The organism is Enterobacter cloacae (genome assembly GCF_011078175.1).
GTDB lineage: Bacteria > Pseudomonadota > Gammaproteobacteria > Enterobacterales > Enterobacteriaceae > Enterobacter > Enterobacter cloacae_Q.
Window position 1 is genome coordinate 56111 of sequence record NZ_JAALCJ010000009.1, and the last position, 57671, is coordinate 113781.

The 57671-nt window shown below is 57.3% G+C and carries 47 protein-coding genes (2 of these 47 running past the window's edge); 14 read left to right on the forward strand and 33 right to left on the reverse strand.

The genetic code is table 11. The annotated features are described in order from the left end of the window. On the reverse strand, window positions 1-1026 hold the 5' portion of the coding sequence (gene envZ / locus G6Q29_RS18295; protein ID WP_165466542.1) for a two-component system sensor histidine kinase EnvZ. It extends 321 nt beyond the left edge of the window; only the first 1026 of its 1347 coding nucleotides appear in the window; it begins with the start codon at window positions 1024-1026; its stop codon lies off the left edge, out of view. Next, complete coding sequence (ompR, locus tag G6Q29_RS18300; RefSeq protein ID WP_001157751.1) at window positions 1023-1742, reverse strand: osmolarity response regulator transcription factor OmpR; 720 nt, start codon at window positions 1740-1742, stop codon at window positions 1023-1025. The genes envZ and ompR overlap by 4 nt, the downstream gene beginning before the upstream one ends. A 228-nt stretch (window positions 1743-1970) precedes the next feature. Here ompR and greB point away from each other — a divergent pair, with 228 nt between their 5' ends. The 5 genes from greB to feoC all read left to right on the forward strand — a co-directional run bounded on the left by greB (window position 1971) and on the right by feoC (window position 8006). Then, window positions 1971-2444, forward strand: coding sequence for a transcription elongation factor GreB (gene greB, locus G6Q29_RS18305; RefSeq protein ID WP_165466543.1), 474 nt, complete (start codon window positions 1971-1973; stop codon window positions 2442-2444). Window positions 2445-2531: 87 nt separating this feature from the next. Further along, complete coding sequence (locus G6Q29_RS18310) at window positions 2532-4862, forward strand: Tex family protein (RefSeq protein ID WP_165466621.1); 2331 nt, start codon at window positions 2532-2534, stop codon at window positions 4860-4862. A 319-nt stretch (window positions 4863-5181) separates the two neighbouring features. Continuing rightward, window positions 5182-5409 (forward strand): ferrous iron transporter A, encoded by a 228-nt coding sequence (feoA, locus tag G6Q29_RS18315; RefSeq protein ID WP_165466544.1) that lies wholly within the window; start codon window positions 5182-5184, stop codon window positions 5407-5409. 30 nt (window positions 5410-5439) lie between these two features. Next, window positions 5440-7758 (forward strand): Fe(2+) transporter permease subunit FeoB, encoded by a 2319-nt coding sequence (gene feoB / locus G6Q29_RS18320; protein ID WP_165466545.1) that lies wholly within the window; start codon window positions 5440-5442, stop codon window positions 7756-7758. 11 nt (window positions 7759-7769) lie between these two features. After that, window positions 7770-8006 carry a [Fe-S]-dependent transcriptional repressor FeoC gene (feoC, locus tag G6Q29_RS18325; protein WP_023309498.1) on the forward strand — a complete coding sequence of 79 codons (237 nt, stop codon included), beginning with the start codon at window positions 7770-7772 and terminating at the stop codon, window positions 8004-8006. On the opposite strand, the gene bioH is transcribed toward feoC, so the two are convergent. Further along, window positions 7981-8763 carry a pimeloyl-ACP methyl ester esterase BioH gene (bioH, locus tag G6Q29_RS18330; protein ID WP_165466546.1) on the reverse strand — a complete coding sequence of 261 codons (783 nt, stop codon included), beginning with the start codon at window positions 8761-8763 and terminating at the stop codon, window positions 7981-7983. The two genes, feoC and bioH, sit on opposite strands and share 26 nt — an antisense overlap. A 36-nt stretch (window positions 8764-8799) precedes the next feature. Here bioH and gntX point away from each other — a divergent pair, with 36 nt between their 5' ends. The 3 genes from gntX (at window position 8800) to gntT (ending at window position 11739) form a co-directional block, all read left to right on the forward strand. Beyond that, window positions 8800-9480 carry a DNA utilization protein GntX gene (gene gntX, locus G6Q29_RS18335; RefSeq protein WP_165466547.1) on the forward strand — a complete coding sequence of 227 codons (681 nt, stop codon included), beginning with the start codon at window positions 8800-8802 and terminating at the stop codon, window positions 9478-9480. A 61-nt stretch (window positions 9481-9541) separates the two neighbouring features. Further along, window positions 9542-10117, forward strand: a complete 576-nt coding sequence (gene nfuA / locus G6Q29_RS18340; RefSeq protein WP_165466548.1) for a Fe-S biogenesis protein NfuA — start codon at window positions 9542-9544, stop codon at window positions 10115-10117. 305 nt (window positions 10118-10422) lie between these two features. After that, window positions 10423-11739 (forward strand): gluconate transporter, encoded by a 1317-nt coding sequence (gene gntT, locus G6Q29_RS18345; protein ID WP_165466549.1) that lies wholly within the window; start codon window positions 10423-10425, stop codon window positions 11737-11739. Window positions 11740-11825: 86 nt separating this feature from the next. Here the strand turns inward: gntT and malQ are convergent, their stop codons facing one another. Further along, window positions 11826-13907: a 4-alpha-glucanotransferase gene (malQ, locus tag G6Q29_RS18350; RefSeq protein WP_165466550.1), complete on the reverse strand. Its 2082-nt coding sequence runs from the start codon at window positions 13905-13907 to the stop codon at window positions 11826-11828. 9 nt (window positions 13908-13916) lie between these two features. Then, window positions 13917-16310: a maltodextrin phosphorylase gene (gene malP / locus G6Q29_RS18355; protein WP_165466551.1), complete on the reverse strand. Its 2394-nt coding sequence runs from the start codon at window positions 16308-16310 to the stop codon at window positions 13917-13919. A gap of 571 nt (window positions 16311-16881) precedes the next feature. On the opposite strand from malP, the gene malT reads away from it, so the two are divergent. Further along, on the forward strand, window positions 16882-19587 hold the full coding sequence (malT, locus tag G6Q29_RS18360) for an HTH-type transcriptional regulator MalT (RefSeq protein ID WP_165466552.1): 2706 nt from the start codon (window positions 16882-16884) through the stop codon (window positions 19585-19587). 332 nt (window positions 19588-19919) lie between these two features. On the opposite strand, the gene G6Q29_RS18365 is transcribed toward malT, so the two are convergent. Genes G6Q29_RS18365 through glpE form a run of 3 tightly spaced genes read right to left on the reverse strand, consistent with a single transcriptional unit; the run spans window position 19920 to window position 21905 of the window. Next, window positions 19920-20678 (reverse strand): DeoR/GlpR family transcriptional regulator, encoded by a 759-nt coding sequence (locus tag G6Q29_RS18365; RefSeq protein WP_165466553.1) that lies wholly within the window; start codon window positions 20676-20678, stop codon window positions 19920-19922. A 16-nt stretch (window positions 20679-20694) separates the two neighbouring features. Continuing rightward, window positions 20695-21525 (reverse strand): rhomboid family intramembrane serine protease GlpG, encoded by an 831-nt coding sequence (glpG, locus tag G6Q29_RS18370; protein ID WP_165466554.1) that lies wholly within the window; start codon window positions 21523-21525, stop codon window positions 20695-20697. Between the two features lie 47 nt (window positions 21526-21572). Continuing rightward, window positions 21573-21905: a thiosulfate sulfurtransferase GlpE gene (gene glpE / locus G6Q29_RS18375; protein ID WP_014833569.1), complete on the reverse strand. Its 333-nt coding sequence runs from the start codon at window positions 21903-21905 to the stop codon at window positions 21573-21575. 250 nt (window positions 21906-22155) lie between these two features. Here glpE and glpD point away from each other — a divergent pair, with 250 nt between their 5' ends. Next, window positions 22156-23664 (forward strand): glycerol-3-phosphate dehydrogenase, encoded by a 1509-nt coding sequence (gene glpD / locus G6Q29_RS18380; protein WP_165466555.1) that lies wholly within the window; start codon window positions 22156-22158, stop codon window positions 23662-23664. An 86-nt stretch (window positions 23665-23750) separates the two neighbouring features. On the opposite strand, the gene glgP is transcribed toward glpD, so the two are convergent. From glgP to asd, 6 genes are all read right to left on the reverse strand, one after another. Next, window positions 23751-26198 (reverse strand): glycogen phosphorylase, encoded by a 2448-nt coding sequence (gene glgP, locus G6Q29_RS18385; RefSeq protein ID WP_165466556.1) that lies wholly within the window; start codon window positions 26196-26198, stop codon window positions 23751-23753. Between the two features lie 18 nt (window positions 26199-26216). Further along, entirely contained in the window at window positions 26217-27650 is a 1434-nt protein-coding gene (gene glgA, locus G6Q29_RS18390; protein ID WP_022649646.1) for a glycogen synthase GlgA, read from the reverse strand. Next, entirely contained in the window at window positions 27650-28945 is a 1296-nt protein-coding gene (glgC, locus tag G6Q29_RS18395) for a glucose-1-phosphate adenylyltransferase (protein WP_165466557.1), read from the reverse strand. Before glgC ends, glgA begins: the two co-directional genes overlap by 1 nt. A gap of 17 nt (window positions 28946-28962) precedes the next feature. Then, complete coding sequence (glgX, locus tag G6Q29_RS18400; protein ID WP_165466558.1) at window positions 28963-30936, reverse strand: glycogen debranching protein GlgX; 1974 nt, start codon at window positions 30934-30936, stop codon at window positions 28963-28965. Beyond that, the gene (gene glgB, locus G6Q29_RS18405) at window positions 30933-33119 is read right to left on the reverse strand and encodes a 1,4-alpha-glucan branching enzyme (RefSeq protein ID WP_165466559.1); all 2187 of its coding nucleotides are present in this window, start codon (window positions 33117-33119) and stop codon (window positions 30933-30935) included. The genes glgX and glgB overlap by 4 nt, the downstream gene beginning before the upstream one ends. Before the next feature lie 239 nt (window positions 33120-33358). Beyond that, window positions 33359-34462 (reverse strand): aspartate-semialdehyde dehydrogenase, encoded by a 1104-nt coding sequence (gene asd / locus G6Q29_RS18410; protein ID WP_165466560.1) that lies wholly within the window; start codon window positions 34460-34462, stop codon window positions 33359-33361. Between the two features lie 178 nt (window positions 34463-34640). Between asd and yhgN the strand changes: the two genes are divergently transcribed. Continuing rightward, window positions 34641-35234, forward strand: a complete 594-nt coding sequence (gene yhgN, locus G6Q29_RS18415; RefSeq protein ID WP_003861574.1) for an NAAT family transporter YhgN — start codon at window positions 34641-34643, stop codon at window positions 35232-35234. Between the two features lie 186 nt (window positions 35235-35420). Here the strand turns inward: yhgN and G6Q29_RS18420 are convergent, their stop codons facing one another. The 6 genes from G6Q29_RS18420 to G6Q29_RS18450 all read right to left on the reverse strand — a co-directional run bounded on the left by G6Q29_RS18420 (window position 35421) and on the right by G6Q29_RS18450 (window position 41173). Next, entirely contained in the window at window positions 35421-35873 is a 453-nt protein-coding gene (locus G6Q29_RS18420) for a hypothetical protein (protein ID WP_165466622.1), read from the reverse strand. A gap of 358 nt (window positions 35874-36231) precedes the next feature. Then, the gene (gene gntU / locus G6Q29_RS18430) at window positions 36232-37572 is read right to left on the reverse strand and encodes a gluconate transporter (protein ID WP_014833577.1); all 1341 of its coding nucleotides are present in this window, start codon (window positions 37570-37572) and stop codon (window positions 36232-36234) included. A 3-nt stretch (window positions 37573-37575) separates the two neighbouring features. Continuing rightward, window positions 37576-38103 (reverse strand): gluconokinase, encoded by a 528-nt coding sequence (gene gntK / locus G6Q29_RS18435; protein ID WP_165466561.1) that lies wholly within the window; start codon window positions 38101-38103, stop codon window positions 37576-37578. 126 nt (window positions 38104-38229) lie between these two features. Next, complete coding sequence (gene gntR, locus G6Q29_RS18440) at window positions 38230-39225, reverse strand: gluconate operon transcriptional repressor GntR (RefSeq protein ID WP_165466562.1); 996 nt, start codon at window positions 39223-39225, stop codon at window positions 38230-38232. A 91-nt stretch (window positions 39226-39316) separates the two neighbouring features. After that, window positions 39317-40012 (reverse strand): pirin family protein, encoded by a 696-nt coding sequence (locus G6Q29_RS18445; protein WP_165466563.1) that lies wholly within the window; start codon window positions 40010-40012, stop codon window positions 39317-39319. A 123-nt stretch (window positions 40013-40135) separates the two neighbouring features. Continuing rightward, window positions 40136-41173 carry an oxidoreductase gene (locus G6Q29_RS18450; RefSeq protein WP_165466564.1) on the reverse strand — a complete coding sequence of 346 codons (1038 nt, stop codon included), beginning with the start codon at window positions 41171-41173 and terminating at the stop codon, window positions 40136-40138. Between the two features lie 311 nt (window positions 41174-41484). Here G6Q29_RS18450 and yhhY point away from each other — a divergent pair, with 311 nt between their 5' ends. After that, window positions 41485-41973, forward strand: a complete 489-nt coding sequence (gene yhhY, locus G6Q29_RS18455) for an N-acetyltransferase (RefSeq protein WP_014882131.1) — start codon at window positions 41485-41487, stop codon at window positions 41971-41973. A 54-nt stretch (window positions 41974-42027) separates the two neighbouring features. Here the strand turns inward: yhhY and ggt are convergent, their stop codons facing one another. Next, window positions 42028-43770, reverse strand: a complete 1743-nt coding sequence (gene ggt / locus G6Q29_RS18460) for a gamma-glutamyltransferase (protein WP_165466623.1) — start codon at window positions 43768-43770, stop codon at window positions 42028-42030. A 125-nt stretch (window positions 43771-43895) separates the two neighbouring features. Between ggt and G6Q29_RS18465 the strand changes: the two genes are divergently transcribed. Beyond that, complete coding sequence (locus G6Q29_RS18465; protein WP_165466565.1) at window positions 43896-44267, forward strand: DUF2756 family protein; 372 nt, start codon at window positions 43896-43898, stop codon at window positions 44265-44267. Here the strand turns inward: G6Q29_RS18465 and ugpQ are convergent. From ugpQ to livK, 10 genes are all read right to left on the reverse strand, one after another. Then, window positions 44257-44997 (reverse strand): glycerophosphodiester phosphodiesterase, encoded by a 741-nt coding sequence (gene ugpQ, locus G6Q29_RS18470; RefSeq protein WP_165466566.1) that lies wholly within the window; start codon window positions 44995-44997, stop codon window positions 44257-44259. The two genes, G6Q29_RS18465 and ugpQ, sit on opposite strands and share 11 nt — an antisense overlap. After that, window positions 44994-46064 carry a sn-glycerol-3-phosphate import ATP-binding protein UgpC gene (locus tag G6Q29_RS18475; RefSeq protein ID WP_165466567.1) on the reverse strand — a complete coding sequence of 357 codons (1071 nt, stop codon included), beginning with the start codon at window positions 46062-46064 and terminating at the stop codon, window positions 44994-44996. Before G6Q29_RS18475 ends, ugpQ begins: the two co-directional genes overlap by 4 nt. A 1-nt stretch (window position 46065) precedes the next feature. Then, window positions 46066-46911: a sn-glycerol-3-phosphate ABC transporter permease UgpE gene (gene ugpE / locus G6Q29_RS18480; protein WP_165466568.1), complete on the reverse strand. Its 846-nt coding sequence runs from the start codon at window positions 46909-46911 to the stop codon at window positions 46066-46068. Next, on the reverse strand, window positions 46908-47795 hold the full coding sequence (gene ugpA / locus G6Q29_RS18485) for a sn-glycerol-3-phosphate ABC transporter permease UgpA (protein ID WP_003861551.1): 888 nt from the start codon (window positions 47793-47795) through the stop codon (window positions 46908-46910). Before ugpA ends, ugpE begins: the two co-directional genes overlap by 4 nt. A gap of 107 nt (window positions 47796-47902) precedes the next feature. Beyond that, window positions 47903-49219, reverse strand: a complete 1317-nt coding sequence (ugpB, locus tag G6Q29_RS18490; protein ID WP_165466569.1) for a sn-glycerol-3-phosphate ABC transporter substrate-binding protein UgpB — start codon at window positions 49217-49219, stop codon at window positions 47903-47905. Window positions 49220-49650: 431 nt separating this feature from the next. Then, window positions 49651-50364 carry a high-affinity branched-chain amino acid ABC transporter ATP-binding protein LivF gene (gene livF, locus G6Q29_RS18495; RefSeq protein ID WP_006812273.1) on the reverse strand — a complete coding sequence of 238 codons (714 nt, stop codon included), beginning with the start codon at window positions 50362-50364 and terminating at the stop codon, window positions 49651-49653. A gap of 1 nt (window position 50365) precedes the next feature. After that, window positions 50366-51130 (reverse strand): high-affinity branched-chain amino acid ABC transporter ATP-binding protein LivG, encoded by a 765-nt coding sequence (gene livG, locus G6Q29_RS18500; RefSeq protein WP_165466570.1) that lies wholly within the window; start codon window positions 51128-51130, stop codon window positions 50366-50368. Beyond that, on the reverse strand, window positions 51127-52404 hold the full coding sequence (locus G6Q29_RS18505; RefSeq protein ID WP_165466571.1) for a high-affinity branched-chain amino acid ABC transporter permease LivM: 1278 nt from the start codon (window positions 52402-52404) through the stop codon (window positions 51127-51129). The genes livG and G6Q29_RS18505 overlap by 4 nt, the downstream gene beginning before the upstream one ends. After that, entirely contained in the window at window positions 52401-53327 is a 927-nt protein-coding gene (gene livH, locus G6Q29_RS18510) for a high-affinity branched-chain amino acid ABC transporter permease LivH (protein ID WP_003861540.1), read from the reverse strand. Before livH ends, G6Q29_RS18505 begins: the two co-directional genes overlap by 4 nt. 46 nt (window positions 53328-53373) lie before the next feature. Next, on the reverse strand, window positions 53374-54483 hold the full coding sequence (livK, locus tag G6Q29_RS18515; RefSeq protein WP_165466572.1) for a high-affinity branched-chain amino acid ABC transporter substrate-binding protein LivK: 1110 nt from the start codon (window positions 54481-54483) through the stop codon (window positions 53374-53376). A gap of 424 nt (window positions 54484-54907) precedes the next feature. On the opposite strand from livK, the gene panM reads away from it, so the two are divergent. Next, window positions 54908-55297, forward strand: coding sequence for an aspartate 1-decarboxylase autocleavage activator PanM (panM, locus tag G6Q29_RS18520; protein ID WP_165466573.1), 390 nt, complete (start codon window positions 54908-54910; stop codon window positions 55295-55297). Between the two features lie 116 nt (window positions 55298-55413). Here the strand turns inward: panM and livJ are convergent, their stop codons facing one another. Beyond that, window positions 55414-56514: a branched chain amino acid ABC transporter substrate-binding protein LivJ gene (gene livJ, locus G6Q29_RS18525; protein ID WP_165466574.1), complete on the reverse strand. Its 1101-nt coding sequence runs from the start codon at window positions 56512-56514 to the stop codon at window positions 55414-55416. 197 nt (window positions 56515-56711) lie between these two features. Beyond that, window positions 56712-57671: the 3' portion of a 4-aminobutyrate--2-oxoglutarate transaminase gene (locus G6Q29_RS18530; protein ID WP_165466575.1), read on the reverse strand. The gene runs 306 nt beyond the window's last position; only the last 960 of its 1266 coding nucleotides appear in the window; the start codon falls outside the window, past its right edge; the stop codon is at window positions 56712-56714.

Consider the following 57671-nt stretch of genomic DNA (forward strand, 5'->3'; position numbering starts at 1 on the left):
CGCCACCGCGCGTTTGATGGAGAGCGGATGCATACGTACCTGAATCTCACCCGCCTGAAGGTCGGTCGCAATTTCACGTTCGTAGCCACTTTCGGCGGCGACCACTTCGCCCAGAACCGCGTTCAGATCCGCCATCTCCATCGGCATCTCCTGCCCGGTGCGCAGGTAGTCGATAAACTGCTCGATGATGGCGTTACACTCTTCGATATCCTTGTTGATGGATTCTGCAAGATAACCATCCTGCTCGCCCATCATCTCTGTCGCCAGCCGGATACGCGTCAGCGGCGTGCGTAAATCGTGACTAACGCCTGCCATGAGCAACGTACGGTCGTCCGCCAGCTGTTTAACGCCTGCCGCCATGTGGTTAAACGCACGCGTTACAGAGCGCACTTCCGATGCGCCATACTCGCGCAGCGGAGGAGGGATGATCCCTTTACCGACCTGCAATGCCGCATGTTCAAGGTCGACCAGCGGTCGGTTCTGAATACGGATAAACAGCCACGCGCCGCCGATGGCCAACAGCATGATCGCCAGGGTGTAACGGAACAGCGGCGAGAAGTCGCCCTGATGAATCTCGGTGAGCGGCACACGCACCCAGATGTTGGGTGACAGCCAGGTTTTCAGCCAGACAACCGGCGAGCTTTTATTGACCTCAACGCGCACTTCCGTCGGGCCGCCAAGCTGCTGCGCCATCTGCTGGCTGAGGAATTCATAGTGCTGCGCCCAGCGCAGGCCTGCATCTTCCGCCGCTTCGTTCGAGTAGAGAGAAATGCCCAGCTCACGGTAGATTTCCCGACGGAACGCCGGGGGGACAACCAACTGCGTGCCGTCCTCCAGTTGCAGTTTATCGGTCATCAGCATACGCACTTCGTATGCCAGCACCTTATTAAACTGCTGAAGGCTCGGCAGGATTGCAAAGTTCAGCACCACCAGGTAGGTCGTCACCAGGCTGACAAACAGCAGGGTGACGATCAATAACAGCGTGCGGGCAAACGAACTTCGCGGCGAGAAGCGCATTCGCCTCATGCTTTAGAGCCGTCCGGGACAAAAACGTAGCCCAGACCCCACACGGTCTGAATATAACGAGGATGCGCCGGATCTTCTTCCACCATGCGGCGCAGACGAGAGATCTGCACGTCAATAGAACGCTCCATCGCGGAGTATTCACGACCACGCGCCAGATTCATCAGCTTGTCACGGGAAAGCGGCTCGCGCGGATGGCTGACCAGCGCTTTCAGCACCGCGAACTCGCCGCTGGTGAGCGGCATTGGCTCATCTTCGCGGAACATTTCGCGGGTGCCGAGGTTCAGCTTGAACTTACCGAATGCAATCACGGCCTCTTCCTGAGACGGTGCGCCAGGCAGCTCGTTCGCCTGACGACGCAGCACGGCGCGAATACGCGCCAGCAGCTCACGCGGGTTGAACGGCTTTGGAATGTAGTCATCAGCGCCGATCTCAAGGCCGACAATGCGGTCAACTTCTTCCCCCTTCGCCGTCACCATGATGATTGGCATCGGGTTGCTCTGGCTGCGCAGACGGCGGCAAATAGAAAGCCCGTCCTCGCCAGGCAGCATCAGGTCTAACACCATCAGGTGGAAGGATTCACGCGTCAGCAGGCGATCCATCTGTTCCGCGTTCGCGACGCTACGAACCTGGAAGCCCTGCTCGGTCAGATAACGTTCCAGCAGCGCACGCAGGCGCATGTCGTCATCTACGACCAGAATTTTGTAGTTCTCTTGCATTGTGTGTACTCCCAAAGGTTCGGATAGGCCTGGAACAGCGTATTCTAAAAAAGTGCACGTGTTCGACCAGCAAATTCTGGTATAAATTCTAGACGAAATTGTTACAAAGCATATTTAACAGCAGCTTATCTGTTCATTTCATCACATAAATCATTATTAATCTTGTCTGTTACACTGTGCGCTACGTATTGTGCGCAAAGACAGTTAACCGGCATTAAAGGCTGCACCATGAAAACGCCTCTGATCACCCGCGAAGGGTACGAGAAACTCAAAAAAGAGATGGATTACCTGTGGCGCGAAGAGCGTCCGGAAGTGACCAAAAAAGTTACCTGGGCCGCAAGCCTGGGCGACCGCAGCGAGAATGCGGACTATCAGTACAATAAAAAGCGACTGCGCGAAATCGATCGCCGGGTACGCTACCTGACGAAGTGCCTCGAGAATCTCAAAATTGTCGATTACTCCCCGCAGCAGGAAGGCAAAGTGTTCTTCGGCGCGTGGGTGGAGATCGAAAACGACGACGGCCAAACCCTGCGTTTTCGCATCGTCGGCTACGATGAAATTTTTGGTCGTAAGGATTACATTTCTATCGACTCACCCATGGCCCGCGCCCTGCTGAAAAAAGAGGTGGGTGACCTGGCCGTCGTTCATACCCCTGCCGGTGAAGCAAGCTGGTATGTCAACGAAATCGAGTATGTTAAATAGTCCGAGAGCGCCCTCCCCGGCTGGCATTTTTTGGTGTCAGCCCGTATAACTATCCCCCTGATTTTCGATCCACAAGATGAACTGACCATGATGAAAGAGTCGCTCTGCCGCATTATTGCGGGTGAACTTCAGGCCAGAGCCGAACAGGTAGAAGCTGCCGTTCGCCTGCTTGATGAAGGGAACACCGTGCCGTTTATTGCACGTTATCGTAAGGAAGTCACCGGCGGTCTGGATGACACGCAGCTGCGAAACCTGGAGACCCGTCTGGGCTATCTGCGCGAGCTGGAAGACCGACGTCAGGCGATCCTCAAATCTATCGGCGAGCAGGGCAAGCTGACCAGTGACCTCGAAAAAGCCATTAACGGTACCCTGAGTAAAACCGAGCTCGAGGATCTCTATCTGCCGTACAAGCCGAAGCGCCGTACGCGCGGGCAGATTGCGATCGAAGCTGGCCTTGCGCCGCTGGCTGACCTGCTGTGGAACGAGCCGTCTCACGACCCGGAAACCGAAGCCGCCAGGTTTATCGACGCCGATAAAGGCGTAGCGGACACCAAAGCCGCGCTGGACGGCGCGCGCTATATTCTGATGGAGCGCTTCGCCGAAGACGCGGCGCTGCTGGCCAAAGTGCGTGATTACCTGTGGAAGAATGCGCATATCGTTTCCACCGTGGTATCCGGCAAAGAGGAAGAAGGCGCGAAATTCCGCGACTATTTCGATCATCACGAGCCGATTTCTACCGCACCGTCCCACCGCGCGCTGGCGATGTTCCGCGGCCGTAACGAGGGCGTGCTGCAACTCTCCCTGAATGCCGATCCGCAGTTTGATGAGCCGCCAAAAGAGAGTCACTGCGAGCAGATCATTATCGATCACCTCGGCCTGCGCCTGAACAACGCCCCGGCGGACAGCTGGCGCAAAGGCGTGGTGAGCTGGACCTGGCGCATCAAGGTGCTGATGCACCTCGAAACCGAGCTGATGGGCACCGTGCGCGAGCGCGCCGAAGACGAAGCGATCAACGTCTTCGCCCGTAACCTGCACGACCTGCTGATGGCGGCCCCGGCTGGCCTGCGCGCCACCATGGGTCTCGATCCGGGTCTGCGTACCGGCGTGAAGGTGGCCGTGGTTGACGGCACCGGCAAGCTGGTTGCCACCGACACCATCTACCCGCACACCGGTCAGGCGGCGAAAGCGGCCGTCGTCGTCGCCGCGCTGTGCGAGAAGTACAACGTGGAGCTGGTTGCCATCGGTAATGGTACGGCGTCCCGCGAAACCGAACGTTTCTATCTCGACGTGCAGAAGCAGTTCCCGAAAGTGACGGCGCAGAAGGTGATCGTCAGCGAAGCGGGGGCATCGGTCTATTCCGCCTCGGAACTGGCAGCGCAGGAGTTCCCGGATCTGGACGTTTCCCTGCGCGGCGCGGTCTCTATCGCCCGTCGTTTGCAGGATCCGCTGGCGGAGCTGGTGAAGATTGACCCGAAATCCATCGGCGTGGGTCAGTATCAGCACGACGTGAGCCAGACGCAGCTGGCGCGCAAGCTGGATGCGGTAGTGGAAGACTGCGTTAACGCCGTTGGCGTGGATCTGAACACCGCTTCCGTTCCTCTGCTGACCCGCGTGGCGGGCCTGACCCGTATGATGGCGCAGAATATTGTTGCCTGGCGTGATGAGAACGGTCAGTTCCAGAACCGCCAGCAGCTGCTGAAGGTGAGCCGTCTGGGTCCGAAAGCATTTGAGCAGTGCGCGGGCTTCCTGCGCATCAACCACGGCGATAACCCCCTGGATGCCTCTACCGTTCACCCGGAAGCCTATCCGGTTGTCGAGCGTATCCTGGCCGCCACCCAGCAGGCGCTGAAAGACCTGATGGGCGACAGCAGCGCGCTGCGTAACCTGAAAGCGGTGGATTTCACCGACGAACAGTTCGGCGTGCCGACGGTCACGGACATCATCAAAGAGCTGGAAAAACCGGGCCGCGATCCGCGTCCTGAGTTTAAAACCGCGACCTTTGCTGACGGCGTGGAAACCATGAACGACCTGCTGCCTGGCATGGTGCTGGAAGGCGCGGTAACCAACGTCACCAACTTTGGCGCGTTTGTGGATATCGGCGTGCATCAGGACGGTCTGGTGCATATCTCTTCCCTCGCCGACAAGTTCGTTGAAGATCCGCACACCGTGGTTAAAGCGGGCGACATCGTGAAGGTGAAAGTGCTGGAAGTGGATCTCCAGCGCAAGCGTATTGCCCTGACCATGCGTCTGGACGAGCAGCCGGGCGACACCAACGCGCGCCGTGGCGGTAATGGCGGTGGCCGTGAACAGCAGCGCCCGGCAGCGAAAGCCGCGAAGCCACGCGGACGTGACGCACAGCCAGCAGGCAACAGCGCGATGATGGATGCGCTGGCAGCGGCAATGGGTAAGAAACGCTAAATCTGTAAATGCCCGGTGGCGCTACGCTTACCGGGCCTACGATTTTGTAGGCCGGGCAAACGCAGTGCCGCCCGGCAAGCAGACCGCAGGAAATTAAAATAAATATGGTGTATCCATATTTAAACTACTATTTATCACTCCGTTAACAAAATACATTTATTCTTCCCTTTCGGTACTTCCGCAAATATTGAGCAAGGTCAATCCGACCGCAAATTAATACGATTAACAACATCCCGTCACATTTTTATTATTGCTGATAAAAACTATTCTCATTATCATCGCAGTGTAGATTATTTAACCTCTCGTGGAATCAGGCGCTATGCAATTCACTCCAGACAGTGCGTGGAAAATTATCGGTTTTACCCGTGAGATAAGCCCGGCCTACCGGCAAAAACTGCTGTCACTGGGCATGCTACCCGGTTCATCGTTCCAGGTGGTGCGCGTTGCACCGTTGGGCGATCCTGTTCATATCGAAACCCGACGCGTTAATCTGGTTCTGCGTAAAAAAGACCTCGAATTAATTGAAGTTGAATCTTTATCCCGTTAACAAGCCAGCGGTTTCTGTGAGTCTACTACAATGAAAAAATTAACTATTGGCTTAATTGGCAATCCTAATTCCGGCAAGACAACCTTATTTAATCAGTTAACCGGCGCACGCCAGCGTGTGGGAAATTGGGCAGGCGTGACGGTTGAACGCAAAGAAGGCCAGTTCACGACGACGGATAATCAGGTCACGCTGGTTGATTTACCGGGGACCTATTCACTCACCACGATTTCATCCCAGACCTCTCTCGATGAGCAGATTGCCTGCCACTATATTCTGAGCGGCGACGCGGATCTGCTCATTAACGTGGTGGATGCCTCCAACCTTGAACGAAATCTTTATCTCACGTTACAGCTGCTGGAGCTGGGTATTCCCTGCATCGTGGCGCTTAACATGCTCGACATCGCCGAGAAGCAAAAGCTGCGCATCGACGTCGATGCCCTCTCTGCCCGTCTGGGCTGCCCGGTGGTTCCGCTGGTTTCCACCCGCGCTCGCGGCATTGACGCCCTGAAGCTGGCGATTGACCGCCACACGGGAAATGCCGACGTCGAACTGGTGCACTACGCCCAGCCGCTGCTGCGCGAAGCCGGGCAGCTGGCGCAGGAGATGGACAACAGCATGCCCATCAGACAACGTCTGTGGCTTGGCCTGCAAATGCTGGAAGGCGATATCTACAGCCGCGCCTACGCAGGCGATGCGGCGGATAAGCTGAGCGTCGCACAGGCTCGCCTGAGCGACGAGCTGGACGATCCGGCCCTGCACATTGCGGATGCGCGCTATCAGGCCATCGCCGCTATCTGTGACGTGGTCAGCAATGCATTAACCGCTGAACCCAGCCGCTTCACCACCGCCGTGGATAAGATTGTGCTCAACCGCTTCCTCGGTTTGCCGATCTTTTTACTAGTGATGTACGTGATGTTCCTGCTCGCCATTAACATCGGCGGTGCATTACAACCTATCTTTGATGGCGGCTCTGTCGCTATCTTCGTGCATGGTATTCAGTGGCTGGGCTACACCCTCCACTTCCCGGAATGGTTGACCATCTTCCTTGCGCAGGGGATTGGCGGTGGGATCAATACCGTCCTGCCGCTGGTACCGCAGATCGGTATGATGTACCTGTTCCTCTCCTTCCTTGAAGATTCCGGTTACATGGCGCGCGCCGCCTTTGTGATGGACCGCCTGATGCAGGCGCTGGGGCTGCCGGGCAAATCCTTCGTGCCGCTCATTGTCGGTTTCGGCTGTAACGTGCCGTCAGTCATGGGCGCGCGTACGCTGGACGCACCGCGCGAACGCCTGATGACCATCATGATGGCACCGTTCATGTCCTGCGGCGCGCGGCTGGCGATCTTTGCGGTCTTTGCCGCGGCGTTCTTCGGTCAGGAAGGGGCGCTGGCCGTCTTCTCCCTGTATGTGCTGGGTATTGTAATGGCTATTCTCACCGGCCTGATGCTGAAGCACACCATCATGCGTGGCGAAGCGTCGCCGTTCGTGATGGAACTGCCGGTTTATCACGTTCCGCATCTGAAAAGCCTGATTATCCAGACATGGCAGCGCCTGAAGGGCTTCGTTCTGCGTGCCGGTAAGGTGATTGTGGTGGTCAGCATTTTCCTGAGCGCCCTGAACAGCTTCACCCTGAGCGGCCAGGCCGCGGACAACATTAATGACTCTGCACTTGCCTCTGTCAGCCGGATCATTACGCCGGTCTTCAAACCGATTGGCGTGCAGGAAGACAACTGGCAGGCGACCGTGGGTCTGTTCACCGGCGCGATGGCAAAAGAGGTGGTTGTCGGCACCCTGAACACGCTCTACACCGCGGAAAACATCCAGGAAGAGGAGTTTAATCCGGCAGCGTTCCACCTCGGCGATGAACTCCTTGGCGCGGTGGAAGAGACCTGGCAGAGCCTGAAAGACACCTTCAGCCTGAGCGTACTGGCGAACCCGATTGAAGCCAGCAAAGGCGACGGCGAAATGGCGACCGGGGCAATGGGCGTGATGGGCCAGAAATTTGGCAGCGCGTCAGCGGCTTACAGCTACCTTATCTTCGTCCTGCTCTATATTCCGTGCATTTCGGTCATGGGCGCCATTGCCCGTGAGTCCAGCCGCGGCTGGATGGGCTTCTCCATTCTGTGGGGGCTGAACATTGCCTACTCGCTGGCGACCGTGTTTTATCAGGCCGTCAATTACGGCCAGCATCCGCGCTACAGCCTGGTCTGTATCCTCGCGGTGATCCTGTTTAACGTAATGGTGATTGGCCTGCTGCGCCGGGCGCGTAGCCGCGTTGACGTTAACCTGCTGGCAACGCGCAAAACCCCGACGACCTGCTGTAGCAGCCCTGCGGGCGACTGTCACTGAGGGGAAAAAACATGGCATCGTTGATTCAGGTTCGTGACTTACTGGCGTTACAGGGACGAATGGAGGCGAAGCAGCTCAGCCTCAGCCTGCATACGCCGCAGCCGATGATCGATGCCATGCTGGAAAGGCTGGAGGCGATGGGGAAAGCCGTGCGCATCCAGGAAGAGCCGGACGGTTGTCTGTCCGGCAGTTGTAAGAGTTGCCCTGAAGGTAAAGCCTGTCTCAGGGAGTGGTGGGCACTTCGCTGATAAAACCGGACAGCGCCGAACAAAACTCAGCAGGATGAGAGATGAACGGCGCATGTGCCGCTTTGGCAACCACCATTGATTTACTCTCCGGCCACAGCGCATCCAGCAGCGGAACCACCTTGCGCGGAACCAGTCCATCCAGATAGCCATAAATACGCAGATGCGGCACCGTAACCGACGCCAGCGGCTCGCGTAGATCGACCGTTTTCAGGATCTCCAGCCCTCCGTTCAGCACCTCAACCTCCGGCATCGGCAGAGAAAGCACCGTCTGCTTCAGCGTCCGCGCATCCTGACGGGCGGTTTCTGTTCCCATCGTCTGTAAAGCCAGGAAACGCTCCACCGTCCGCTGGAAGTCTTCGCTCAGCTGGTGTTGGAAGCCGGCCAGCACCTCAGGTTTGATACCCGGCCACGCCTCGCGGGCGCTGAAACAGGGTGATGAGGCAACGGTGATCAGCGCCTGGACACGCTCAGGATGGCGCAGCGCAATCTGGCTTGCCACCAGCCCGCCCAGGCTCCAGCCGAGCCAGACGGCTTTTTGCGGCGCCGCTTCCAGTACCAGCTCCGCCATGTCGTCAAGCGTCATCGCGCCATAGCCGCGGCTGCGGCCATAGCCCGGTAGATCCACCAGGTGTACCGTGAATTGCGAGGCCAGTTCCTCACTTATGCAACGCCACACTTCGGCGTTCAGTCCCCATCCGTGCAGCAGCACAAGATGACAATTTCCCGTCCCAACGGTCTGCCACCACAGCGTCTTCATCAGTTAACGTTCTCTTTTTTCACATGGAGGTTGCATATGCTAACAGTGCCCGGCTTTTGCTGGCTATGCCGAATGCCACTTGCGTTGAGCGCGTGGGGCGTCTGTTCCGTTTGCACGCGAGCGCTGGGTGACCTTAAGGGCTGTCCGCAATGCGGCTTGCCTGCCGTAAGCCAGACGCTCCCCTGTGGCCGATGCCTGAAAAAAGCGCCGCCGTGGCGCGCGCTGGTAGCGGTGGATGATTACACATTACCGCTAAGTCATCTGGTTCATCAGTTCAAGTTTTCCAGCCAGACTGCGCTGGCGCAGCCGCTGGCACGCCTGTTATTACTGGCGGTATTACAGGCGCGAAGAACGCGCGGACTGCCGCAGGTGGACACGCTCGTGAGCGTACCGCTGTTTCAGCGCCGCCACTGGCGACGGGGATACAATCAGAGCGACCTGCTCTGCCGTCCGCTCGCACGCTGGCTGGGTTGTCAGTATCCAGCCTCTGCGCTGAAGCGCATTCATGCCACTGCCGTTCAGCACCGACTTAACGCCCGGTCGCGCAAAAGGAACCTGAAAAACGCCTTTCGCCTTGAATTACCGGTCAACGGCCTCCATATCGCGATTGTGGATGATGTCGTCACCACGGGCAGTACCGTGGCTGAACTTTCCCGACTGCTTTTGCAAAGCGGCGCCGCGTCAGTTCAGGTATGGTGTTTGTGCCGTACCTTGTAGCCCTTCTTCAATGGGCGTATGATTATACCCAGGTAATTTAGTCAACTATTAGGCCAAAGCTATGATCCGTATTTCCGATGCTGCACAAGCGCACTTTGCCAAACTGCTGGCAAATCAGGAAGAAGGGACGCAGATCCGCGTGTTTGTGATCAATCCAGGCACGCCGAATGCAGAATGTGGTGTTTCTTATTGTCCTCCGGATGCCGTGGAAGCAACTGACACTGCCCTTAAATTTGAACAGCTCACCGCGTACGTTGATGAGCTGAGCGCGCCGTATCTTGAAGATGCGGAGATTGATTTCGTCACCGACCAGCTGGGTTCTCAGCTGACGCTGAAGGCGCCAAACGCGAAGATGCGTAAAGTCTCTGACGATGCACCGCTGATGGAGCGCGTGGAATATCTGCTGCAATCGCAGATCAACCCGCAGCTGGCCGGCCACGGTGGACGTGTTTCCCTGATGGAAATCACCGAAGATGGTCTGGCGATCCTGCAATTCGGCGGCGGCTGTAACGGCTGCTCCATGGTCGATGTGACCCTGAAGGAAGGGATCGAGAAGCAGCTGCTGAACGAATTCCCTGAACTGAAAGGCGTGCGCGATTTGACCGAGCACCAGCGCGGCGAGCACTCCTACTACTGATTCAGTGCCCGTCTGTCTTGCCCGGTAGCGCTGCGCTTACCGGGCCTGCTTTTCCTTACCTCCCCCTCTATATGTTGACCTGCGTCTCATAATTCAAATTTTACCTCCCAGGGTGATTCTCAATCGCCCAATGTTACCCGTATCATTCGCGTGGGCACTCAACACCCTTATAACAGCCTACTAAACTTAATGTTTTCGCAGGCATCAGTATGAGTGCCGTTAACACTCTGTTCCCAGTTGGGACAACCGGAATTTGTCGTTGAAACAATGACGTTACCCATAACAATTCAAAGGCCAGGTCAATCATGCCATTAGTCATCGTCGCTATCGGTGTTGCGTTATTACTGCTCTTGATGATCCGCTTCAAAATGAACGGATTTATCGCTCTGGTTCTGGTAGCTCTTGCAGTCGGTCTGATGCAAGGAATGCCGCTGGTTAAAGTTATCAGCTCCATTAAAGCCGGTGTCGGCGGTACGCTCGGCAGCCTGGCGCTGATCATGGGCTTCGGCGCCATGCTTGGTAAAATGCTCGCGGACTGCGGTGGCGCACAGCGTATTGCCACCACGCTTATCGAGAAATTTGGCAAGAAGAACATTCAGTGGGCAGTCGTGTTAACCGGTTTTACCGTCGGTTTCGCGCTGTTCTATGAAGTGGGCTTCGTACTGATGCTGCCGCTGGTGTTCACCATCGCCGCTGCCGCCAACATCCCGCTGCTGTTCGTGGGTGTGCCGATGGCTGCGGCGCTGTCTGTCACCCACGGCTTCCTGCCGCCGCACCCGGGTCCAACGGCTATCGCCACCATCTTCCACGCCGATATGGGTAAAACCCTGCTGTTCGGTACGATTCTGGCGATCCCGACGGTGATTCTGGCTGGCCCTGTTTATGCCCGCTTCCTGAAAGGCATTGATAAGCCTATCCCGGAAGGGCTGTACAGCGCGAAGACCTTCACTGAAGAAGAGATGCCTGGCTTTGGCGTTAGCGTCTGGACTTCACTGGTGCCGGTGATCCTGATGGCGATGCGTGCCGTAGCAGAGATGGTTCTGCCGAAAGGCCACGCCTTCCTGGGCGTGGCGGAGTTCCTGGGCGACCCGGTGATGGCAACGCTGATTGCTGTCCTGATTGCGATGTTCACCTTCGGTCTTAACCGTGGTCGTTCCATGGATCAGATCAACGACACGCTGACCTCTTCCATCAAAATTATTGCCATGATGCTCCTGATCATCGGCGGCGGCGGCGCGTTCAAGCAGGTGCTGGTCGACAGCGGCGTGGACAAATACATCGCCGCCATGATGCATGAAACCAACGTATCGCCTCTTCTGATGGCATGGTCTATTGCCGCGGTGCTGCGCATTGCGCTGGGTTCTGCGACCGTTGCGGCGATTACCGCAGGCGGTATCGTTGCGCCGCTGATTGCAACTACTGGCGTAAGTCCTGAACTGATGGTTATCGCGGTCGGTTCCGGTAGCGTGATTTTCTCCCACGTGAACGATCCGGGCTTCTGGCTGTTCAAGGAGTACTTCAACCTGACCATCGGTGAAACCATCAAGTCCTGGTCTGCGCTGGAAACCATTATTTCGGTGTGTGGCCTGGTCGGGGTGCTGCTGTTAAACATGGTGGTTTGATGTAAAAAAGCCGGGTCGCGCTGACGCTTACCCGGCCTACATTCTATTCCCTCTCCCTCTGGGAGAGGGTTAGGGTGAGGGTGAAACTACCGCTTCTTCCCCACCGCCCTTCTGCGCTTGTCCAAATCCTTAATCAGCCTGTTCACTCCGTCATCGGCAAACATCTTCTCAAGCGTTGTGGACAATTTGCGACGCCAGTTCTTGTACTGATAGCTGGTCCCCGGGATGTTCACCGGCTCCGCCATATCAAGCCAGTCTTCCGGTTGCAGGCCGAGTAACGCGCTGTTGCTGTCGGCAATGTAGCGCTGTAAGCCACGGTTAAGCGTTGGCGTCATCGACATCAGCGACGCCTTATGCCCGGCGCGCTTCGGCAGACAGCCATGCTTGTGCAACGCATCCAGCAGCCCCTGCTTCGCCAGCTCGCGATCCTGATACAGCCCGCGCAAAACCTCTTCATCAGGATACAGCCCCAGCGTTTTGCCGAGCGTCAGGTCGCCGCTTTCCCAGTAGCCCCGGAGCGTAGGAAGATCATGCGTCGTCGCGACTGCCATTGACTGTTCAGGGTACGCTTTCGGCGCGCGGAAAGTTTTCTCATGGTCGTTTTCAAAATAGAGCACTTTGTAGGAGTAAACGCCGCTGTCGCGGAGCTTACTGACAATCTCAACCGGCACGGTACCGAGATCTTCCCCAATCACCATGCACTGATGACGTTTACTTTCCAGCGCGAGAAGTGAGAGCAGATCGTCAACCGGATACTGCACGTACGCCCCGTGGTCGGCGGTTTCACCGTACGGGATCCACCACAGGCGCAGCACGGACATCACGTGGTCGATACGCAACGCGCCGCAGTTCTGCATGTTAGCGCGCAGCAGGTCGATAAACGGCTCGTAGGCACGCGCCGCCATCACGTGCGGATCCATCGGCGGTAAGCCCCAGTTCTGACCAAGCGGGCCCAAAATGTCCGGCGGCGCGCCTACTGAAGCTTTCAGGCAGTAAAGTTCCCGGTCACACCAGGTTTCCGCCCCGCCTTCCGCCACGCCGACGGCCAGATCGCGATACAGCCCGATCGGCATGTTATAGCCCTGGCTCACCTGCCAGCAGGCAGCAAACTGGCTGTAGGCCAGCCACTGCAACCAAAGATAGAAATCCACCTCGTCGGCATGCGTCTCACAGAACGCCTTCACTTCCGGGGTATCAACGGACTGATACGCTTCCGGCCACACCGGCCAGCCCCAGCGCATCTCGTCCTCTTGCACCTGATACGCATGCAACGCGTCAAACGCTGCCTGCCAGTAAAGGCTCTCTCCTTCCTGCATCACAAACTGGCGGAAGGCTGCCATCTGCTCGTCGTCACGCTTCGCAAAGCCCTTCCATGCCAGACGCAGAGCCGCCATCTTCAGCGCGGTCACGGTGGCGTAATCGACCCAGTCCGCGTCCCTAGCCTGTTTCAGCATCTGCTGGGTGGTCTCAAGCGTCCACCACGCCTGTGCCTCTTTGCTATTTTTGAAATCGTCTAACGCATTAACGTCGATGTAAATCACGTTCAGCCAACGGCGAGAAGACGGGCTGTACGGGCTGGCGCTTTCCGGGTTCGCCGGATAGAGCGCGTGGATCGGGTTGAGGCCGATAAATGCCCCGCCGCGCTCGCCCACGTCCGCCAGCATATTCTTCAGATCGCCAAAATCGCCGATGCCCCAGTTGTTATCCGAACGCAACGTATAGAGCTGCACGCAGGCACCCCACAGCTTTTTGCCTTCGAGTAGCGCCTTCGGCTCATAGCAGCGCTTCGGCGCGACGATCGCCCGGCAGTGAAAACGCTGCTCGCCCTGGGTGAGCGTCAGGCTGTGATAGCCCTCCGGCAGCTTCGCCGGGAGGTTGAACGTTTTGCCGCCGGTGGCGTGGCCTTTGTGCTGATGCCCCTCTTCGGTGGTGAGCAGCCAGCTGAACTCGCCGCGCCCTTCTACCGCCAGCGACATCTTTTTACCCGCGGTAAAGATCTTCACGTTCGGCACCGGCGGAACCGACGCTTTCGCGTCGGTTTTGTGCATCGCATCGAGCAAACGTCTTTTGGTATCCGCACCAATAGACTGCGGTTTGCCGTGCGCATTGATGTAACTGAGGCTAATTCCCGCCGCCTGCGCGGCACTGTCCAGACGTTTACTCTCCATCGCGCTTCCTTAGCGTTTTGCCTGCCAGATACGGGTCTGATAATCACGGATTGAGCGGTCAGAGCTGAACATGCCGCAGCGCGCGGTGTTCAGAATACACGCCCGGGTCCAGGCCTCCTGGTCACGATACAGCACGTCGACCTGCTTCTGCGCTTCAACGTAAGCGGTGAAGTCAGCCATCACCAGGTACGGGTCGCCGCCCTGTTTGCCCATGCTGTGCAGCATCTGGTCAAATGCGTGCTTGTCGCCGTCACTGTACTTACCGCTTTCCAGCTCTTTCAGCACCGCATCCAGCAGCTTGTCTTTTTTACGCCATTTCACCGGGTCGTACCCTTTGGCTTTGATGGCTTTCACTTCTTCAACAGTATGGCCGAAGATAAAAATGTTCTCTTCACCGACCTTCTCCGCGATTTCAACGTTCGCACCGTCCAGCGTGCCGACGGTCAGCGCGCCGTTGAGCGCCAGCTTCATGTTGCCGGTACCGGACGCTTCTTTCCCGGCGGTCGAGATCTGCTCGGAAATATCCGCCGCCGGGATCAGCATTTCAGCCGCAGAGACGCAGTAGTCCGGCAGGAACACCACCTTCAGCTTGTCGCCCACCTTCGGATCGTTGTTGATCGCCGCAGCAACCTTATTAATGGCGAGGATAATGTTTTTCGCCAGGTAGTAGCCCGGCGCCGCTTTCGCACCGAACAGGAACACGCGCGGCACGCGATCGGCCTGCGGGTTCTCGCGGATCTCTTTGTACAGCGCCAGAATGTGCAGCAGGTTCAGGTGTTGGCGTTTGTACTCGTGCAGGCGTTTGATCTGGATATCGAAGATGGCGTTCGGGTTGATCTCAATCCCGGTGCGCGCTTTCACAAACGCCGCCAGACGAACCTTGTTCTCCAGCTTAATGGCGCGGTACTGCTCGCGGAACTTCGCGTCGTCAGCGTATTTTTCCAGGTTGATCAGCTGGTCCAGGTCGTTGGCCCACTCTTTCTTCAGGGTCTTGTCCAGCAGGTCAGCCAGCAGCGGGTTGCACTGCTTGATCCAGCGGCGCGGCGTGATGCCGTTGGTCACGTTGTGGAATTTGGTCGGCCAAAGCTGGTGATATTCCGGGAACAGATCCTTCACCACCAGATCCGAGTGCAGCGCCGCCACGCCGTTCACCGCAAAGCCGCTCACCACGCACATGTTCGCCATGCGCACCTGTTTGTCGTGTACCACGGCCAGCTTCGCCCAGACGGCTTTGTCACCCGGCCAGGTTTTCTCTACCAGCAATTTAAACTGGTCGTTAATCTTGTTGATGATCTGCATCTGACGCGGCAGCAGCGCTTTCACCAGCTTCTCATCCCAGCACTCGAGCGCTTCCGGCATCAGGGTGTGGTTGGTGTAGGCGAAAGTGCGGCTGGTGATGGCCCAGGCGTCGTCCCAGCTCAGCTGATGCTCGTCGATCAGCACGCGCAGCAGTTCAGGAATGGCAATCGTCGGGTGCGTGTCGTTCAACTGGATCACTTCGAAGTCCGGCAGCTGTGCCAGCTTACGGCCGGCCAGATGGTGACGGCGCAGAATGTCCGCCACGGAGCAGGCGCACTGGAAGTACTGCTGCATCAGGCGCAGCTTTTTACCGGCCAGGTGGTTGTCGTTCGGATAGAGGACTTTGGTCAGCTTCTCGGCGTCGATGCCCTGCTGCTCGGCACGCAGGAAATCGCCGTCGTTAAATTTGGTCAGGTTAAACGGATGGGCGTGCTTCGCCTGCCACAGACGCAGCGGCTGCGCTACGCCGTTACGGTAGCCAAGTACCGGCAGGTCCCAGGCTTCACCGGTAAGAGTGAACGCCGGTTCCCAGAGGCCTTGCTTCGTGACTTTCCCGCCAATGCCTACCTGCACATCAAGCTGCGCATTGTGGCGGAACCACGGATAGGTATTGCGGTGCCAGTCGTCCGGCGCTTCCATCTGGTGACCGTCAGCAAACGACTGACGGAACAGGCCGTACTGGTAGTTCAGGCCATAGCCAATCGCCGACTGGCCCACCGTTGCCATGGAATCCAGGAAACAGGCCGCCAGACGTCCCAGACCGCCATTACCCAGCGCCGGGTCAATCTCTTCTTCCAGCAGATCGGTCAGATTGATGTCGTGTTCTTTCAGTACGTCACCAACATCCTGATACCAGCCAAGGTTCAGCAGATTGTTACCCGTCAGCCGACCAATCAGGAACTCCATCGAAATGTAGTTGACGTGACGTTGGCCCTTAACAGGCTTCGCCACGGGCTGAGCGTCCAGCTGCTCTGCGAGCGCCCCGCTCACCGCCTGCCACCACTGGTGAGGCGTCATCTCGTTTGCAGCATGAAGGCCAAAACGCTGCCACTGACGCGTCAGGGCAGCCTGGAATTGAGCTTTGTTGAAGGTAGGCTGTGACATAGGGAATCGGCATCCTGTAGAGAGAAAACACATTTGGCGCTAGTGTGCCTGGCTCATTGCGCCTCTTCCTCCTCCCGTCGGGGATTAGGCAGGGAGGAGTAGCGGGGATGAGCATAAAAGTGTGATCGAGGCCACTGTGTGAGTGTGCGCTTCGTTAAAAATGCGTTCCCGGAAGGGTGTCAAAGAAATGAAATACAGTTGCGTTAGTACTTAATCATCGCTGAAATGATTACTTACGTAGAATAATATTTCCGCACGCCGTATTTATTCAGCGCCACTATTAAGCCCGTGCAACTATCCCAACGTTTATTAACTTCTGCGTCATTATCTCTTTCTGAAACCTGTTTCAGCGCAACCACAGCTTGTGCAGGCAAGCCAGCAGCAGCGCGGCATCCAGCCCGTTATGAAAAGTTCCATCCGTGATGCGAATGTTTTGTGACAGAGTGCAAATTCAGAGCCTCCAAACCCAGACATAACTTGCAATAGTTCCTCTATTGGCCGAACTTATAGATATTAATTACGAAGCGCAAAAAAAATAAATTTTCTCGTTCCCCACAGTGAAGTGAAAACTATGTTGATTCCGTCCAAATTAAGTCGCCCGGTTCGTCTTGACCATACTGTGGTCCGCGAGCGCCTGCTGGCTAAACTTTCCGGTGCGCATAATTTCCGACTGGCGCTGGTTACGAGTCCTGCGGGTTATGGAAAAACGACGCTCATTTCGCAATGGGCGGCAGGTAAAAGCGATCTTGGCTGGTACTCCCTGGATGAAGGAGATAACCAGCAGGAACGCTTTGCCAGTTATTTAATTGCCGCTATTCAGCAGGCAACCAACGGACACTGCGTCACCAGCGAGGTGATGGTGCAAAAGCGCCAGTACGCCAGCCTGTCCTCCCTTTTCTCTCAGCTGTTTATCGAGCTGGCCGAATGGCATCGCCCGCTATATGTGGTGATTGATGATTATCATCTGATTACCAACCCGGTTATTCACGAGTCCATGCGTTTCTTCCTGCGCCATCAGCCGGAAAACCTGACGCTGGTTGTCCTGTCACGTAACCTTCCGCAGTTGGGCATTGCCAACCTGCGCGTGCGCGATCAACTGCTGGAAATCGGCAGCCAGCAGTTAGCCTTTACCCATCTGGAAGCGAAACAGTTCTTTGACTGCCGCCTGACTTCTCCAATTGAGGCTTCTGAAAGCAGCCGCCTGTGCGATGACGTGGCTGGCTGGGCAACGGCGCTTCAGCTGATTGCCCTTTCCGCCCGGCAAAATAACAGCCCGACGCATCAGTCCGCGCGCCGTCTGGCAGGCATTAACGCCAGCCATCTGTCGGATTATCTGGTGGATGAGGTACTCGACAGCGTTGACCTCTCCACCCGCCATTTCCTGTTGAAAAGCTCCCTGCTGCGTTCCATGAACGATGCGCTGATTGTGCGCGTCACCGGCATCGAAAACGGGCAGCTTCAGCTCGAAGAGATTGAACGTCAGGGTCTGTTTCTGACGCGCATGGACGATCCCGGCGAATGGTTTAGCTACCATCCGCTGTTTGGCAGTTTCCTGCGTCAGCGTTGCCAGTGGGAACTGGCCGCAGAGCTGCCCGAGATTCACCGCGCCGCCGCCGAAAGCTGGATGGCGCAAGGTTTCCCGAGCGAGGCTATCCACCATGCGCTGGCCGCCGGGGATGCCAGCATGCTGCGCGATATTCTGCTCAATCACGCATGGGGTCTGTTCAACCATAGCGAACTGACGCTGCTGGAAGAGTCGTTAAAAGCGCTGCCGTGGGAGAGCCTGCTGGAGAACCCGCGTCTGGTGCTGCTCCAGGCCTGGTTGATGCAGAGCCAGCATCGCTACAGCGAAGTGAACACCCTGCTGGCGCGCGCCGAGCAGGAGATGGAAAGCGAGATGGATAGCACCCTGCACGGCGAATTTAACGCCCTGCGTGCGCAGGTAGCGATTAACGACGGCGATCCGGAAGAAGCCGAACGGCTGGCGATGGTCGCGCTGGATGAGCTGCCGCTGGCGAATTTTTACAGCCGCATTGTGGCCACCTCGGTGCACGGCGAAGTCCTGCACTGTAAGGGCGATCTCACGCGTTCGCTTTCTCTCATGCAGCAAACCGAACAGATGGCGCGCCGCCACGATGTCTGGCATTACGCCCTGTGGAGTCTGATCCAGCAAAGCGAAATTTTATTTGCGCAGGGGTTCCTGCAAGCCGCCTGGGAAAACCAGGAGAAAGCGTTCCAGCTGATCCGTGAACAGCATCTGGAACAGCTGCCGATGCACGAGTTCCTGTTGCGTATTCGCGCTCAGCTGCTGTGGGCATGGTCGCGTCTGGATGAAGCAGAAAGCTGCGCCCGCCAGGGTCTGAATGTCCTTTCGAGCTTCCAGCCGCAGCAGCAGCTCCAGTGTCTGGCTCTGCTGGTGCAGTGCTCGCTGGCGCGCGGCGACCTGGATAATGCCCGCAACCATCTTAACCGCCTGGAAAACCTGCTCGGCAACGGGCAGTACCATAGCGACTGGGTCTCCAACGCCGATAAGGTGCGCGTGATTTACTGGCAGATGACCGGCGATAAAAAGTCCGCTGCCAACTGGCTGCGTCATACGCCTAAACCGGAATTTGCCAATAACCACTTCCTGCAAAGCCAGTGGCGCAATATTGCCCGCGTGCAGATCCTGCTGGGGGATTTCGAGCCTGCCGAGATCGTGCTGGAAGAATTAAACGAAAACGCCCGCAGCCTGCGCCTGATGAGCGATTTAAACCGCAACCTGCTGCTGTTAAACCAGCTTTACTGGCAGGCGGGACGTAAAAACGATGCCCAGCGCGTGCTGCTGGAAGCGTTGCAGCTGGCGAACCGCACCGGTTTTATCAGCCACTTTGTGATTGAAGGTGAAGTGATGGCTCAACAGTTGCGTCAGCTGATTCAGCTCAACACGCTGCCGGAACTCGATCAGCATCGCGCCCAGCGCATTCTGCGCGAGATCAACCAACACCATCGCCACAAGTTTGCGCACTTCGATGAGAACTTTGTTGAACGTCTGCTGAACCATCCGGAAGTGCCGGAGCTTATCCGCACCAGCCCGCTCACCCAGCGTGAATGGCAGGTGCTGGGGCTGATCTATTCCGGCTACAGCAACGAGCAAATTGCTGGTGAACTGGCGGTGGCGGCGACCACCATTAAAACGCACATTCGCAATTTGTATCAAAAGCTGGGCGTGGCGCACCGTCAGGACGCGGTACAGCATGCGCAGCAGCTGTTGAAGATGATGGGGTACGGAGTGTAGATCCTCTGCGGTCTGATGCCCTCACCCCGACCCTCTCCCACAGGGAGAGGGAGTAAACACTAAAAACGGCAACCTGGGTTGCCGTTTTGCTTTTACCTTGTGCGGTCTGATGCCCTCACCCCGGCCCTCTCCCACAGGGAGAGGGAGTAAACACTAAAAACGGCAACCTGGGTTGCCGTTTTGCTTTTACCTTGTGAGGTCTGGTGCCCTCTCCCCGACCCTCTCCCACAGGGGGAGGGAGTAAACACTAAAAACGGCAACCTGGGTTGCCGTTTTGCTTTTACCTTGTGAGGTCTGATGCCCTCTCCCACGAGGAGAGGAAGAAAGGCTTCTCAACACAACTCTAACTGCAAATTATTATCTTTAATCACCTGCATCACGCCCGCTGGCGGCATCGCGTCGGTATAGACCGCATCCACGATGCTGATGCTGCCCATGTTCACCATTGCGTTACGACCAAACTTAGAGTGGTCCACCACCAGCATCACGTGACGTGAGTTTTCAATTATCGCGCGCTTGGTGCGCACCTCGTGGTAATCAAACTCCAGCAGCGAGCCGTCGGTGTCGATGCCGCTGATCCCAAGAATGCCAAAGTCGAGGCGGAACTGGGAGATAAAGTCGAGCGTCGCTTCACCGATAATTCCGCCGTCACGGCTGCGCAGCTCGCCGCCCGCGAGAATGATGCGGAAATCGTCCTTCTGCATCAGCGTGTTGGCGACGTTCAGGTTGTTAGTCACCACGCGCAGGTTCTCGTGATCCAGCAGCGCGTGAGCAACCGCTTCCGGCGTGGTGCCGATGTCGATAAACAGCGTCGCCCCGTTCGGGATTTGGCTCGCCACTTTACGGGCGATGCGTTCTTTTTCCGCCGTCTGCGTGGCTTTACGATCGTGCCAGGAGGTGTTGACCGAGCTGGACGGCAGCGCCGCCCCACCGTGGTGGCGCAAAATACGGTTCTGATCGGCCAAATCGTTCAGGTCACGACGGATGGTTTGCGGGCTGACGGCAAACTGCTCGACCAGCTCTTCGGTGCTGACGTATCCCTGTTTTTTGACCAGTTCGATAATGGCGTCATGACGTTGTGTTTGTTTCATCAATTATCCCTGAGAATTATGTTCGTTTTCGCGCATGGAGCGTGTCGGCAAGCGCCATTGCCAGCCCGACCGCCAGGCCAGTGACGTGCGCACCATTGGCGATAGACATACCAAACAGATCAAACCATCCGGCAATTAGCCATATTAACGCAAAGGCTATTAAACCGCGTTGTAAATAGATGCCGCTTTCCGGGTCGCGCTCCCCGCGAAGCCAGACGTAGCCCATCAGAGCGTAAACAACGCCCGACAGCCCGCCGAACCACGGGCCGCTGAATTTATGCTGCACGTAGCCGCTCAACAGGGCGCTAATCACGGCGATCACGATCAGCTTACCGCTGCCAAGTCGCTTCTCAACGATACCGCCGAGATACCACCACCACAGCAGGTTGAAGAGAATATGCATCACCGAGAAGTGCATCAGCGCGTGGGTGAAGTAGCGCCAGACGTCAAACTCCAGAGAAGGGTCGTACGGCCACGCCAGCGCGATCATCACGCTCTGGTCGCCCACCACGTTCATGATAATGAAGACGATAATGCAGGCGGCCATCAGCAGCAGCGTAAACGGCCCTGCGCGCTCGCGAATGGTGGCAAGAAAAGGGAAACGACTGTAATGCAATCCGCTGCCCGTCTGTCCGGATTGCCAGCTTGCCGCTAGATAGCGCGGGTCGCCAGGGTTCTCAAGGAACCGCGCCAGCTCCTCGTTTACCCGCCCGGCCTGGCTCTCATCGGCCAGCCAGACATCGGTCTGCGTATGTTGCTGAATGGTCAGAATAACGCCCTGCGTTGCCATATAGTCGACAAACGCCTGGGCGACGCGCGGATTGGTAAAAGAGGTGATCATCAACATGGGCAGCGGTCGCTTATTTCCACACAAAAGGGAACAGTATAGCGGGATTAGCGTTCAAACGCGTATTCCACTTCTGCCGGGAAATGACGATGCCAGGCATCGAAGCCGCCGTCGACGCTGTACACCGCATCGTAGCCTTGCTGAATCAGGTACTGCGCCGCACCTTTACTGCTATTGCCGTGATAACACATCACCATCACCGGCGTATCGAAGTCGTTATCGCGCATAAACGCGCCCAGCGTGTCATTAGTGAGATGAAACGCGCCCGGCGTGTGGCCCATCGCAAAGCTCTGCGGATCGCGGATATCCACCAGCACCGCCGTTCCCTGGTGCATCTTCTGATGGGCTTCTTCTACGTTAATACATTCAAACTGATCCATGGTGTTCTCTTTCTGTTGTTCATGTTGGGTGCGCTCTGATGTCCTCACCCCAGCCCTCTCCCACAGGGAGAGGGAGAAAAGTTAGTCGCACTATTTTACCCCGTAGTGTACGTCCTGGCGGCGGGTAAACGCCATTATGTTATCCATATCACTCTAAATTGTTTTTTTGATGTTACCAAAAGCGCGTTCCTTTGCTATTATGAGCGATATCGAACATTTTTGAGCTTTAACGAAAGTGCATGAGGGTGTTATGGAAACCAAAGATCTGATTGTGATAGGCGGTGGCATCAACGGTGCCGGTATTGCGGTTGATGCCGCAGGACGCGGTTTATCCGTGCTGATGCTGGAAGCTAACGATCTCGCCTGCGCGACGTCGTCCGCCAGCTCCAAGCTGATCCACGGTGGCCTGCGCTACCTGGAACACTACGAATTCCGCCTGGTCAGCGAAGCGCTGGCCGAACGCGAAGTGCTGCTGAACATGGCGCCGCACCTGGCCATCCCGATGCGCTTCCGTCTGCCCCATCGTCCACACCTGCGTCCGGCGTGGATGATCCGCATTGGCCTCTTTATGTACGATCATCTGGGTAAACGCACCAGCCTGCCGGGTTCGAACGGTTTGCGTTTTGGCTCAGAATCGGTCCTGAAGCCTGAAATCGTGCGCGGTTTCGAATATTCCGACTGCTGGGTGGACGATGCACGTCTGGTGCTGGCGAATGCGCAGATGGTCGAGAAGAAAGGCGGCGAGGTGAAAACCCGTACCCGTGCGACTGCCGCGCGTCGTGAAAACGGCCTGTGGATTGTGGAAGCGGAAGACGTGGATACCGGCGAGAAGTTTAGCTGGAAAGCGCGCGGACTGGTGAACGCCACCGGCCCGTGGGTGAAGCAGTTCTTCGACGACGGCATGCACCTGCCTTCACCGTACGGCATCCGCCTGATCAAGGGCAGCCATATTGTGGTGCCGCGTGTGCACACCCAGAAGCAGGCTTATATCCTGCAAAACGAAGACAAGCGCATCGTGTTTGTGATCCCGTGGATGGATGAATTCTCGATCATCGGCACCACCGACGTGGAGTACAAAGGCGATCCGAAAAACGTCGAGATCGACGAGAGTGAAGTCAGCTACCTGCTGAAAGTGTATAACGCGCACTTCAAGAAACAGCTGTCACGCGATGACGTGGTCTGGACCTACTCCGGCGTGCGTCCACTGTGTGATGACGAGTCTGATTCACCGCAGGCGATCACCCGCGACTATACGCTCGATATTCACGACGTGGACGGTCAGGCGCCGCTGCTGTCGGTATTTGGCGGTAAGCTCACCACCTACCGTAAACTGGCGGAGCACGCGCTGGAGAAACTGTCGCCGTATTACAAAGGCATCGGACCGGCGTGGACCAAAGAGGCGGTACTGCCTGGCGGTGATATCGGCGGTAATCGCGACGATTACGCCGCGAAGCTACGCCGCCGCTTCCCGTTCATTACTGAAGGGATGGCGCGCCACTATGCCCGCACCTACGGCAGCAACACCGAACTGTTCCTCGGCGACGCGAAAGAGATTGCCGATCTGGGCGAACACTTTGGCCATGAGCTGTACGAAGCGGAGCTGCGCTACCTGGTGGAACACGAGTGGGTGCGTCGTCTGGACGATGCTATCTGGCGTCGTACTAAAGAAGGAATGTGGCTGAATGCCGAGCAGCAGTCCCGCGTGGCGCAGTGGTTGCAGCAGCATGCGGGAAAGCGTGAGCTTTCACTGGCGTCTTGATGTAAAAAAGCCCGGTGGCGCTACGCTTACCGGGCCTACGGGATCGAGTAGGCCCGGTAAGGCGAAGCCGCCACCCGGCTTTGTTTTTATAACCGCACCGGATCAATATGCCAGATCGTCTCGGCATATTCCTTGATGGTCCTGTCCGACGAGAAGTAACCCATGTTGGCGATGTTATGCATCGCGGCGCTGGTCCACTTCTCCTGCTGACGGTACAGTTCGTCCACCTTATCCTGGCAATCCACGTAGCTGCGGTAATCCGCCAGCACCTGATAGTGATCGCCAAAGTTAATCAGCGAGTCCACCAGATCGCGGTAGCGGCCAGGCTCCTCAGGGTTAAACACCCCCGTGGCGATTTGCGTCAGCACCTGGCGTAACTCTTCGTCCTCTTCATAATACTCACGCGGCGAGTAGCCCTGCTTGCGCAGCGCCTCCACCTCTTCCGCCGTATTCCCGAAGATAAAGATATTTTCCGCGCCCACATGCTCCAGCATTTCGACATTTGCGCCGTCCAGCGTGCCGATAGTCAGCGCGCCGTTCAGGGCAAACTTCATGTTGCTGGTGCCGGATGCTTCCGTCCCGGCCGTGGAAATCTGCTCAGAGAGATCCGCCGCCGGAATAATCAGCTGCGCCAGGCTTACGCTGTAGTTCGGGATAAACACCACCTTCAGCTTATCGCCAATGTCCGGATCGTGGTTCACCACCTTCGCCACATCGTTGATGAGATGAATGATATGCTTCGCCATGTAGTACGCAGATGCCGCCTTACCGGCAAAGATTTTCACGCGCGGCACCCACTCTGCCGTCGGGTCAGCCTTGATACGGTTATAGTGGGTGATAACGTGCAGGACGTTCATCAGCTGACGCTTGTACTCGTGGATACGTTTGATCTGCACGTCGAACAGCGCTTTTGGGTTCGCCACCACGTTCAGATGCAGAGCCAGCCAGACCGACAGACGTTTCTTGTTCAGCAGCTTGGCTTCCCGCACGGCTTTTTTCACCATCGGAAAATCAATGTGCTGCTCAAGCTCGCTCAGCTGGCTTAAATCGGTGCGCCAGGTACGACCAATGTTCTCATCCAGCACATCGGAGAGCGGTTGGTTCGCCAACGCCAGCCAGCGGCGCGGAGTGACGCCGTTGGTCACGTTGCAGAAGCGCGTTGGGAAGATCTTCGCGAAGTCCGCAAACAGCGACTGCACCATCAGGTTCGAATGCAGCTCTGAAACGCCGTTCACCTTGTGGCTGATCACCACCGCCAGCCAGGCCATGCGTACGCGGCGACCATTGGATTCATCAATGATCGAGGCGCGACTCAGCAGGCCGGTATCGTTCGGGTACTGCTCCTGCAAGGTCTTGAGGAAGTAGTCGTTGATCTCGAAGATGATTTGAAGGTGACGCGGCAGAATTTTGCCGAGCATATCCACCGGCCACGTCTCCAGCGCTTCACTCATCAACGTATGGTTGGTGTACGAGAACACCTGGCAGGTTACTTCAAACGCGTCATCCCAGCTGAACTTATGCTCATCAATCAACAGGCGCATCAGCTCAGGAATGGAGAGCACCGGATGCGTGTCGTTGAGGTGAATGGCGGTTTTATCCGCCAGATTCGCATAGGTTTTGTGCAGCTGATAATGACGGCTGAGGATATCCTGAATCGTTGCCGAGACGAGGAAATACTCCTGACGCAGGCGCAGCTCGCGTCCTGAGTAGGTCGAGTCATCCGGATACAAAACGCGTGACACATTCTCTGAGTGGTTTTTATCTTCCACCGCTGCGAAGTAGTCGCCCTGATTGAATTTACCCAGATTGATCTCGCTACTGGCCTGCGCATTCCACAGGCGCAGCGTATTGGTTGCATCGGTATCGTAGCCGGGTATAATCTGGTCATAGGCCACGGCCAGGATCTCTTCGGTTTCCACCCAGCGTGATTTTTTCCCTTCCTGCTGAATACGCCCGCCAAAACGCACCTTGTAGCGCGTATTGTGGCGCTTGAACTCCCACGGGTTACCGTACTCCAGCCAGTAGTCCGGAGACTCTTTCTGACGGCCATCCACAATGTTCTGCTTGAACATGCCGTAGTCGTAGCGAATACCGTACCCGCGCCCCGGTAGCCCCAGCGTCGCCAGTGAATCGAGGAAACAGGCGGCAAGTCGACCGAGACCACCGTTACCCAGCCCCGGGTCGTTCTCTTCGTCAATCAGCTCTTCTAAATCCAGCCCCATCTCTTCCAGTGCGTTTTTGACGTCGTCATAAATCCCGAGCGATAACAGCGCATTGGAGAGGGTGCGACCAATCAGAAACTCCATCGACAGGTAATAGACCTGTCGCGTCTCCTGCGAAAGCTGGGCGCGGTTGGAGCGTAGCCAGCGTTCGACCATACGGTCACGCACCGCAAACAGCGTGGCGTTCAGCCACTCATGTTTGTTGGCAATAACGGGATCTTTCCCAATGGTAAACATCAGCTTATAGGCGATGGAGTGCTTTAACGCCTCAACGCTGAGCGTGGGGGAAGAGTAGCTAAATGGAGCATTCATATCAGTCACTTCGCCTCGTTACATCAAGCGTTGATAAAGGTCGCGGTAGGACTGCGCCGCAACGTGCCAGCCAAAGTCCATAGACATCGCCTGACGTTGTACGTAACGCCACAGGGATGGACGGGACCACAAGACGAAAGCACGCCGGATCGCCCTAAGCAGCGACCAGGCATTACTGTCCTCAAAAACAAACCCGCTGGCGATACCGTCCGCCAGGTTTTCCAGGGAGCTGTCAGACACCGTATCCGCCAGCCCCCCCGTGCGGCGTACCAGCGGCAGCGTGCCGTATTTCAGACCATAGAGCTGCGTCAGGCCGCAGGGCTCGAAACGGCTCGGCACCAGAATCACGTCCGCGCCGCCCATGATACGGTGGGAAAACGCTTCGTGATAACCGATCTGCACGCCCACCTGCCCCGGATGTTCCGCCGCGGCCGCGAGGAAACCTTCCTGCAATACCGGGTCGCCCGCGCCGAGCAGCGCCAGCTGGCCGCCCTGCTCAAGTAACCCTGGCAGCGCTTCCAGCACCAGATCCAGCCCTTTCTGGCTGGTCAGGCGGCTAACCACCGCAAACAGCGGTACCTTGTCGTTGACCTTCAGCCCCATCGCAATCTGTAGCTGGCGCTTGTTTTCCGCTTTATCCTCCACGGAGTCGCGACCATAGCGCGCCGCCAGCAGGAGGTCCGTTTCCGGATTCCAGATCTGTTCGTCCACGCCGTTCAGAATGCCCGACAGGCGACCTTCACGATGTCGCTGTTGCAGCAGCCCTTCCATACCGTAACCGAACTCCGGCTGCGTAATTTCCCGCGCGTAAGTTGGGCTGACCGCCGTGATGTGATCGGCGTAGTACAGACCGGCCTTCAGGAACGAAATCTGTCCGTTAAACTCCAGTCCATGCATGTTAAAGAATGACCATGGCAGATCGATGTCATTCATATGATGAGCATAATACATGCCCTGATACGCCAGGTTGTGCACCGTAAACACCGATTTGGCCGGGTGCCCCTTCGCCGCGAGATACGCAGGTGCCAGGCCAGCATGCCAGTCGTGCGCGTGCACCACGTTCGGACGCCAGAACGGATCCAGCCCGACGGCCATCTCCGCCCCCACCCAGCCGAGCAGAGCAAAGCGCAGCACGTTATCGGTATAGGCATACAGGTTAGTATCGTGATACGGGCTGCCGGGTCGGTCGTATAAATGCGGCGCATCAATCAGGTAAATCCCTACGCCATTGTAATGTCCAAACAGCAGGGTGATACGTCCCGCGAAGGTCTCGCGGCGGGTAACAACCTTTGCATCGGGGATACCACGCCGGATATCCGGAAAAGCGGGTAACAACACGCGGGTATCCACCCCTCCGGCAATTTGCGCCGCCGGTAATGCACCAAGAACATCCGCCAGTCCGCCCGTTTTTAACAACGGGAACATCTCAGAACATACGTGTAAAACCTGCATCATCGCTCCTGTTTGATTTGCAGCTTCCGCAACATTTCCCGTGTTACTAACACGATCCCCTCTTCCGAACGGTAGAAACGACGCGCATCTTCTTCCGCGTTTTCCCCAATCACCATCCCTTCAGGAATGACGCAGGCGCGGTCTATAACACAGCGACGCAGGCGACATGAGCGCCCTACCCAGACGTCCGGCAGCAGAACTGCCGAATCGATATTACAGAATGAGTTTATACGCACGCGTGGGAACAGCACGGACTGCACCACCACCGAACCGGAGATAATGCACCCGCCGGAGACCAGCGAGTTCAGCGTCATGCCGTGGCTACCGGAGCGATCCTGAACGAATTTGGCCGGCGGCAGGGACTCCATGTGGGTACGAATCGGCCAGTTCTGGTCGTACATATCCAGTTCAGGCGTGACGGACGCCAGATCGAGGTTGGCTTTCCAGTACGCTTCCAGGGTTCCCACATCGCGCCAGTAAGGTTCCGCATTCGGGTCGGACTGCACGCAGGACAGCGGGAAAGGATGTGCATACGCCATGCCAGCTTTGGTAATTTTCGGGATGATGTCTTTACCGAAGTCATGGCTGGAGTTTTCGTCTTTGTCGTCCTCTTCCAGCAACGCATAAAGATAATCGGCATCAAAGACATAGATCCCCATGCTGGCGAGCGATTTGGTGTCGTCGCCCGGCATGGTTGGCGGGTTCGCCGGCTTTTCGACGAAGTCGATAATCTTGTCGTCGCCATCTACATGCATCACGCCAAACGCGGTTGCTTCCGCAACGGGCACCGGCAAACACGCCACGGTGCAGCGCGCCCCTTTTTCGACGTGGTCGATCAGCATGTGGGAGTAATCTTGCTTGTAGATGTGGTCCCCGGCGAGGATAACAATGTATTCCGCGTTGTAGCGGCGAATGATGTCGAGGTTCTGGGTCACGGCATCCGCCGTGCCGCGATACCAGTTCTCCCCGTGAACGCGCTGCTGCGCCGGAAGCAGATCGACAAACTCGTTCATCTCTTCACTGAAGAATGACCAGCCGCGCTGAATGTGTTGCACCAGCGTGTGCGACTGATACTGGGTAATGACGCCAATGCGGCGAATGCCTGAGTTCAGGCAGTTGGAAAGCGCAAAGTCGATGATGCGGAACTTACCACCAAAGTGAACGGCCGGTTTGGCGCGCTTGATGGTCAAATCTTTCAGACGGGTACCACGCCCGCCCGCGAGGATCAGGGCAACTGTTTTTAATGGTAGCTGGCGCGCCAACATTAACGGATCGTTCTTCTCTAATCTAACCATGACTAACTCCTTTTTTATCATCTTTGGAATACGCACACTCCGTGCGCAGGCCCGTGCCAGACAGCCATTACTACCGGATTATCCGCTCCGGCAAAGGGGGGAACAGCTCGCCACTCCCCGTCAGGTAAAACTATCTCTGCGACGTCATCCGTCGCGTTCAGCGTAACCAGCCACTTATCCGACAGCAGGATTTGCAGACGGGGTACGCCGTGTTGCCACTCTTGCGCGCTTAACGGTTGCGCGTCTTGATTCAGCCAGCGAACGTTGCCGTCGCCTTCCTCCCACCAGCGGTCGGCGGTGAGCGCGGGGATCTGCTGGCGAAGGTGGATCAGCGCCGCGGTGAAATGGGTTAACCCGCTGTTCGCTTCTCCCCAGTCGAGCCAGGTCAGGGCGTTGTCCTGGCAATAGGCGTTGTTGTTGCCGTGCTGGCTATGGCCGTGTTCGTCACCCGCCAGCAGCATCGGCGTACCCTGCGACAACAAAAGCGTCGTCAGCAGCGCATGAACGCTGGCGCGTCGCCGCTCGATCACATCCAGACTTCCGCCTAACCCTTCTATACCATGGTTAAAGCTATGGTTATTGTTAGTCCCATCGCGATTCTCTTCGCCGTTTGCCTCATTGTGTTTCTGATTGAAACAAACGCAGTCGCGCAGCGTAAAACCATCGTGCGCCGTCACCAGGTTAATGCTGGCCGACGGCCGTTTTCCGTCGCGCTTAAAGAGATCGCTGGAGCCGGCAAAGCGTCCGGCAAACTCCCCTAACGACAGGTCGCGCGTCATCCAGAAGCGGCGAATAGCATCGCGGTAGTGGTCGTTCCACTCGGCAAACAGCGGCGGGAAGTTCCCCACCTGATAACCGCCCTCTCCGATGTCCCATGGCTCCGCGATGAGCTTCACCCGGGAAAGAACGGGGCAGTTTTTTATCGCCTCAAACAATGGCGCCTGCTGGCTGAACGCCGGGGTACGCCCCATCACCGGCGCCAGGTCGAAGCGAAAACCGTCCACGTGGAACGTCTCAACCCAGTATTTCAGGCACTCGTACGCGTAATGCGTAACGGCCGGATGACTGAGGTTGAGGGTGTTACCGCACCCGGTCCAGTTCTCGTAATCGCCGTCGTCCCTGATCCAATAATAGCTACGGTTATCGATTCCGCGCTGTGAGAGCGTCGGGCCGTCAAGATCGCTTTCCGCACTGTGGTTCAACACCACGTCCAGAATGACCTCAATGCCCGCCGCGTGAAGCGCCTTCACCGCATCGCGAAACTCATCCCGCGCCTTCTCAGGATGTACCGCGTAGCGCGGGTCGAGCGCGAACATTGCCAGCGGGTTGTAGCCCCAGTAGTTGCTTAATCCCAGACGCTGGAGACGCGGTTCGCTGGCGAAATGGGCGACGGGGAGTAGCTCCAGCGCAGTGATGCCGAGGTGTTTCAGGTAGGCAATCATCGTCGGATGGCCGAGCGCCTGATAGGTGCCGCGCATCGCTTTGGGAATCGACGGGTGCAGATACGTCAACCCTTTGACGTGGGCTTCATAAATCACGGTATTGCCCCACGGCGTCTGCGGCGGGGCATCGTCTTCCCAGTCGTAGAGATCGTGCACCACCACGCTTTTGGGCGCGACGGACGCGCTGTCGCGGTGGTCAGGCTCGCCATAGCCAACGTGGAACAGCGGGTCGTCCTTAAACTCGCCGTCGACGCGGTGCGCGCACGGGTCAATCAGCAGCTTCGCCGGGTTGAACCAGTGCCCCTGAGCAGGCTCCCAGGGGCCGTGAACGCGAAAACCGTAGTGCATCCCCGGCCGTCCTCCAGCCAGGTAACCGTGCCAGGTATCCCCCGTACGTGTCGGTAAATCGTAACGGTGCTCGTTACCTTCTCCGTCAAACACGCAGAGTTCCACCCGCTCCGCGTGGGCAGAAAAGAGCGTGAAGTTCACCCCCTTCCCGTCAAAACTCGCCCCGAGCGGTTCGGGTTTACCTGCCGTAAGCTGCGTCATTCTCCCTCCCGCACCAGCCAGATTGTGCTCAGCGGCGGTAACGTCAGGCTCAGGGAGTTCGGCCGACCGTGGCTTTCGAGGGTGTCGCTCTGCACCAGTCCACCGTTACCGGCGTTACTGCCGTGGTAGTGCATGGAGTCGGTATTGAGAATTTCGCGCCATTTGCCCGGCTGGTTAATGCCGAATCGATAATGTTCGCGCGGCACCGGGGTAAAGTTGCTGGCAACGATGATCTCGTTACCCGCTTTGTCGCGGCGTACAAAGACGAACACCGAACGCTCGTGGTCGTCTACCACCAGCCACTCAAAGCCATACGGATCGAAGTCCAGCTCGTGCAGCGCTTTGTGATGGCGATAGGTCAGGTTCAGATCGCGGACCAGACGCTGCACGCCGTGGTGCCAGTTGTCCGCGCCTTCCAGCAGATGCCAGTCAAGGCTGGTATCGTGGTTCCATTCGCGCCCCTGGGCAAACTCATTGCCCATAAACAGCAGTTTTTTGCCCGGAAAAGCGAACATCCAGCCGTAGTAGGCGCGCAGATTAGCGAACTTCTGCCACGGGTCGCCCGGCATGCGGTCGAGGATGGATTTTTTGCCGTGCACCACTTCATCGTGCGACAGCGGCAGCATGAAGTTTTCGGTGTAGTTGTAAAGCAGCCCGAAGGTGAGCTTGTCGTGGTGATACTGACGATAAACCGGGTCGAGCTTCATGTAGTCGAGCGTGTCGTGCATCCAGCCGAGGTTCCACTTGTACCAGAAGCCCAGACCGCCCATTGACGGTGGACGGGAAACGCCCGGGAAGTCGGTGGACTCCTCCGCCATTGTCACGGCCCCTTCCACCTGTTCGCCAAGAATGCGGTTGGTGTTGCGCAGGAACTCTATTGCTTCCAGGTTTTCACGGCCGCCATACTCGTTCGGGATCCACTCGCCCTCTTTGCGGCTGTAGTCGCGGTAAATCATCGACGCCACCGCATCCACGCGCAGGGCATCAATGCCGAAACGCTCGATCCAGTACAGCGCGTTACCGACCAGGTAGTTCGACACTTCACGGCGACCGTAGTTGTAGATCAGCGTGTTCCAGTCCTGGTGATAGCCTTCGCGCGGGTCGCTGTGCTCGTACAGCTTTGTGCCGTCGAACTCTGCCAGCGCAAAATCGTCCGACGGGAAGTGGCCCGGCACCCAGTCGAGGATCACGTTCAGCCCGGCGGCGTGCGCGGCATCGATGAAATAGCGGAAGTCATCGCGCGTGCCGAAGCGGCGCGTAGGCGCATACAGCCCGGTAGGCTGATAGCCCCAACTTCCATCGAACGGATGTTCGTTGATCGGCAGCAGCTCCAGATGGGTAAAGCCCATCCATTTGGCGTACGGTACCAGCTGGTCGGCAAGTTCCCGGTAGCTAAGCCAGAAGTTGTTATCGGTGTGGCGACGCCAGGAGCCAAGATGCACTTCATAGACGGAGATTGGCGCATCAAAGCGGTTGGCCTGCTTGCGCTCCTCGCTCTGGACGACCTTTTCCGGCAAGCCGCAAATCAGCGAGGCGGTATTCGGACGCAGTTCGGCCTCAAAAGCATACGGGTCGGATTTGATACGCAGCTTGCCGTTGGCATCGATCATCTCGAATTTGTAGAGCTGACCGTTGTGCGCCCCGGGGATAAATAGCTCCCAGATGCCGGTTTCCCGGCGCAGGCGCATGGGATGTCGACGACCGTCCCAGTAGTTGAACTGCCCGACGACGGAGACGCGCAGGGCGTTTGGCGCCCATACGGCGAAACGCGTGCCGGTGATACCGTCCATGGTATCCGCATGGGCACCCAGCGTTTCGTAGGGACGTAAATGGGTGCCTTCGGAAAGCAGCCAGGCGTCCATCTCTTTTAAAAGCGGGCCGAAGCTATAGGGATCGTCAATCAGGTTTTGCTGACCGTGCCAGATAACGGCAAGCTGATAACGAAAAGGATTTTTACGGCGGGGCATGACGCCCGAGAAGAAGCCACGCGAGTCGAGGCACTCCAGATTACCCACCTTGCGGCCGGTTTTGGGTTCGATAACCCACACTTCTGTTGCATCCGGTAACAGCGCCCGAACTTCCAGTCCGGCCTCTGTACGGTGCATCCCTAGCACAGAAAAGGGGTCGGCAAAGTGACCCGCAATAAGCGCATTAATCACGTCTCTCGAAATACGATCGGACATGGTATTCATCCTGTTTTTTTATGTCGCCCTTTTTACGCGCTCCGGGACGACTTTTAATGTGACCTAAACGGTGCAGCTCATCCTCTCTGCTCCGCCCTACCCTCAGGTGAGAAATAAATCTTCCTTAAAGCATAGCCAACGTCGTGGATCCTCCTGATAAAAAATAAGACATCTGCGTTTTACTCCATGTAGTACGCAAAAAAAGGGGGTGACAATCACCCCCCGTGTTTAACAAATTATTACGCCAGCTGGCGCAGCATGCGGCGCAGCGGCTCGGCTGCACCCCACAGCAGCTGATCGCCAACGGTGAACGCGGAGAGGTACTCCGGCCCCATGTTCAGCTTGCGCAGACGACCAACCGGGGTGGTCAGCGTGCCGGTAACGGCTGCCGGGGTCAGTTCGCGCATGGTGATATCGCGATCGTTTGGCACCACTTTCGCCCACGGGTTGTGCGCGGCCAGCAGCTCTTCCACGGTCGGAATAGACACATCTTTTTTCAGTTTAATGGTGAAGGCCTGGCTGTGGCAGCGCAGCGCGCCGATACGCACGCACAGACCGTCAACCGGAATGGTGTTCGCGGTCGCAAGGATTTTGTTGGTCTCAGCCTGGCCCTTCCACTCTTCGCGGGTCTGGCCGTTATCCAGCTGTTTGTCGATCCAGGGGATCAGGCCACCGGCCAGCGGTACGCCAAAGTTATCCACCGGCAGCTCGCCGCTGCGGGTGAGCTGAGTGACTTTACGCTCGATGTCGAGGATCGCGGACGCCGGGTCTGCCAGCTCGGCCGCGACGCTCTGGTGCAGCTGGCCCATCTGGGTCAGCAGCTCGCGCATATGGCGCGCACCGCCGCCGGACGCCGCCTGGTAAGTCGCCACGGAGACCCACTCCACCAGATCCTGCGCGAACAGACCGCCGAGGGACATCAGCATCAGGCTGACGGTGCAGTTACCGCCGACAAAGGTTTTCACGCCGTTGTTCAGCCCGTCGGTAATGACGTCCTGGTTAACCGGGTCGAGAATGATGATGGCATCGTCTTTCATACGCAGCGAAGAGGCCGCGTCAATCCAGTAGCCCTGCCAGCCGCTTTCACGCAGCTTCGGATAGATTTCGTTGGTATAATCGCCGCCCTGGCAGGTCACAATAATGTCGAGCGCCTTCAGCGCCTCCAGATCGTAAGCGTCCTGCAACGTGCCTGTGGCACCTCCAAAGGACGGCGCAGCCTGGCCGAGCTGTGAAGTGGAGAAGAAGACCGGGCGGATAGCGTCGAAATCGCGCTCTTCAACCATGCGTTGCATGAGTACAGAGCCGACCATACCGCGCCAGCCTATAAAACCAACGTTTTTCATAGCATTTTTTTCCTGCAAGGGGTGTGTGCTGATTGTGCAAGCCAGTACTGAACTGGGATATGCTTCACATTACAAAATGCTGCCAAAGTCGCAAGCGAAATTAATCGATGATTGTCCGGCTATCAGAAAAAGTGCTAATCATCGCAATGACCACAATAAGTATCAGGGATAATTTAAAATGAGTGAAATCATTTCCGCAGCGGTTTTATTGATCCTGATTATGGATCCGCTCGGTAATCTGCCGATCTTCATGTCGGTGCTGAAGCACACCGAACCGAAGCGCCGCAGGGCGATCATGATCCGGGAGCTGCTCATCGCCCTGCTGGTGATGTTTATCTTCCTGTTCGCCGGTGAAAAGATCCTTGCTTTCCTGAACTTACGCGCCGAAACGGTCTCCATTTCCGGCGGGATTATTCTGTTCCTGATTGCCATTAAGATGATTTTCCCGAGCGCCGAAGGGAGTAGCAGCGGCCTTCCCGCGGGCGAAGAGCCGTTTATCGTTCCGCTGGCGATTCCACTCGTCGCCGGGCCAACCATTCTGGCCACCCTGATGCTGCTGTCACATCAGTATCCGAACCAGATGAGCCATCTGGTGATTGCCCTGCTGATCGCCTGGGGCGGGACGTTTATTATCCTGTTGCAGTCGTCTCTGTTCCTGCGCCTGCTGGGTGAGAAAGGGGTGAACGCGCTGGAGCGCCTGATGGGGCTGATTCTGGTGATGATGGCAACGCAGATGTTCCTGGACGGGATCCGGGCGTGGATGAAAGGGTAGGTAAAAGCAAAACGGCAATCTTCGGTTGCCGTTTTTAGTGTTTGCCCCCTCTCCCGTGGGAGAGGGCCGGGGTGAGGGCATCAGGCCGCAGAGGTCTTATTTTGTCGGGTGGCGGCTTCGCCTTACCCGACCTACAACAAACTCTGGTCCCGTAGGCCGGGTAAGCGTAAGCGCCACCCGGCTTTTTTACAGCGGCACGATGCCTTCCTTTGTGAGCAACCAGCGCGGCGCTTTCAGCGTATCACTGTAAAACCCCACTAAATCCTGCAACAAATCTCCTGCGACTCTTTCATCGCTTTCTGACAGCGAATGCGCTAACAGCATTTGCGTTAACCGCTGGCAATATCGCCCTAACTGATCCACTTCCGGTTCGAAGACCGGCACGTCCAGCGGCAGGTCATCCACCGTCAGGCTGGCTTTTAAATATTCCGGAACAGGTTCAAGCAGCGTAGGCTGAAGCAGTGCGAGGCAGGCTGAGAGCCGTCCGCACAGCGCCATCTTCTGGGTTGGATCGTCACATTCAACCAGCACGTCGACAAACCGCGAGCAATTATCTGCCAGTTCGGTGAAATCAGTGGTGTGATCGAATGGGGTAGTAAATAAAGTGTGAGAAAAGTTGGGGTAGTAGTCATAAGACAGCCTCTGATGAGTAATGTGTATCCACCACTGGAGAGGCTAATCTCACGGGTGGTGGAACCAGACAGGGTTAGCCTTACCGGCCTCATCAGCTACCGGCGCGTCTTGCGACGCCCCCGCCTGGCCCACCATTGGAGTGTAGCCAAGCGCACGACACGATAACACTCGTGTCGCTGATGAGGTAGTTCAGGAGGCTAATCCTGACGCCTGATTTTGCAGGCGCGGCAAGAAGATACTGCGTTGGGGGCGGGGTGACAAGAGAGGCTCTGGAAGGTGGCTCGCAAAACGAAATTTTATTTTAGGGTGTGGCCTGATGCCCTCACCCCACCCCTCTCCCACGGGGAGAGGGAGAAAACCGGGATCAGCTCAGGAGCGTAAACGCAATCATCCCGACAATCGCGCCCGTCGTGCCGAGGATGGTTTCCATCAGCGTCCAGGTTTTCAGGGTTTGCGCTTCGGTTGCGCCGGTAAATTTACCGAACAGCCAGAAGCCCGCGTCGTTCACGTGAGAAACCACAATCGAGCCGCCCGCGATACAGATAGAGAGCGCCGCCATCTGCGCACCGGAGTAGTTCAGCTGTTCAATCACCGGCATCACCAGACCCACGGCGGTTAAGCACGCTACGGTCGCGGAGCCCTGGATGATACGCACCGCCGCGGCCAGCACGAAACAGGTTACCGCAATCGGCAGCCCCATCCCGGTCAGCGCTTCGCCCAGCGCCGGGCCAACGCCGGAATCCACCAGCACCTGCTTGAACACGCCGCCCGCCCCGATCACCAGCAGGATAATCCCCGCCGGTTGCAGCGCGGCACCGCAAATCTCCATCACGCGGTCTTTCGGCATGCCCTGACGCATCGCAAGGCCGTAAATCGCCACCAGACACGCTACCAGGATCGCAGTGAACGGATGACCGATGAACTCGAACCATTCGTAAGCGGTTGACCCCACCGGCACAAAACGCGCGGCGATGGTTTTCAGGCCAACCAGCACCAGCGGCAGAAGGATCAAAGAGAGACTAAACCCGAAGGACGGCATTTTGCCCTCGCCCAGGTGCGGCTCGGTGATGTCATCCGGAATGTGCAGCTCAACGTAACGGCTGATGAAGTTGCCCCACAGCGGACCCGCGATAATCATCCCCGGGATCGCCGCACACAGGCCAATCAGGATCATCCAGCCAAAATCGGCGTGCATCTGGGAGGCCAGCAGCATCGGCGCAGGCCCCGGCAACAGAAACGCCGCCGCTGCCGCCACGCCCGCAAACAGCGGAATGACCAGCTTCACGAGGTTAGTGCCGGTATGGCGCGCCATGGAGAACGCGACGCTAATCAGCAGCACAACCGCCACTTCAAAGAACAGCGGCAGCGCGCAAATCAGACCGGCCAGACCAATCGCGTAGTGCGCACGGCTGTGTCCGAAAGATTTCAGCATCTTGACCGCAATCTGATCGACCGCGCCCGTTTCGTGCAAAATCTTGCCAAACATCGCGCCCAGCGCTACCACAATGGCCAGGAAGCCGAGCGTGCCGCCCATCCCTTTTTCCATCGTCGCCGCGATTTTGTCGAGCGGCATGCCGGAAAAGAGGCCGGCACCAATAGAAACCACCATCAAAGCAACGAAGGCGTGCATACGCGCCTTCATTACTAAAAACAGCAGCAGCAAAACGGAACCCACCGCTGTCAAAACTAGCGTTAATGTACTCAAAACTTACTGCCTTTTATTAATAACCTCGATGGTGCTGGCAACAACACCTTCCAGCGGCTGATCGATATCAACCACTAAGACATCCGGTTCGTCAGCACCCGGCTCCTGTAAGGCCTCAAACTGCGTTACCAGCATCTGGGTCTTAAAGAAGTGGCCTTTACGCGCCTTCAGGCGGCTTTCAATCACCCCGAAATCGCCTTTCAGGTAGATGAAAGAGAGGTTCGGGTTGCCGTCGCGCAGCAGGTCGCGATAGGTCTTTTTCAGCGCGGAACAGACGATCAGGGAGACTTTATTGGTGCGCTGCATCGCGAACGCGGCGTCATTCAGCGCCTGCAACCACGGTTTGCGGTCGTCGTCGTTCAGCGGCTCGCCGGAAGCCATTTTCATGATGTTGCTGCGCGGATGGAGGAAGTCACCATCAAGAAACGCAGCCTGGAGTTGATGCGCCACTTCGCTCGCCACGGCAGATTTACCGCTACCGGACACGCCCATCAGGACGTAAACGTGGTGATCGTGATTAGTCGTGCTCAAAGGGTGTCCCTCAGTCAATTGTTACGGGTAACAGTTATCGGTAACATTGTCCTGCCGGGGCATAAGAGAAGCAATATCCAAACGTGCGCGAAGTGAATAAGTGTGAGCTACTTCAAATTTGTCGAATTAAATAGATCCACCCGGTGACAAGGTGAAACCTAAATCTAACATTTTCGGGGTAACTGCCTCACCACGAATGCGCGCCAGCAGGCGTTCTGCACCAATGCGGCCCATGCGTTCACGCGGCGTCAGGACGCTCGCCAGACGCGGCTCCATCACCTGGCCAATGTCGTGGCCGTGGAAGCCGGCAATCGCCATATCATCCGGGATTTTTAAACCCAGACGCTGGCACTCAAACGCGGCACCGACCGCAAGGTCATCGTTGGTACAGAAAATACCGTCCAGTTGCGGATACTCGCGTCGCGCCTGACGCATCAGCTCAATACCCGATGTATAGGAGGAGGATTGCTCCACCATCACGCTGTACGGGGTTAAGTTCGCGTCGAGCATCGCCTGCTCGTATCCCTTCTGTTTGATGATAGTACGTTCATCCAGACGCGCACCCAGATAGGCCACATGGCGATGGCCGCGGGCGATGATCGCCGCCGTCATCTGACGCGCCGCTTCAAAGTTATCGAACCCCACGGCAATGTCGAGACAGGGCGACTGGCTGTCCATCAGCTCCACCACCGGAATGCCGGCCACTTCAATCATCTTCAGGGTGCGCGGCGTGTGGGTACGTTCCGTTAAAATCAGGCCGTCGATGTTCCAGGAAAGCATGGATTCAAGACGTTCCTCTTCCAGCTCCGGCTTGTACCCGTAGTGGGCGAGCATGGTCTGATAACCGAACGCATCGGTGACGCTTTCAATGCCGCGAAGCACTTCGGCGAAAACCTGGTTGGTTAAGGAAGGAAGCAGGACGCCCACCGCACGGCTGGTGGCATTGGAGAGAATATCGGGCGCGCGGTTGGGGATATAGCCCAGTTCATCAAGGGCGGCGGCAATCTTGCCACGCAACGCCACGGAAACCTGCTCCGGGTTACGTAAAAAGCGGCTGACCGTCATTTTGGTCACACCGACGCGATCGGCGACATCCTGAAGTACGGGGCGTTTCTTTTTCATCGTCCTGAGAAATCTTGAAGTGAGAGATTTGCTCAGTTTATCACGGACAAAGCTCAACCTTCCCCGTTTAAAGGGAAGGTTGAGAAATTATTTAGACCGGCGGCAGGTCAAACAGCAGGATTTCACTTTCGCTGTCGGCATGCACGGAGAGCGCCTGCTCATCCCAGATTGCCAGGCCATCGGCGGTTGTCGCTTTGGTGCCGTTGATAGACACTTCACCTTTCACCACCTGGATCCAGACGCGGCGGTTGGCGGCAATCTGATGCATAGACTGTTCGTCTTTTGCCAGCGCCCAGCGGTACAGCTCCATGTCCTGATGCACTTTCAGGGAACCTTCACGCGCATCCGGGGAGAGCACCAGCTGTTTGCCCTGTTTCGCGTCGAAGCGGCGCTGCTCGTAGCGCGGCGTGATGCCGGTCTCTTCTGGAATGATCCAGATTTGGTACAGGTGCAGTTTTTCCGTTTTGCTCGGGTTGTACTCGGAATGACGCACCCCGGTACCCGCGCTCATGATCTGGAACTCGCCCGCCGGAACCTGCTCTTTGTTGCCCATGCTGTCCTGGTGCTCAACCGCCCCTTCCAGCACATAGGTCAGGATTTCCATGTCTTTGTGCGGGTGGGTACCGAAGCCCTGGCCTGCGTCAATCACGTCGTCGTTAATTACGCGCAGTGCGGAGAATCCCATGAAGTTCGGGTCGTAGTAGTCGGCAAACGAGAATGAGTGCCATGAGTCCAGCCAGCCATGATTCGCGTGACCACGTTCGTTTGCTTTGCGTAAGTAGATCATTGTTTTCACCCTCAGTTCGTTTCGATGGAGTAAGTGTGGACGCAAACCGTCCGGGATCATAGAGGGTGAAAATTGACTCCTCTGTTCAAAAATTATGAACAAGCACAGAGGAGCCGTTTTTACTTATTTCGCGAGGGTTACCGTGGCAGGAGAGGCCTGCTCGAAGGCCCGCTCAAGGAGTTCCAGGTTGGTCAGAACGTCAGATTCCTTGACGTAATTTGGCGCGCCGGTTGTGAGGGTTTCATATAGCGCATCGTAGACGCGGCCATAGTCGCCAGTTTCCGGCTTCAGCTCTTCCCTGACCGTTACGCCCTCATCGTTCACGTACTCCAGCACGCCCACGGAATCATCCGCCGCAAAGCCCGGCTCGCCGGGCATAATATTGGCCTTCAGGCTGGTCTCCTGTTGGTCAATACCGTATTTGATAAACGAGCCTCGGGTGCCGTGAACAATAAATTTCGGATAGTCGATTTTCACCAGATGGCTGGTTTTGACGATGGCTTTCAGGTCACCGTAGAACAGCTGTGCTTCAAAGGTGTCGTCCGGGTTGGCTTTATTGCGCAGACTGCGGATGTCGTACGCTACGTGATCCGGGCGGCCAAACAGGGAGATTACCTGGTCCATGGTGTGCACGCCGAGACCATAGAACGAGCCGTCCTGCGGCAGGCCGGGCTGAGTTTCCGCTACCGGACGGTAGTAATCGAAGTGGCTTTCGATTTCCACAATGTCACCGAGCTTGCCGCTTTCAATCGCTTTTTTCGCCGTCAGGAAACAGCTGTCAAAGCGACGGTTCTGATACGGCGTGACGGTCAGCCCTTTGCTTTTCGCCAGCGCGAACAGCTCTTTGGCTTCTGCCATGGTTGGGGTGAACGGTTTTTCCACCAGCACGTTTTTGCCCGCGTCGAGCGCGCGTTTCGCATACTCAAAATGGCTGTCGGCGTGGGTGCAGACGACCACCAGCTTGACCTGCGGGTCGTTAAGCACCTCATCGAGATCGCTGGTGAAATGAATATGGGAGTACTGTGGGAGTTGTTCTTCCGGCTTCGCGCGGCGGCGGTAGATATGGGCCACATGCCAGCGGTCTTTGCGGTTGAGGACATACGGCAGATGATAGCGGGTCGTGCTTTTACCAAATCCAATAAATGCGCAATGTAGTGTCATGGCTCAGTCCTTTTGGAAGGTTACTGAGTGCAACCATAGCGCAAGTTTTGCCCTCGCCCCAGCCCTCTCCCACGGTGAGAGGGAGAAAAAAGACAAAAAAAAGCCAGCTTAAAGCTGGCTAAAGTAATACTGGAAGCAATGTGAGCAATGTCGTGCTTTCAGGTTCCCGTAGGAGGTCTTCCTGAATGCAGAGCAATAATAATCATTCTCATTCGCACTTGTCCAACACTTTTTGCAAAAAAAAAGCGATTGACTCAACTTTTAAAGTCCTTGATGTTGGAAGGGACATTTAACTGACTGAGGAACAAGGAATGAGTGAGATAGTGATACGCCACGCGGAACCGAAAGATTATGACGCCATTCGTCAGATCCACGCCCAGCCGGAGGTGTACCACAACACGCTACAGGTTCCTCATCCTTCGCTGGAAATGTGGCAGATGCGGCTAGGCGACCAGCCCGGTATTAAGCAGCTGGTTGCCTGTATTGATGATATCGTGGTTGGGCATCTCACCATTGATGTTGCCCAGCGCCCGCGCCGCAGCCACGTGGCCGATTTTGGTATTTGCGTTGGCGCACAGTGGCACAACCGCGGCGTCGCCAGCGCGCTGATCCGCACCATGATCGACATGTGCGACAACTGGCTGCGCGTCGATCGCATCGAATTAACGGTATTTGTTGATAACGAACCGGCTATAGCGGTGTACAAAAAACACGGATTCGAGATTGAAGGCACCGGTAAGCGCTACGCCCTGCGCAATGGCGAGTATGTGGATGCGTATTATATGGCAAGAATGAAGTAGTCTGTTGCCCTCACCCTAACCCTCTCCCACAGGGAGAGGGAATAAGGCAACGCATCAATATCCTGCCGTCAAATCATCCACCGAACGCGGATCTGACGCGCCAAACAGCGCCCCGTCCGGTCCGACCATAATGCTCTGGGTGCTGCCCATCGCCTCTTTTACCGCCACCTTCTGCCCGCGCTGCTCCAGCAGCTTGATGGTGTCCGGGCTAAAGCCCTTCTCGACGCGCAGCTCGTCCGGCAGCCACTGGTGGTGGAAGCGCGGCGCGTTGGTCGCTTCCGCAACGTTCATGCCAAAATCGATGCTGTTCACCACCATTTGCAGCACGGTCGTGATTATCCGGCTGCCGCCCGGGCTGCCGGTCACCAACCAGGTTTTACCGTCCTTCACCACGATAGTTGGCGACATGGACGACAGCGGTCGCTTCTTCGGCCCTACCGCATTTGCATCGCCGCCGACCAGCCCGTAGACGTTCGGCACGCCCGGCTTGGCAGAGAAATCATCCATCTCATTGTTCAGCAGAATGCCGCTGTTGCCCGCCACAATGCCGGTGCCAAACGTGGTGTTGAGGGTGTACGTTACCGCCACCGCATTACCCTCTTTATCCACCACCGAGAAGTGGGTGGTCTGATTGCTTTCATACGGTGCCAGCTTGCCGGGGCGTATCTCGCTGGACGGTTTAGCCTTGTTGATGTCGATCTCGTCGGCAATCGATTTGGCATAAGCTTTGTTGGTCAGCGCCTGCCACGGCACCTTCACGAAGTCCGGGTCACCGAGGTATTCCGAACGGTCGGCGTAGGCGCGCTTTTCCGCCTCCGCCATTACCTGCATGGAATCCGCACTGCCGAAGCCGAACTTGTGCATATCAAAGTTTTCCAGAATATTAAGGATCTGCACGATGTGGATCCCGCCGGAGGACGGCGGCGGCATGGAAAAGACTTCATAGCCACGATAGGTGCCGCTAATCGGCTCCCGCTCAACCGCCTTGTATTCCGCCAGATCCGCTTTGATGATCAGGCCTCCGTTCTTTTGCATCTCTTCCGCAATCTGGTCGGCAATCGCCCCTTTGTAGAACGCGTCCGGACCGTTTTCAGCAATCAGCTCCAGGCTTTTGGCGAGGTTCTTCTGCACCAGCTTATCGCCCTTCTTCAGCGGCTCGCCGTCTTTCCAGAAGATAGCCTTGCTGTTTTCGTGATTGGGAATCACTTCGCTGCCGTAGGTTTTGAGGTCGTCCGCCAGCGCGTCGTTGACGACGAAGCCGTCGCGCGCCAGCCTGATGGCAGGCTGCACCACCTTGTTCAGCGGCATCGTGCCGTATTTCTCCAGCGCCAGCGAGAAGCCCGCTACGGTGCCCGGCGTGCCGGAGGCAAGGTGCGAGGTCAGGGACTTTTTGCTGTCCGGATTGCCCTGGTCGTCGAGGAACATATCGCGGGACGCCTGAGAAGGTGCCATTTCGCGGAAGTCGATGGCCGTGGTTTTACCGTCTTGCGTGCGCAGCATCATAAACCCGCCGCCGCCCAGATTCCCCGCCTGTGGATGCGTCACCGCCAGCGCATACCCCACCGCGACCGCCGCATCCACCGCGTTACCGCCCTGCTTAAGAATATCGACGCCCACCTGAGTTGCCAGCGCGTCAACCGAGGCCACCATGCCGTGCGTCGCCCGCACGGGATGAAAAACATCCTCCTCCACGCCGTAAGAGACCGGAGGAGCGGCGGGCGGGTTGGCCGCCACGGTAAATGTGCCGCCTGCCATCAGCGCAGCGATAGCGACCCAGCGCAAAAAGGTTGGTTTCATCATTATTGTTCTCCAGGTGAAGGGGTCCATATTCCCCGCTTAAGTCTGGTTCACAACTCTTAAAAAATCATCGTTATGCCGGAATCAGGGTAAACTTAAGAGAAGCCTCACAGGAGGAGATAACCATGAAACGATTACTGATCCTGACCGCGCTGCTTCCGTTCGCCGCGCTCGCACAGCCAATCAACACCCTGAACAACCCGAACCAGCCGGGTTACGTCATTCCGAGCCAGCAGCGTATGCAGACGGAGATGATGAGCCAGCAACAGCAGCAGAAAGGGATGCTCAATCAGCAGTTAAAAACGCAGACCCAGGTGCAGCAGCAGCACCTGCAAAACCAGATGAATACCAACACCCAGCGCGTGCAGCAGGGCCAGATGCTTGAACAGCCGCTGCCCAATGCAAACGGTGGGATGTTAGGGAGCGGGGTGTCGCAAAGCAGCGGTCAGCAGCACATGCTGCCGACCCAGCAGAACGGCAGTATGCTTAATAAATAAAGTTCGGCCCGATCTGGTCAATCGCATCGGTACAGATGCTGTCCACGCCCCAGCGTAACAGCTCGGCTGCACGCTGGGGTTTGTTGACGGTATACACCAGGATATGCAGACCGGCCTCCTTCAACAGCGTCACGCGCGCTTCATCCAGCAGCTTATGGTTGAGGTGGATTGACACGCAGCCTAAGCCGGTCGTCAGCGCGCGCCAGTCTTCTCGCCACTCATCCAGCAGCAGCCCGCGCGGCAGCTCAGGTACGGCGGCCTGTGCGGCTTCCAGCGCGTCGATGTCAAACGACGACAACAGCGGCGCAGTCATCCCTTCCCACAGCTCGCGCGCGGCAAGGGCAATCACTTTGCCCGTCAGCGGCCCGGTGCCGGTGGTCGGTTTGATTTCGATGTTGGCCATCATGCCGTGTTGACGACAGCGGTCCGCCACTTCCGCCAGCAGCGGTAGCGGTTCCCCTTTGAATTCGCCGCTGTACCAGCTTCCGGCGTCCACCTTCAGCAGATCGCGCCACGGCAACTGCCCCGCCACGCCCCAGCCGTTGCTGGTGCGCTCGAGGTTGTCATCGTGTAGCAGGAAGATCTCTCCGTCCTGCGACAGCTTGGCGTCGAACTCAATCATCGTGTGACCGTAGCGCGCACCAACGTCTATCGCCGCCAGGGTGTTTTCCGGCGCCAGTTTCCCGCCGCCACGGTGGGCGACGATGTGGGGATAAGGCCAGTTACTCATACACGTTGTCCTGTTTCACCATCGAATAGATGCAGATGATTTTCCGGCAGATGCAGCCACAACGTGCTGCCCGCTTGCGGGCGCTCCTGATGCGACATTCGCACCACCAGCTTCTGCTCGCCCCAGCGTCCGTGCGCCAGATTGTCGGCGCCCAGCATCTCGAGGGTGTCCATTACCAGCGGCACCCCGCCTTCCGCCTGCGAGCTTAACGCAATATGTTCCGGGCGGATACCCAGCGTCATTTTGCGTCCGGCATAACCGCGATAGAACCAGTTGATGGGCAGCGCCATGCCGCTCTCCAGCTCAAAATGGGTGCCCGCCGTGCTGATGCGCCCTTCCAGCAGATTCATTGCCGGGCTGCCGATAAAGCTCGCCACAAAGCGGCTGGCGGGCTTTTCGTACACTTCCACCGGGGTGCCAATCTGCTCGGCGATGCCTTTGTTCATGACCATCACCCGCTGGGCGAGGGTCATGGCTTCCACCTGATCGTGGGTGACGTACAGCGACGTGGTTTTCAGCCGACGGTGGAGGTGCTGCAACTCAAGACGCATCTGCACGCGCAGTTTCGCATCAAGGTTAGAGAGCGGCTCATCGAACAGGAACACCGCCGGGTCACGCACGATGGCGCGGCCCATCGCCACACGCTGACGCTGGCCGCCTGAGAGTTCGCGCGGACGGCGTTTCAGCAGGCCATCCAGCTCCAGAATTCGGGCCGCCTCTTTCACCCGCTCGTCGATGTGGCCTTTGCCCATGCCGCGGATTTTTAGCCCCCAGGCCATGTTCTCTTCCACGCTCATGTGCGGATAGAGCGCGTAGTTCTGGAACACCATCGCGATGCCGCGATCTTTTGGCTCCATCTCGGTGACGCGCTGGCGGTCGATCCAGATATCCCCGGAGGTGACGCGTTCCAGCCCCGCCACCATGCGCAGCAGGGTCGATTTACCGCAGCCGGACGGGCCGACCATCACGATAAATTCCCCGTCCGCTACGTCGAGGGTTAACGGCTGAATCACCTGGGTTTTGCCGTCCCAGCTTTTGGTTACTGCCTGAAGTTTTAAACCTGCCATCTTATTTCTCGCTATCGACCAGGCCGCGGACAAACGCGCGCTGCATGGCTAAAACAATGACTACGGGTGGGATAAGGGTGAGCAGCATCGCCGCCATCACCTGGTTCCAGAGGGTGGTGCCTTCGCCGGTGGCGATCATGCCTTTGATGCCCGCCACGGCGGTGCCGAGGTTGACGTCCTGAACAATCAGCAGCGGCCACAGGTACTGGTTCCAGCCGTAGATAAAGGTGATCACAAACAGCGCCGCGAGGTTGGTTTTCGACAGCGGCAGCACGATGTCGCGGAAAAAGCGCATCGGGGAGGCACCGTCGATGCGTGCGGCCTCAATCAGTTCGTCCGGCAGGGTCATAAAGAACTGGCGGAACAGGAAGGTGGCGGTCGCCGAGGCCATCAGCGGCAGGGTTAAGCCCGCATAGCTGTCGAGCATCTTCAGGTTGGCGATCACTTCCACCGTCGGGAAGATACGCACTTCCACCGGCAGCATCAGGGTGATAAAAATCATCCAGAAGAAGAGGTTACGCAGCGGAAAGCGGAACCAGACGATGGCAAACGCCGAAAGCATCGACACCGTGATTTTGCCGACGGTGATGCCGAACGCCATGATGAAGCTGTTGAGCATCATCAGCCAGAACGGCGCACTGTTGGCGCCCACGCCCTGAGTCCAGATGGTTTTCATGTTTTCGAAAAGATGCGAGCCTGGGATCAATGTCATCGGCGTGTCGAATACCGCTTTGGTGTCCAGCGTAGCGGCGACAAACGCCACGTACAGCGGGAACAGGATGACGAGGATGCCCAGGATCAGCAGGGTATGGCTGAAAATCGTCAGCCCGCGACGGTTCTCAATCATTGGTAGCGCACCTTACTTTCGACATAGCGGAACTGCACCACCGTGAGGATGATGACCAGGAACATCAGCACCACCGACTGGGCGGCAGAGGCCGAGAGATCCAGCCCGGCGAAACCTTCGCGGTAGATCTTATAGATCAGCGTTGTGGTCGCCTGCACCGGGCCGCCTGCGGTGGCCGCGTCGATCACCGGGAAGGTGTCGAAGAAGGCGTACACCAGGTTGACCACTAACAGAAAGAAACTCACCGGGGCGATCAGCGGCAGCGACAGCCTGAAGAAGCGCCGCACCGGCCCTGCGCCGTCGATGGCTGCGGCCTCCACCAGCGAACGCGGGATAGACTGTAGCGCGGCAAAGAAGAACAGGAAGTTATAGCTGATCTGCTTCCACACCGAGGCGAACACCACCAGGAACATCGCCTGACCGCTGTTCTGAGCGTGGTTCCAGTCATAGCCGAACTCGCCGAGGAAGTGGGTGATCAACCCGCGGCCAGGGTTAAAGAGGAAGATCCACAGTACGGCGGCCACGGCAGGAGCCACGGCGTAGGGCAGCAGCATCAGGGTCTGATACAGACGGCTGCCCCGTACCACGTAATCCACCAGCGCGGCGAAAAACAGCGACGCGACAAGACCGCTCACGGTGACCAGCGCGCTGAATTTGATCGTCGTCCAGAAGGAGTCCAGGTAGTAGCTGTCGTGGAACAGCGCGGTAAAGTTGTCCAGCCCGACAAACTGGCTGGATAGCCCGAACGGATCGACGCTTTGTACCGAATACCACAGCGCTTCGCCCGCAGGCCAGATAAAGAAGATTACGGTGATCACCAGTTGCGGCGCGACCAGCAGATAGGGCAGCCAGCGGGAGCGGAACACCGGACGGGATGAGGACATAGGTTAGCTCAGCGTTAGGTGGCCCCTCACCCCGGCCCTCTCCCAAAGGGAGAGGGAGTATGAGTTCCCTCTCCCTTTGGGAGAGGGTTAGGGTGAGGGTAAAAGGATTAAGACTTCGTCGACTGCTCAAAGCGGCGCAGCAGCTGATTGCCGCGCTCTACCGCTGAATCAAGTGCCTGCTGTGGGGTTTTCTTCCCGGTCCACACGCTTTCCAGCTCTTCATCGACGATGGTGCGGATCTGCGGCATGTTGCCAAGACGCAGGCCTTTGGTGAACGGCAACGGCGGCTTGTTCAGCATCTGACGCGTCGCGATATCCGCACCCGGGTTCTTGTCATAGAAGCCCTGCTCGCGGGTCAGGTCGTACGCGGCTTTGGTGATCGGCAGGTAGCCGGTCTTTTGGTGCCATTCGGCAGCGTTTTCAGGCTTCGCCAGGAAGTCGAGGAACTCGGCCACGCCTTTGTAGGTACCGCTGTCTTTACCCTGCATCACCCACAGGCTGGCCCCGCCGATAATGGCGTTCTGCGGCGCGCCTTTTACATCAGCGTCGTACGGCATCATGCCCACGCCGTAGTTGAATTTGGCGTAGTGACGGATATCCGCCAGCGAGCCGGAGGAGGCGGTGGTAATGGCGCAGTCGCCGTTGTAGAACTTCTCGGTGGATTCGTCTTTACGCCCGAAGTAGCTGAAGTCACCCTTCTTGTTGAGTTCTTCCAGCAGCGCAATGTGCTTCACCTGCTCCGGCTTGTTGAACTCCAGAACCGCGTCGGTACCGTCGAAGCCGTTATTTTTGGTGGCAACCGGCAGGCCGTGCCAGGCGCTGAAGTTCTCAATCTGGATCCAGCCCTGCCAGCCGCTGGCGTACCCGCACTTCATCCCCGCCGCTTTCAGCTTCGCGGTGTACTCGGCCAGGTCCTGCCAGGTTTTTGGCGGCTGCTCCGGATCTAAACCCGCTTTTTTGAAGGCATCTTTGTTGTAGTACAGCACCGGCGTGGAGCTGTTAAACGGCTGAGACAGCAGGTGGCCGGTTTTGGAATCGGTGTAGTAACCCGCCACGGTCGGCACGAACTGCGACTCGTCGAAGTTGATATCCGCCTCCTTGAACACTTCATACACCGGCTTGATGGCTTTGGAGGCCATCATGGTGGCGGTACCCACTTCATAAACCTGTAACAGCGCAGGGGCGTTACCGGTACGGAAGGCGGCAATGCCCGCGCTCAGGCTCTGCTCGTAGTTACCTTTGTAAACCGGCACAATTTTGTAATCCGGATGGGTGTCGTTGAAACGCTGCGCCAGGGAATCAACCTCTTTACCCAACTCCCCTTCCATGGAATGCCAGAACGGAATGGTGGTCACAGCCATTGCGTTCGTCGCAAAAGCCAGACCGATTGCCAGACCCAAAGCCGTGTGTCGTAACGATGTCATTGTCATCTCTCTTATTGTGCCGGATGCGCGATATCACGCGTTTTATGCTCGCGAGGTAACATGACATGCTCGAATGACAGAAAAATAACTGTTTGTTTACAGTGGTATGACAACAAGGCGTCAGGGGGATGATGGTTGTGTGAAGGGGATCGGTTCGGTCTGGTGCCCTCACCCCGCCCCTCTCCCACGGGGAGAGGGAGAAAACACTAAAAAAGGCAACTTACGTTGCCTTTTTGCTTTTACCTCGTGCGGTCTGGTGCCCTCACCCCGGCCCTCTCCCACAGGGAGAGGGAGAAAACACTAAAAAAGGCAACGTGCGTTGCCTTTTTGCTTTTACCTCGTGCGGTCTGGTGCCCTCACCCCGACCCCCTCCCACAGGGAGAGGGAGAAAACACTAAAAAAGGCAACTTGCGTTGCCTTTTTGCTTTTACCTATCCGCCTAAATACGCGCTCCGCACCGCTTCGTTCGCCAGCAGCGCGTCGCCGGTATCTTCAAGCACCACCCGCCCGTTCTCCAGCACGTAGCCGCGGTCGGCGAGCTTCAGCGCCTGGTTGGCATTCTGCTCGACGAGGAAGATGGTCATTCCCTCTTTGCGCAGCTGCTCAATGGTGTCGAAGATCTGCTGGATGATGATCGGCGCCAGTCCGAGCGACGGTTCGTCCAGCAGCAGCAGGCGCGGCTGGCTCATCAGCGCGCGGCCAATCGCCAGCATCTGCTGTTCACCGCCGGACATGGTGCCCGCACGCTGGATGCGGCGCTCCCACAGGCGCGGGAAGAGTTCGTACACCCACTTGATGCGGGTCTGGTATTCATCGCGGTGAGCAAAGAAACCGCCCATCGCCAGGTTCTCTTCCACCGTCATGCGGGAAAATACGCGACGCCCTTCCGGGACAATCGCCACCGCTTCACGCATGATCTTAGCCGTCTGCCAGTCGGTAATATCTTTCCCGTCAAACACAATCCGCCCGCTGGTGGCGCGCGGGTCGCCGCACAGGGTACCGAGCAGCGTGGTTTTCCCCGCGCCGTTGGCGCCAATCAGGGTGACGATTTCCCCCTGGTTGATATGCAGGCTGACGTCGTGCAGCGCCTGGATCTTGCCGTAGTGCGCGTTGACCTTGTCGAACGTTAACATCGCTTTTTCCATCTTATGCCTCACCCAGGTATGCGCGGATCACGTCCGGGTTGTTGCGGATCTCTTCCGGCGTCCCGTTTGCCAGCGGCGTGCCCTGGTTTACCACGTAGATACGGTCCGAAATGCCCATCACCAGCTTCATGTCATGCTCAATCAGCAGGATGGTGGTGTCATGACGATCGCGAAGCTCGGCAATCAGCTCGTCCAGCTCTTTGGTCTCTTTCGGGTTGAGACCCGCCGCCGGTTCGTCGAGCATCAGGATCTCCGGCTGGGTCACCATGCAGCGCACGATCTCCAGCCTACGCTGGTCGCCATAGGCCAGATTGCTCGCCTGACGGTTGGCGTGCTGGAGCAGGCCGATACGGTCGAGCCAGGTGGCGGCGCGATCGAGCGCCTCCTCCTGCGTGCGGCGGAAGGCCGGGGTTTTCAGCAGGCCGGAGAACAGCCCGGTTTTGAGCTGCTGATGCTGTGCCACCAGCAGGTTCTCAATCACCGTCATCTCGCGGAACAGGCGCACGTGCTGGAAGGTACGCACCACGCCCATGCGGGCGATCTGCTGGCCTGGCAACCCTTCAAGGTGCTGGTCGCGCAGCATGATGGTGCCGCCCGTCGGCTTGTAGAAGCCGGTCAGGCAGTTAAAGACCGTGGTTTTTCCCGCGCCGTTGGGGCCAATCAGGGAGACAATCTCTTTCTTGTGCAGATCCAGATTCACGTTGTTGACCGCCAGCAGGCCGCCAAAACGCATCATCAGGCCGTTAACGGATAATAAAGGCTTCATGCCTGCTCTCCTTTCGCCTGAGTGCGTTTCAGCTTCAGCTGTGGACGGGTCATCGGCAGCAAGCCCTGCGGACGCCAGATCATCATCAGCACCATCAAACCACCCAGCATCAGCATGCTGTACTCGTTAAAGTCACGCATCAGCTCGCGCGAGACCACCAGCAGGATAGCCGCGAGGATCACGGCAAACTGCGAGCCCATCCCGCCAAGCACCACAATCGCCAGCACAAAGGCCGATTCGGCAAAAGTGAACGATTCCGGGCTGACGAAGCCCTGACGCGCGGCGAACAGCGTGCCGGCGAAACCGGCAAACGCGGCGCTGATGGTGAACGCGGTCAGCTTGATGCGGGTCGGGTTCAGGCCCAGGGAGCGACAGGCGATCTCATCTTCGCGCAGCGCTTCCCACGCGCGGCCCAGCGGCATGCGCAGCAGACGGTTAATCACGAACAGGGTGATGACCACCAGCAGCAGCGCCACCAGGTAGAGCCAAATCACGCGGTCGGACGGGTCGTACTTAATGCCAAAGAAGTTGCTGAAGGTATCCCAGCCGCCTTCGCGGGCGGTGCGGCTAAACTCCAGGCCGAAGAAGGTCGGTTTCGGGATCTGGCTGATGCCGTTCGGGCCGCCGGTCACCTCGGTGTTGTTAAGCAGCAGGATACGGACGATTTCGCCGAAGCCTAAGGTCACAATCGCCAGATAGTCACCGCGCAGGCGCAGCACCGGGAAGCCGAGCAGGAAGCCCGCCGCGGCAGAGACCAGCCCCGCCAGCGGCAGACAGGTCCAGAAGCCAAGGCCGTAATAGTGGTTCAGCAGTGCGAAGGTGTAGGCACCGATGGCGTAAAAGCCGCCGTAGCCCAGCACCAGCAGGCCCGAAAGACCGACAACCACGTTCAGACCGAGACCCAGAATCACGTAGATCATGGTCAACGTGGCAATATCCACCGTCCCGCGCGTGACCACAAACGGCCACGCCACGGCAGCCACCAGCAGCGCCACGAGGAACAGCTTTTGCTTCACGGTGGAACCGTCGATAGCCGGGAGAACGAATTTCGGCCCGGAGACGTTTTTCAGCGTCTTCTGGAACAGCGGACGCAGCAGCTGGAACAGGAACACCACGCCAGTACCGATAAACACCCACTGCCAGCGGATGTCGGGGGCGGTATCCACCACCAGCTTCGTGCCGTCCAGCCCTAACTGGACGCCCATAAAGACGCCCGCAAGGACGAAGAACATGGCGGCAGAGAGCAGCGCCATCGCAAAATGCATCGGTTTCATACTTTCTCTACCTCCGGACGGCCCAGAATACCGGTAGGCATGACCAGCAGAACCAGAATCAGCAGGGCAAACGACACCACATCTTTATATTCGGTGCTCAGGTACGCCGAGGAGAGCGCTTCGGCCACGCCCAGGATCAGGCCGCCGATCATCGCGCCCGGAATGCTGCCGATGCCGCCCAGTACCGCTGCGGTGAAGGCTTTCATCCCGGCCATAAAGCCGATGTACGGGTTGATTACGCCGTAGAACTGGCCGAGCAACACACCCGCTACCGCCGCCATCGCCGCGCCGATCACGAATGTCAGGGCAATCACGCGGTCGGTGTTAATCCCGAGCAGGCTCGCCATCTTCAGATCTTCCGCGCAGGCGCGGCAGGCGCGCCCCATGCGGGAGTATCGGATGAACAGGGTCAGGGCCAGCATGGCAATAAAGGTCACAACCCAGATCACCAGCTGCATGGTGGTGACAGAGGCAGAGAAGTTTTCGCTGGCCCCCACAATCCACTGGCCGTTAAACAGGCTTGGCAGCGCCACGTCGCGTGAACCTTCAGTCAGGCTGACGTAGTTTTGCAGGAAAATGGACATACCGATGGCGGAGATCAGCGCGATCAGGCGCTTGGAGCTGCGCACCGGCCGGTAGGCCACCCGTTCGATGCTCCAGCCGTAGGCGCTGGCAATCACGATCGCGCCGACAAACCCGGCGGCCACCAGCAGCCAGCTGCTGTCGATCCCCATCATCATCAGCGCGGCGATAATCATAAAGGAGACGTAGCTGCCTATCATGTACACCTCGCCGTGGGCGAAGTTGATCATGCCGATAATGCCGTAAACCATCGTGTAGCCGATGGCGATCAGCGCGTAGGTGCTTCCCAGCGTGACGCCGTTAAACATCTGCTGCAAAAAGTAGAGAAACTGCTCGGACATATGCAAACCTTTTTATACCCGCCCGGTGAGCCGGGCGGTGGGATGATTATCTGGCGACCGAGGAAGACCCGTCGGCGTGCCACTTGAAGACACCAAATTCAAATCCCTTCAGATCGCCTTTCTCATCCCAGTTCAGCGGCCCTATCACGGTGTTCGCCCCGTGTGCTTTTAAATCTTTCACCAAATCCAGCGGCTCTTTGCTTCCGGTACGATCCAGCGCGGTGGCCAGAGACTGTACGGCGGCATAGGTGATCCAGACGTACGGACCACTCGGATCTTTCTTCTGCGCCTTGAGCGCGTCCACGATAGCTTTGTTCGCCGGATCCTGGTCATAGCGTTTTGGCATCGTCACCAGCATGCCTTCGGCAGAATCGCCCGCGATGTTGGACAGGGAGGCATTACCGACGCCCTCAGGCCCCATAAACTGGGTTTTGAGGCCGGTGGCGCGCGCCTGACGCAGCATCTGCCCCATTTCCGGGTAGTAGCCGCCGTAGTAAACGAAGTCGATATTCTCTTTTTGCAGGCGGGCGATCAGCGCGGAGAAGTCTTTCTCACCGGCGGTGATACCGTCGAAGAAGACGATGTTTGCGCCGCCTTTTTTCAGGCCGTCCTGCACGGAACGCGCCAGGCCTTCGCCGTACTGCTGCTTGTCATGAATGATGGCAATGCGCTTTGGCTTAACGGTTTCGAGGATGTATTTGGCGGCGGTGGGCCCCTGAGAGGAGTCCAGACCGGCGGTACGCATGATGTGCTGGTAGCCGCGCTGGGTCAGTTCCGGGTTGGTGGCGCCCGGGGTGATCATCAGAATGCCTTCGTCTTCGTAGATATCAGACGCGGGCTGCGTGGAGGAGGAACACAGGTGCCCGATGACGTACTGGATACCGTCGTTAACGATTTTGTTGGCGACCGCGACGGCCTGTTTAGGATCGCAGGCGTCGTCATACTCCACGCCCACCAGCTTGTCGCCTTTGATGCCGCCTTTGGCGTTGATGTCTTTGATGGCCTGGCGCGCGCCGTTGAACTCCATGTCACCCCACTGGGCTACAGGGCCGGACATCGCCCCCACTACCGCAACTTTAATGTCGTCTGCCATGGCGGCATGCGAGATCGCCAGTGCAACCATTCCCGCGATAAATGTTTTCGCGTTCCTTTTCATCTCAGAATCCCCATTCGTGATGTCGTGTTTATATTTTGTTTTATAATGGTTAAAAAACATTCTGTACTTTTAATGAACAACGCTATTTTTACCAGTGCCTTTAATGGTTTAGCGCAGTTTTTTGACAAAAACCAGACTAAAATCTCTATTTTTCAGGCGATTAAGAAAAGATAATATTCTGAAATCATGCAGAGATAAACAAATAAAAGTGCAGTTTGCAGCATAAAATAACGGTACAAAGCACCGAATAAATCACTACCACTCAGGTTAAAATTCTGCTTATTTTTCGATCCATGCGTTTTCAAACTGCCCATCGCGTAGCCAAAAAACTAATCACCTGGTAAATGGGAATAAAAAGAGAAAGCGCCTGAGCAAATAAATTGAGTACACTGGCCGTACTCTTTTTGATTTGGACATGCAGCTAATGAAACTGACTATTGTGCGTCTGGTGACCTTTAGCGACCAGGATCATATCGACCTGGGCAAGATCTGGCCGGAATATTCCCCTTCGTCGCTGGCCGTCGATGAAAACCACCGCATCTATGCCGCGCGTTTTAATGAGCGTCTGCTGGCCGCCGTCCGCGTCACGCTGAGCGGCACGGAAGGGGCGCTGGATTCCCTGCGCGTGCGCGACGTGACCCGTCGTCGCGGGGTCGGGCAGTATTTAATTGAAGAAGCGATCCGCGAAAACCCGAACGTGACCTCATGGTGGATGGCTGACGTGGGCGTGGAGGATCGCGGCGTGATGGCGGCGTTTATGCAGGCGTTAGGGTTTACGGCGCAGGCGAACGGGTGGGAGAAGCGACAGAGTTGATGTGTGCGGCTTGGTGCCCTCACCCCGGCCCTCTCCCACGGGGAGAGGGAGAACACCGAGCGGTCCCCTCTCCCACGGGGAGAGGGTTAGGGTGAGGGCATCAACCCGCACCAGTCTTATTTTGCGTCAGTAGCAGTCCCGTTAGCATGCCAGTCAAACACGCCGAACTCGAAGCCTTTCAAATCGCCCTTCTCATCCCAGGACAGCGGTCCCATGACGGTTTCGACGGTGTTGGCTTTCAGCCAGGTGGCAATCTCCGCCGGATCGGCTGACTGGTTCAGGCCCGCTTGCAGAGACTGCAACGCTGCGTAGGTGGTCCAGACGAATGCACCGCTTGGATCCTGTTTCTTCGCCTTGATGGCATCGACAACAGGTTTGTTCGCCGGCACCTGGTCGTAGTTTTTCGGCTTGGTCACCAGCAGCCCTTCAGCTGATTCACCCGCGATGTTGGACAGGGAAACGTTCGCGACACCTTCTGGCCCCATGAACTGCGTCTTCAGACCCGCCGCACGCGCCTGGCGCAGGATCTGGCCCATTTCCGGGTGGTAGCCGCCGTAGTAAACAAAATCGATATTCTCTTTCTTCAGACGCGCGACCAGGGTTGAGAAGTCTTTCTCACCGGCAGTGATACCATCAAAGAACACCACGTTAGCGTTCGCTTTTTTCAGGTTGTCCTGCACCGCACGGGCCAGGCCTTCGCCATACTGCTGTTTGTCATGAACAATCGCGATGCGCTGCGGCTTCACTTTTTCCACGATGTATTTCGCGGCGGTTGGCCCCTGGTCGGAGTCCAGACCGGTGGTACGCAGGATCAGCTTATAGCCGCGCGCGGTCAGCTCTGGTGCCGTCGCAGCCGGCGTGATCATCAGAATACCTTCGTCTTCGTAGATGTCAGACGCGGGCTGAGTGGAAGAGGAGCACAGGTGACCGATAACGTATTTGATCCCGTCGTTCACCACTTTGTTCGCTACCGCAACCGCCTGTTTCGGGTCACAGGCATCGTCATATTTTACGATTTGCAGCTTTTCGCCCTTGATGCCGCCCTTAGCATTAATGTCTGCTACCGCCTGTTCCGCGCCGGTAAATTCCTGGTCGCCATACTGTGCTACCGGACCGGACATCGCGCCCACCACGGCCACTTTAATATCGGCCTGCGCCATGGCGCTGAATGCCAACGCGATACATCCTGCCAGTAACGCTTTACCCTTCATGTTCATCCTGAGATTCCCCATTATTATGGTTATAACGATTGTTGTGATGTTGTTGTGTAGCGCTTTATTTCAGTTATAGGCGTGCTGTTCGCGCTTTTTCAGCATACTCTGCTAAAACATACCCCATTTTTATGATTTTGGAATAGCTAATTTGAAATGAAAATATGATAAGCCCGACCGTCAATTCAGCCGGGCTTTTGGCTTTATCGTGTCAGCGAAGCGGAAATAATATCCAGCGCTTTACGGAACTGCGCGTCGGGGATGGTGAGCGGGTAGAGGAAGCGAATAACGTTGCCGTATACGCCGCAGCTCAAAAGCAGCAGCCCTTCGTGCAACGCGCGCTCCTGAACCTGACGGGTAAATTCCGGCGACGGCAGTCCGGTTTGCGGATCGGTAAATTCCACCGCCACCATCGAGCCCTGCCCACGGATATCGGCGATATAGGGACAGCCATCTTTCGCTTTATTCAGCACCTCGACCAGATGATGCCCGAGATGCGCCGCGCGGGTGCAGAGATCGTCCTCGTCAATCACATCCAGCACCGCATGGGCCGCCGCAATCGCCAGCGGGTTACCCGCGTAGGTGCCGCCAAGCCCGCCCGGTGCGGGAGCGTCCATCACCTCCGCCCGGCCAGAAACGGCGGAGAGCGGCATCCCCCCCGCCAGACTCTTCGCCATGGTGATCAGGTCCGGCTTGACGCAGTGGTTTTCCATTGAGAACAGCTTGCCGGTGCGGGCGAAACCGGTTTGCACTTCATCGGCAATCAGCAAAATACCGTGCGTGTCGCACAGGGCACGCAGCGCCTGCATGAAATCAGCAGGTGCGACGTTGAACCCACCCTCGCCCTGAACCGGTTCAATAATGATTGCCGCCACCTGATCGGGCGCGATGTCGGCTTTGAAGATGCGATCCAGGCTTTTTAACGCATCGGCGGTACTGACGCCGTGCAGGCTGTTGGGGAATTGCGCGTGGTACACCGAACCGGGGAACGGGCCGAAACCGAGCTTGTAGGGCGCCACTTTGCCGGTCAGCGCCATGGTCATAAAGGTACGGCCGTGGAACGCGCCGCCGAAGGTGATAAGGCCGGGACGTCGGGTGTACGCGCGGGCGATTTTAACCGCGTTTTCAACCGCTTCTGCACCCGTTGAGAAGAAGGCGGTTTT

Excerpts from the sequence above, each read along its gene's own strand:
- glgA (WP_022649646.1), bottom strand. The coding sequence starts at position 27,650 with ATGCAGGTTTTACACGTATGTTCTGAGATGTTCCCGTTGTTAAAAACG.
- asd (WP_165466560.1), bottom strand. The coding sequence starts at position 34,462 with ATGAAAAACGTTGGTTTTATAGGCTGGCGCGGTATGGTCGGCTCTGTA.
- glgP (WP_165466556.1), bottom strand. The coding sequence starts at position 26,198 with ATGAATGCTCCATTTAGCTACTCTTCCCCCACGCTCAGCGTTGAGGCG.
- gntR (WP_165466562.1), bottom strand. The coding sequence starts at position 39,225 with ATGAAAAAGAAACGCCCCGTACTTCAGGATGTCGCCGATCGCGTCGGT.
- glpE (WP_014833569.1), bottom strand. The coding sequence starts at position 21,905 with ATGGATCAGTTTGAATGTATTAACGTAGAAGAAGCCCATCAGAAGATG.
- glgX (WP_165466558.1), bottom strand. The coding sequence starts at position 30,936 with ATGACGCAGCTTACGGCAGGTAAACCCGAACCGCTCGGGGCGAGTTTT.
- livF (WP_006812273.1), bottom strand. The coding sequence starts at position 50,364 with ATGGAAAAAGCGATGTTAACGTTCGACAAGGTCAACGCGCACTACGGC.
- feoB (WP_165466545.1), top strand. The coding sequence starts at position 5,440 with ATGAAAAAATTAACTATTGGCTTAATTGGCAATCCTAATTCCGGCAAG.
- livH (WP_003861540.1), bottom strand. The coding sequence starts at position 53,327 with ATGTCCGAGCAGTTTCTCTACTTTTTGCAGCAGATGTTTAACGGCGTC.
- glpG (WP_165466554.1), bottom strand. The coding sequence starts at position 21,525 with ATGTTGATGATCACCTCTTTTACCAATCCGCGCGTCGCCCAGGCGTTT.
- ggt (WP_165466623.1), bottom strand. The coding sequence starts at position 43,770 with ATGAAACCAACCTTTTTGCGCTGGGTCGCTATCGCTGCGCTGATGGCA.
- yhhY (WP_014882131.1), top strand. The coding sequence starts at position 41,485 with ATGAGTGAGATAGTGATACGCCACGCGGAACCGAAAGATTATGACGCC.
- ompR (WP_001157751.1), bottom strand. The coding sequence starts at position 1,742 with ATGCAAGAGAACTACAAAATTCTGGTCGTAGATGACGACATGCGCCTG.
- gntT (WP_165466549.1), top strand. The coding sequence starts at position 10,423 with ATGCCATTAGTCATCGTCGCTATCGGTGTTGCGTTATTACTGCTCTTG.
- bioH (WP_165466546.1), bottom strand. The coding sequence starts at position 8,763 with ATGAAGACGCTGTGGTGGCAGACCGTTGGGACGGGAAATTGTCATCTT.
- gntX (WP_165466547.1), top strand. The coding sequence starts at position 8,800 with ATGCTAACAGTGCCCGGCTTTTGCTGGCTATGCCGAATGCCACTTGCG.
- G6Q29_RS18310 (WP_165466621.1), top strand. The coding sequence starts at position 2,532 with ATGATGAAAGAGTCGCTCTGCCGCATTATTGCGGGTGAACTTCAGGCC.
- malP (WP_165466551.1), bottom strand. The coding sequence starts at position 16,310 with ATGTCACAGCCTACCTTCAACAAAGCTCAATTCCAGGCTGCCCTGACG.
- feoC (WP_023309498.1), top strand. The coding sequence starts at position 7,770 with ATGGCATCGTTGATTCAGGTTCGTGACTTACTGGCGTTACAGGGACGA.
- malT (WP_165466552.1), top strand. The coding sequence starts at position 16,882 with ATGTTGATTCCGTCCAAATTAAGTCGCCCGGTTCGTCTTGACCATACT.
- greB (WP_165466543.1), top strand. The coding sequence starts at position 1,971 with ATGAAAACGCCTCTGATCACCCGCGAAGGGTACGAGAAACTCAAAAAA.
- livG (WP_165466570.1), bottom strand. The coding sequence starts at position 51,130 with ATGAAGCCTTTATTATCCGTTAACGGCCTGATGATGCGTTTTGGCGGC.
- panM (WP_165466573.1), top strand. The coding sequence starts at position 54,908 with ATGAAACTGACTATTGTGCGTCTGGTGACCTTTAGCGACCAGGATCAT.
- livK (WP_165466572.1), bottom strand. The coding sequence starts at position 54,483 with ATGAAAAGGAACGCGAAAACATTTATCGCGGGAATGGTTGCACTGGCG.
- glgB (WP_165466559.1), bottom strand. The coding sequence starts at position 33,119 with ATGTCCGATCGTATTTCGAGAGACGTGATTAATGCGCTTATTGCGGGT.
- livJ (WP_165466574.1), bottom strand. The coding sequence starts at position 56,514 with ATGAACATGAAGGGTAAAGCGTTACTGGCAGGATGTATCGCGTTGGCA.
- G6Q29_RS18365 (WP_165466553.1), bottom strand. The coding sequence starts at position 20,678 with ATGAAACAAACACAACGTCATGACGCCATTATCGAACTGGTCAAAAAA.
- malQ (WP_165466550.1), bottom strand. The coding sequence starts at position 13,907 with ATGGAGAGTAAACGTCTGGACAGTGCCGCGCAGGCGGCGGGAATTAGC.
- ugpQ (WP_165466566.1), bottom strand. The coding sequence starts at position 44,997 with ATGAGTAACTGGCCTTATCCCCACATCGTCGCCCACCGTGGCGGCGGG.
- ugpE (WP_165466568.1), bottom strand. The coding sequence starts at position 46,911 with ATGATTGAGAACCGTCGCGGGCTGACGATTTTCAGCCATACCCTGCTG.
- ugpA (WP_003861551.1), bottom strand. The coding sequence starts at position 47,795 with ATGTCCTCATCCCGTCCGGTGTTCCGCTCCCGCTGGCTGCCCTATCTG.
- G6Q29_RS18445 (WP_165466563.1), bottom strand. The coding sequence starts at position 40,012 with ATGATCTACTTACGCAAAGCAAACGAACGTGGTCACGCGAATCATGGC.
- G6Q29_RS18450 (WP_165466564.1), bottom strand. The coding sequence starts at position 41,173 with ATGACACTACATTGCGCATTTATTGGATTTGGTAAAAGCACGACCCGC.
- ugpB (WP_165466569.1), bottom strand. The coding sequence starts at position 49,219 with ATGACATCGTTACGACACACGGCTTTGGGTCTGGCAATCGGTCTGGCT.
- yhgN (WP_003861574.1), top strand. The coding sequence starts at position 34,641 with ATGAGTGAAATCATTTCCGCAGCGGTTTTATTGATCCTGATTATGGAT.
- glgC (WP_165466557.1), bottom strand. The coding sequence starts at position 28,945 with ATGGTTAGATTAGAGAAGAACGATCCGTTAATGTTGGCGCGCCAGCTA.
- G6Q29_RS18465 (WP_165466565.1), top strand. The coding sequence starts at position 43,896 with ATGAAACGATTACTGATCCTGACCGCGCTGCTTCCGTTCGCCGCGCTC.
- G6Q29_RS18475 (WP_165466567.1), bottom strand. The coding sequence starts at position 46,064 with ATGGCAGGTTTAAAACTTCAGGCAGTAACCAAAAGCTGGGACGGCAAA.
- glpD (WP_165466555.1), top strand. The coding sequence starts at position 22,156 with ATGGAAACCAAAGATCTGATTGTGATAGGCGGTGGCATCAACGGTGCC.
- feoA (WP_165466544.1), top strand. The coding sequence starts at position 5,182 with ATGCAATTCACTCCAGACAGTGCGTGGAAAATTATCGGTTTTACCCGT.
- nfuA (WP_165466548.1), top strand. The coding sequence starts at position 9,542 with ATGATCCGTATTTCCGATGCTGCACAAGCGCACTTTGCCAAACTGCTG.
- G6Q29_RS18505 (WP_165466571.1), bottom strand. The coding sequence starts at position 52,404 with ATGAAACCGATGCATTTTGCGATGGCGCTGCTCTCTGCCGCCATGTTC.